This window comes from Streptomyces sp. NPDC020807, from assembly GCF_040641575.1.
Taxonomy (GTDB): domain Bacteria; phylum Actinomycetota; class Actinomycetes; order Streptomycetales; family Streptomycetaceae; genus Streptomyces.
On sequence record NZ_JBFADU010000012.1, the window covers coordinates 1 to 57,671 of the forward strand.

The following is a 57,671-nucleotide window of genomic DNA, read 5'->3' on the forward strand; positions in this document are numbered from 1 at the left end:
AGGAACCTCGACCATCCGAAGATGGACGGGGTATCAACTAATCTGGCGTTGATTTTTGGCACGCTGTTGAGTTCTCAAGGTGCGGACGCTTCCTTCGTTCCTGTTTCCAGGCCCTCCGGGCGCTTCCTTCGTTTCCGACTCTATCAGATCTTTTCGATCCGATTTCCTCGGTGCTTTCCGGTCCCTTTCGTTTTCACTCCGGGGGCCTTTCGGCGTGTTCCGACTTTATCAGATGATTTCCGTCGGATTTCCCGCCTCCCGGAGAACCGTTCAGGCACACGATGGTGCCGGGTGGTTCCCGATCTGGCGGAGCCGTAAACGTACTGGAGCGGGGCGCCCCGATGCAAATCGAGGTGCCCCGCTCCGGTGTGGCGCTGGTCAGACGGCCCAACGGGCCGTCCGTCAGACCTCTACGACGACCGGGAGGATCATCGGGCGGCGGCGGTAGGTGTCGGAGACCCACTTGCCGACGGTGCGGCGGATCAGCTGCTGGAGCTGGTGGGGCTCGACGACGCCGTCCTGGGCCGACTTGTTCAGGGCCTGGTCGACCTTGGGGATCACCGCGTCGAAGGCGGAGTCCTCGATGCCGGAGCCGCGGGCGTGGATGTTCGGCCCGCTCACGATCTTGCCGGTGGAGGAGTCCACGACCACGAAGACCGAGATGATGCCCTCGTCGCCGAGGATGCGGCGGTCCTTGAGGTGGGTCTCGGTGACGTCGCCGACCGAGAGGCCGTCCACGTACACGTAACCCGCCTGGACCTTGCCGGTGATGCGGGCGCGGCCGTCGATCAGGTCGACGACGACGCCGTCCTCGGCGATGACGATGTGGTCCTTGGGGATACCCGTCATAGCGCCGAGCTCGGCGTTGGCGCGGAGGTGGCGCCATTCGCCGTGGACAGGCATGAGGTTCTTCGGGCGGCAGATGTTGTAGAAGTACAGCAGCTCGCCGGCCGAGGCGTGGCCCGAGACGTGGACCTTGGCGTTGCCCTTGTGGACGACGTTGGCGCCCCAGCGGGTCAGGCCGTTGATCACGCGGTAGACCGCGTTCTCGTTGCCCGGGATGAGGGACGAGGCCAGGATGACCGTGTCGCCGGGGACGATCCGGATCTGGTGGTCGCGGTTGGCCATGCGGGACAGGGCCGCCATCGGCTCGCCCTGGGAGCCCGTGCAGACGAGCACGACCTCGTCGTCCGGCAGGTCGTCGAGGGTCTTGACGTCGACGACGAGACCGGCCGGGACGCGCAGGTAGCCCAGGTCACGGGCGATGCCCATGTTGCGGACCATCGAGCGGCCGACGAAGGCGACCCGGCGGCCGTACTCGTGGGCGGCGTCGAGGATCTGCTGGATGCGGTGCACGTGGCTGGCGAAGCTGGCCACGATGATGCGCTTCTGGGCGTTGGCGAAGACGTTCCGCAGGACGTTGGAGATGTCCTTCTCCGGCGGGACGAAGCCCGGGACCTCGGCGTTCGTGGAGTCCGAGAGGAGAAGGTCGATGCCTTCCTCGCTCAGTCGCGCGAACGCGTGGAGGTCCGTGAGACGGCCGTCCATCGGGAGCTGGTCCATCTTGAAGTCGCCGGTGGCGACGGCCATGCCCGCGGGGGTGCGGATGGCGACCGCGAGCGCGTCCGGGATGGAGTGGTTGACGGCGATGAACTCGCAGTCGAAGGGGCCGAGGACCTCGCGGTCGTCCTCCTTCACCTCGAGGGTGTAGGGACGGATCCGGTGCTCCTGGAGCTTGGCCTCGATCAGCGCGAGGGTCAGCTTGGAGCCGATCAGCGGGATGTCCGGCTTGAGGCGGAGCAGGTAGGGGACGGCACCGATGTGGTCCTCGTGGCCGTGCGTGAGCACGATGCCCTCGATGTCGTCGAGACGGTCCCGGATGATCGTGAAGTCCGGGAGGATCAGGTCGATGCCGGGCTGCTCCTCTTCGGGGAAGAGGACGCCGCAGTCGACGATCAGCAGACGGCCGTCGAACTCGAAGACCGTCATGTTGCGGCCGATCTCGCCGAGGCCGCCGAGCGGGGTGACGCGCAGCGCGCCCTTCGGCAGCTTCGGCGGGGCGCCGAGTTCAGGATGCGGATGGCTCAAAAGACTCTCCTCACCACGCGCGCCACGGGCCGGTCGGGCACGTGGCGCGCATGACATTCGTGCACTTGCTGTTGTCAGTGTTCAGTTGTGAAGTCCGTTGTCAGAGTTCTACCCCGCCGGCGGCCAGGTCGACCTTGAGCTGCTCGGTCTCCTCGGGGGAGAGCTCCACGAGCGGGAGGCGCAGCGGGCCGGCCGGGAGGCCCTGGAGGGCGAGGGCGGCCTTGGTGGTCATGACGCCCTGGGTGCGGAACATGCCGGTGTAGGCGGGGAGCAGCTTCTGGTGGATCTCCGTGGCCTTCTGGACCTCGCCGGCCAGGTGGGCTTCGAGGAGGGCGCGGAGGTCGGGCGTGGCGACGTGGCCGACGACGGAGACGAAGCCGCAGGCGCCGACGGAGAGCAGGGGGAGGTTGAGCATGTCGTCGCCGGAGTACCAGGCGAGGCCGGAGCGGGCGATGGCCCAGCTGGCGCGGCCGAGGTCGCCCTTGGCGTCCTTGTTGGCGACGATCCGGGGGTGCTCGGCGAGGCGGACGATCGTCTCGGTGTCGATCGGGACGCCGCTGCGGCCGGGGATGTCGTACAGCATGACGGGGAGACCGGTGGCGTCGGCGATGGCCGAGAAGTGCCGGTACAGGCCCTCCTGCGGGGGCTTGTTGTAGTACGGCGTGACGGCGAGGAGGCCGTGGGCGCCGTCACGCTCGGCGGCGCGGGCGAGTTCGAGGGTGTGGTGGGTGTCGTTGGTGCCGATGCCGGCGATGACGTGGGCGCGGTCGCCGACCGCCTCCAGTACCGCTCGTACGAGGGCCGATTTCTCCGCGTCGCTGGTGGTCGGGGACTCGCCGGTGGTGCCGTTGATGACGAGGCCGTCGTTGCCTGCGTCCACCAGGTGGGTGGCGAGTCGCTGGGCACCGTCGAGGTCGAGTGCGCCGTCCGCCGTGAAGGGCGTGACCATGGCGGTGAGGACCCGCCCGAAGGGGGTCTGCGGAGTGGAGATCGGAGCCATGGGTAACACGCTACTCGCTGCTCAGCGCCGGGTGTCCCCGAGGGGGACGCGAAGAAGAGGAGCCCGGCACTGCCTGCTCGGGGGTTCAGGCAGTGCCGGGTCCGTTTGATCAGCCTAGATGAACTTCTCGAAACGTCGCAATACGGACACTTCGCATGAGCGTTTCGGACATCTGTGCCCTATGGCCGGACAGGCCCTTAGGGGGCCACGCGGCCGTTCTTGTTGAAGGCGGCGTGGGTCAGCGGCATCAGCCGGGCCCAGTGCTCCTCCATCTTCTCGCCCACCATCTCGATCTCCCGCTGCGGGAAGGACGGGACCGCGGCCAGCTCGTGCTGGGTGCGCAGACCGAGGAAGTGCATGAGGGAGCGCGCGTTGCACGTGGCGTACATCGAGGAGAAGAGGCCGACGGGGAGGACCGAGCGGGCGACCTCGCGGGCGACGCCGGCGGCCAGCATCTCCTGGTAGGTGGCGTACGCCGTCCGGTACGACTCCTCCATCGTGCGGCTCACGACCTCGTGCTGCTCCGGGGTGCCCTCGACGAAGACGTACTTGCCGGGGCGCCCCTCCTGGACCAGCTTGCGGGAGGTGTCGGGGACGTAGAAGACCGGCTGGAGCTCCCTGTAGCGGCCCGATTCCTCGTTGTACGACCAGCCCACCCGGTGCCGCATGAACTCGCGGAACACGAAGATCGGGGCGCTGATGAAGAAGGTCATCGAGTTGTGCTCGAACGGGCTGCCGTGGCGGTCCCGCATCAGGTAGTTGATCAGGCCCTTCGAGCGCTCCGGGTCCTTCTGGAGCTCTTCGAGGGACTGCTCCCCCGCCGTGGAGACACGCGCCGCCCAGAGGACGTCGGAGTCGGTCGCCGCGCTCTTGACCAGATCAACGGTGACGTCGCTCCGGAAGTCGATCTTCACGTTCTCGTTGGGGGTGTCGGTCACCAGCGGTCCTTCCAGTCGGCTGTTGCAATCGACCACCCTACCGAGGTCGGAGGGGTCCTCCTGGAGGATGAGATTCAGCCGGTTTGGTGAAATAGGGCACCAAAGCGTCGAATCCGTCGTCTGTACCTGTGACGGAGATCGACGACAGAGGAGAGTGGCCCTGATGTTCCGCCGGCGAGAGGCCGTACCGTTCGCGTTCGTCGCGGAGGCCGACCACTTCCGCAGTAACGTCACGCCGCCACCCAGGGAGCGGCTGAAGGCCTCCCAGATCGTGGGGCGCACGCTGCTCGGGCTCACCGTCGTCGCCGGACTCGTCGGTTCGCTGGTCCTCGGCATGCCGTCCCTCCAGTCGGGGGACTCCGCCACACACCAGCAGCAGTCCGAAGCCTCCGACAACCGCTGAGGTAGCCTCACCGGGCACTGCCCGATCGTGCTTGCGAGTGAGGAACCTGTCGTGCCCCTGCCCTTTCTGACGGCCGACCGTGCTTTTGACACGACCGACCACGTCGCCCTCCCGTTCGACGACCACGATCAGTGGCGCCGTCCTTACCGGCCGGGGTCGTGGCGCGTCGGAACGGCGGCGCTCGCGCTGCTGCTCGCCGCGTTCGTGCTGCTCGCCGCCGTGATCATCGTCGCGGCCGGCGGGTTCGCCGGCGCGACCGTGACGCTCGGCATCGCGGTGGTCGTCATCCTCGCCGCCCTGCGGATGCTCCGCGTCGGCACGTGGGTGAGCCGCGCCGGGGTGCGCCGGGTCGGCTTCCTCCGGACGGTCACCGTGCCGTGGGCCAAGGTGAGCTCCGTGCGGACCGCGCAGCAGCCGGTGCGCTGGCTGGGACTCCCCCGGACGGTCCAGGGCCAGGCCCTGGTGCTCGACCGGCAGGGTGGCGAGCCGCTGCTGCTGCTCACCGACCACAGCGCCGACTTCCTCTCGCGGGTCGAGGCCTTCGACCGCGCCGCCGACACGGTCGAGGCCTGGAACGCCGAGTACGGCGTCGTTCCCGCTACGCGCTGACCGCGCGGCCCTCGTGGAGGGCGATGGCCCGCTGCATGGCCTTGCGGGCCCGGGGGGTGTCGCGGGCGTCGTGGTACGCGACCGCGAGCCGGAACCAGCAGCGCCAGTCCTCCGGGGAGTCCTCCGTCTCGGCCTTGCGCCGGGCGAAGACCTCGTCGGCCGAGTCGCGGTCGATGCGGCCGCCCTCGGTGCGCTTCAGCTCGTCGACGGGGAGTCCGCCCTCGGCCTCCAGCTCGGCGGCGAGGGCGCCCGCCCTGCGGGCGAAGCGGGTGTTCTTCCAGAGGAACCAGCCGCCGACGACGGGCAGCAGGAACGCGATGGCTCCCATGCCCATGGCCGCGGGTTCCCCGGTCAGGAGGAGCAGGACGCCCTCCATCGCCACGACCCCGAAGACGAGCACCAGGACGGTGGCGAGGAAGACGTAGGTGATCTTTCCGCCCATGCCGTCAGCCCAGGTCCAGGAAGTGTTCCAGGCCGAAGGTGAGGCCGGGGGTGGTCGTCACGCGGCGGGCGCCCAGGAGGATGCCCGGCATGAAGCTGGAGTGGTGCAGCGAGTCGTGGCGGATCGTGAGGGTCTCGCCCTCGCCGCCGAGCAGCACCTCCTGGTGGGCCAGCAGGCCCCGGAGACGTACCGCGTGGACCGGGACACCGTCGATGTCGGCGCCGCGGGCCCCCGCCACACCGTGCTTGGTGTTGTCCTCCTGGGCGCCGAGGCCGGCCTCGGCCCGGGCCTTGGCGATCAGCTGGGCGGTCCGGGTCGCCGTACCGGAGGGGGCGTCGACCTTGTGCGGGTGGTGCAGCTCGATGACCTCGACGGAGTCGAAGTACGGGGCCGCGACCTGCGCGAACTTCATGGTGAGGACGGCGCCGATGGAGAAGTTCGGGGCGATGAGGACGCCCGTCTCCGGGGAGGCGGCGAGCCAGGAGTCGAGCCGCGCGAGGCGCTCCTCGGTCCAGCCGGTGGTGCCCACGACCGCGTGCATGCCGTGGCCGACGCAGTACTCGAGGTTCTCCATGACCGAGTCGGGCGTGGTCAGCTCGACGACGACCTGGGCGCCCGCCTCGGCGAGCGTCTCCAGCTTGTCGCCGCGGCCGAGGGCCGCGACCAGTTCCATGTCCTCGGCGGCCTCGACGGCCTTGACCGCCTCGGAGCCGATGCGGCCCCTCGCTCCGAGAACCGCCACGCGCAGCTTGCTCATTCGTCTGCTTCCTTAGGGGATCTGGGTCAGGAGACCGCTTGGTGGAGGCGGTCGGCCTGCTTGTCCTTGAGCGGTCCTATCACCGAGAGCGAGGGCCGCTGGTCCAGTACATCGCGGGCGACGGCCCGGACCTCGTCCGGGGTGACCTCGGCGATCCGGGTGAGCATGTCGTCGACCGACATGTGCGTGCCCCAGCAGAGCTCGCTCTTGCCGATCCGGTTCATGATCGCGCCGGTGTCCTCGAGGCCGAGGACGGTCGAGCCGGAGAGCTGGCCGACGGCCCGCCTGATCTCCTCGTCGGTGAGACCGTCGGAGGCGACCTTGTCGAGCTCGTCCCGGCAGATCCGCAGGACGTCGTGGACCTGGTTGGGCCGGCAGCCCGCGTACACGCCGAAGAGGCCGCAGTCGGCGAAGCCCGAGGTGTACGAGTACACGCTGTAGGCCAGGCCGCGCTTCTCGCGGACCTCCTGGAAGAGGCGGGAGGACATCCCGCCGCCGAGGGCGGTGTTCAGCACGCCGAGGGCCCAGCGGCGCTCGTCGGTGCGGGACAGGCCCGGCATGCCGAGGACCACGTGGGCCTGCTCGGTCCGGCGGGCCAGGTGCTCGACGCGGCCGGCCGTACGGAGGAGGCGCCTGCCGTCGCGGGGGGCGACGGGGGTCGCGTCGGTACGGGTGAGGGCGCCGGCCTTCTCGAAGGCGCGGCGGACCTGGCGTACCACCGTGGCGTGGTCGACGTTGCCCGCGGCGGCCACGACCAGGTGGGTCGGGTCGTAGTGCTTCTTGTAGAAGCGGGCGATCTGGCCGCGGGTGAGGGCGTTGACCGTGTCGACGGTGCCGAGGACCGGGCGGCCCAGCGGGGTGTCGCCGAACATCGTCTGCGCGAACAGGTCGTGCACGACGTCGCCCGGGTCGTCCTCGGTCATCGCGATCTCTTCGAGGATGACCCCGCGCTCGGCCTCGACGTCCTCCTCGAGGACGAGGGCGCCGGTGAGCATGTCGCAGACGACGTCGATCGCCAGCGGCAGGTCGGTGTCGAGGACCCGCGCGTAGTAGCAGGTGTACTCCTTCGCCGTGAAGGCGTTCATCTCGCCGCCGACCGCGTCGATCGAGGAGGAGATGTCGAGGGCGGACCGCTTCTGGGTGCCCTTGAAGAGGAGGTGTTCCAGGTAGTGGGTCGCGCCGTTGAGGCTCGGGGTCTCGTCGCGGGAACCGACGTGCACCCAGATGCCGAAGGTGGCGGAGCGGACCGACGGGAGGGTCTCGGTGACGACCCTCAGGCCCCCGGGGAGGGTCGTGCGGCGGACCGTGCCGATGCCGTCCTTGCCCGGGAGAAGCGTTTGGGTACGGGCGACGGCCCGCCCCTCCGAAGAGGGGCGGGCCGTCGTCACGGAACTACGGGACGTCACTGGTCGGTGTCGTCCTTCGCGTCAGCGCCGTCCTCGTCCGCGATCACGGGGATGAGGGACAGCTTGCCGCGCTGGTCGATCTCGGCGATCTCGACCTGGACCTTGGAGCCGATCGCCAGCACGTCCTCGACGTTCTCCACGCGCTTGCCACCGGCGAGCTTGCGGATCTGCGAGATGTGCAGCAGGCCGTCCTTGCCCGGGAGCAGGGAGACGAAGGCACCGAAGGTGGTGGTCTTGACGACCGTACCCAGGTAGCGCTCGCCGACCTCCGGCATGGTCGGGTTGGCGATGCCGTTGATCGTGGCGCGGGCGGCCTCGGCCTGCGAGCCCTGGGCGGCACCGATGTAGATGGTGCCGTCGTCCTCGATCGTGATGTCGGCGCCGGTGTCCTCCTGGATCTGGTTGATCATCTTGCCCTTGGGGCCGATGACCTCACCGATCTTGTCCACCGGGATCTTGACGGTGATGATGCGCGGCGCGTTCGGGGACATCTCGTCCGGAACGTCGATCGCCTCGTTCATCACGTCGAGGATGTGCAGACGCGCGTCACGGGCCTGCTTCAGCGCGGCGGCCAGGACCGAGGCGGGGATGCCGTCGAGCTTGGTGTCGAGCTGGAGCGCGGTGACGAAGGTCTTCGTACCGGCGACCTTGAAGTCCATGTCGCCGAACGCGTCCTCGGCGCCGAGGATGTCGGTCAGGGCGACGTAGTGCGTCTTGCCGTCGATCTCCTCGGAGATCAGGCCCATGGCGATGCCGGCGACGGGGGCCTTGAGGGGCACACCGGCGTTCAGCAGCGACATGGTGGAGGCGCAGACCGAGCCCATGGACGTCGAGCCGTTGGAGCCGAGGGCCTCGGACACCTGGCGGATCGCGTAGGGGAACTCCTCGCGGGTCGGGAGGACCGGCACGATCGCGCGCTCGGCGAGCGCGCCGTGGCCGATCTCACGGCGCTTGGGCGAGCCCACGCGGCCGGTCTCGCCGACGGAGTACGGCGGGAAGTTGTAGTTGTGCATGTAGCGCTTGCGGGTCACCGGGGAGAGGGTGTCCAGCTGCTGCTCCATGCGGAGCATGTTGAGGGTGGTGACGCCCAGGATCTGGGTCTCGCCACGCTCGAACAGCGCCGAGCCGTGCACGCGCGGGATGGCCTCGACCTCGGCGGCGAGCGTACGGATGTCCGTGATGCCGCGGCCGTCGATGCGGACCTTGTCCTTGATGATCCGCTCGCGGACCAGCTTCTTGGTCAGCGCGCGGTAGGCACCGGCGATCTCCTTCTCGCGGCCCTCGAAGGCCGGGAGGAGCTTGTCGGCGGCGAGCTCCTTGACGCGGTCCAGCTCGGCCTCGCGCTCCTGCTTGCCGGCGATGGTGAGCGCCTGGGCGAGCTCGCTCTTGACCGCGGCCGTGAGGGCCTCCAGGACGTCGTCCTGGTAGTCGAGGTAGACCGGGAACTCGCCGGTGGGCTTGGCGGCCTTGGCGGCGAGGTCCGACTGGGCCTTGCAGAGGACCTTGATGAAGGGCTTCGCGGCCTCGAGGCCGGCGGCGACGATCTCCTCGGTCGGCGCCTGGGCGCCGTCCTTGACGAGCTCGATCGTCTTCTCGGTGGCCTCGGCCTCGACCATCATGATCGCGACGTCGCCGTCCTCCAGGACGCGACCGGCGACGACCATGTCGAAGACGGCGTCCTCGAGCTCGGTGTGCGTCGGGAACGCGACCCACTGGCCCTTGATCAGGGCGACGCGGGTGGCGCCGATGGGGCCGGAGAAGGGCAGGCCCGCCAGGATCGTCGAGGCGGAGGCGGCGTTGATCGCGACCACGTCGTACAGGTGGTCGGGGTTGAGCGCCATGATCGTCTCGACGATCTGGATCTCGTTGCGCAGGCCCTTCTTGAAGGAGGGGCGCAGCGGCCGGTCGATCAGACGGCAGGTGAGGATCGCGTCCTCGGAGGGGCGGCCCTCACGGCGGAAGAAGGAGCCGGGGATCTTGCCGGCCGCGTACTGCCGCTCCTCGACGTCGACCGTCAGGGGGAAGAAGTCCAGCTGGTCCTTGGGCTTCTTCGAGGCGGTGGTCGCGGAGAGGACCATCGTGTCGTCGTCGAGGTAGGCGACGGCGGAGCCGGCGGCCTGCTTGGCGAGGCGACCGGTCTCGAAGCGGATGGTGCGGGTGCCGAAGGTGCCGTTGTCGATGACGGCCTCGGCGTAGTGGGTCTCGTTCTCCACTAGCGGTTTCTCCTACGTGTTCGTCTTTGCGTCCTTCGGCCCGTGTGGCCGGGGACGGTGTCGACGGGAGCGGAGAGGCGCGCCTTGGGTGCGGGCCGGTCTTCGATCGAAGCTCCCGGCATGTTCCGGGGGCCACTACCGAGGACCGGCGGCGAGCCGGCGGGCTTCGCGCTCGTCCGTCGTATGGGGTTGTGCGACCAGACTAAGTGCCTGTGTGCACTTTGTGCACGTACAGCAAAGGGAGCGGCCCCCTGAAAGTGGGAACCGCTCCCTTCACGGCGTGCTTACTTGGCGCCGCCGGCCGCACCGCGGCGGATGCCGAGGCGGTCGACCAGCGTACGGAAGCGCTGGATGTCCTTCTTCGCCAGGTACTGGAGAAGGCGGCGGCGCTGGCCGACCAGGATCAGCAGGCCACGACGGGAGTGGTGGTCGTGCTTGTGCTGCTTGAGGTGCTCGGTCAGGTCCGAGATGCGACGGGACAGCATCGCGACCTGGACCTCGGGGGAGCCGGTGTCGCCCTCCTTGGTGCCGAACTCGGCCATGATCTGCTTCTTGACAGCGGCGTCGAGAGCCACGCGGATCTCCTCTTGGGTGTTCGTGCGCCCGCGAGTGCCCCTGGTCTAGGTCTCAGGGGAATCTTCCGTGACTCGGCGGGCGAAGGTCCGATGGGCGCAGCTTCCAGAGCCTGGAGGGCTTCCGGGAGCGCGTACACAAACGGCCGTCACACAGCGTACCAGGTGGGCGGAGGGGGCTGTCGCCCGGTTTCCCCCGCCGGCTCACTTGCTGGTGAGGGAGCGGACCGCCGTGAAGACGTCGAGGACGGCGAGGCAGAGGGGGACGAGGGAGAGGAGGACGAAGCCCTCGGTGAGGTCGAGGAGGCGGCCCCAGAAGGGGGAGAGGCCCTTCTTCGGGATGATCAGGCCGATGGCGGTGATCACGGCGGCGCCGGCGGCGACGGAGGCGGTGAGCCAGATCGTCCGGATGTCGAGGCCGCCGCGGTCCCCGTACATGAGGAGGTCCTTGACGAGGTCGGCCGGCGGGTTGAGGGAGAGGCCGAGGACCAGGAGGGCGATGGCGGCGATGCCCGCGACCAGGACGCAGGCGACCTGCGAGGTGTAGCGGAAGAGGCGGGCGCGGAGCAGCATCGCGAGGCCGGCGGCGAGAGCGAGGAGCTGGCCCCAGAGGTTTCCGGCGAAGCCGAGGACGGCGGCGGAGCCGACGACGACGGCCGCGCAGCCGCCGACGAGGCCGAGGAGCATCTCGTGGCCGCGGCGGGCCTGGAGGGCGATGCGCTCGCCGTCGACCGTCCTGAGGTCGTCGCCGGTCTGCTGCTGCGGGTCGCCGAGGAACTCGTCGTCGGCGGCGCTGCGCGGGGCCGCGTACCCGATGGGGAGGCGGGCGAAGCGGGCGGAGAGGCCGGGCAGGAAGGCGACGAGGCCGATGGCGACGGGGGCGCAGACGGCGGCGGTCGCGGTCGCGGTGCTCTCGGTGAGGATCGCGACGAAGGTGGCGAGGGTGCCGACGGTGGCGAGGAAGGTGGCCGCGACGAAGGGGGCGTCGCCGCTGGGGGTGAGGGCGACGAGGGCGACCGAGGCGACGAGGACCGTGACGCAGCCGAGGAGGAACTGGAGGCGGCCGGGGCCCTGGCCGGTGTCGGGGGCGACGATGCCGGAGCCGGCTATGAGGAGCAGGGGCAGGGCGCCGAGGCCGAGGGCGACGGCGGTGGCCCGGTCGCCGTAGACGCGGGCGCGGACGCCGGCGAAGGCGGTGAGGAGGAACCCCGCCGCTCCGGCGATGACGCCGGGCAGGCTGTGCATGTCGTGGCGGACCGGGTCGGCGAACCAGAGGACGAAGCCCATGAGGACGAGGAGCAGGACGCCGCCGACGAGGCCGGCGCCGCGGAGCAGCTCGTCGCCCCAGAGGTGGCGGTCGCGGGTGACGGCGGAGGCGACGGCGTCGGAGACGTCGTCGTAGACGGCCGGCGGGAGGGACTGCGCGAAGGGGCGCAGGGAGAGGACCTCGCCGTCGAGGACCTGCTGGGCGACGAGGGTGCGGGCGCCGTCGAGGACGGAGCCGTCGCGGCGGACCAGGTGGTAGCCGGTGGGGGTGCCGGGGGCCTGCGTCTGGCCGGTGAGCCGGAGGATCTCGGGGTAGACGTCGGCGACGGCGATGTCCTCGGGGAGCGCGACGTCGATGCGGCTGTCCGGCGCCACGACGGTGACGCGGCAGAAGCCGGTCGCTGCGGTCGTACTCACGTGTCTGGACCCCCTGATTCGCGGTTGCGCCCGTCGGATGCGCGGTCGTGTCCGGCCTGGTTCGCTTTGCGCCCGGCCCGATTCGCGGTTGCGCACGATGCGCGCGCCACCCTACCGGGGACCTGACAAGTGGGCTGCAAGTAGGATCGCCGTCCCATGGGGGAAGTCCGCGCGCTCGGGCCCGACAGGGGTGCCGTGGCGGGAGCTCCCGCCACGAGCCCGCCTCCTACGAGGGATTGATGCGCCGGTGAGCCAGATCGTCGTCAAACGCCCGCCGAGGGCGCTTCCGCCGGAAGTGCCCGGTGAGGAACTGGTCCTGGAGTCGCCGCCGGAACTCCCGCGGGGGCAGCAGGAGTCGGCGCTGATGCAGCTCCTGCCGATGCTCGGCATGGGCTCGTCGGTGGTCTTCTTCTTCATGACGCCGTCTCCGATCATGCGGATCATGGGCGTGCTGATGCTGGCGTCGACGGTCGCGATGGCGGTCGCCCAGTTCGTCAGATTCCGGCGCGGTACGCAGGGGCAAATGGCCGATGTCCGCCGGGACTACCTCAAATACCTCGCACAGACGCGGCGCACGGTCCGGCGCACGGCGCGGAAGCAGCGGGACGCTCAGCTCTATCTGCACCCCTCCCCCGAGCAGCTGTGGTCGGTCGTGGCCGAGGGTTCGCGGGTGTGGGAGCGGCGGGTCGGCGACCACGACTTCGGACAGGCGCGGATCGGGCTCGGCGCGCAGCAGCTGGCGACCCCGCTGGTGGCGCCGGACACGGCTCCGGTGGACGAGCTGGAGCCGCTGTGCGCGGGCGCGATGCAGCAGTTCCTCGCGGTGCACGGCACCCTGGACGGGCTGCCGATGGCGGTCTCGATGCGGGCGTTCTACCACGTGACGGTGTCGGGCGACGCGGAGTCGGCGCAGGCGGTGGCGCGGGCGCTCGTGGCGCAGCTCGTGACGCTGCACTCCCCCGACGACCTGATGCTCGCGGTCGTGGCGGCCCGCGGTTCGCAGGAGCGGTGGGACTGGACGAAGTGGCTGCCGCACGCCCAGATACCGGGGCAGGTCGACGGGGCCGGTACGAAGCGCCTCTTCGGCGACGACCTCGGCGAGCTGGAGGGGCTGATCCGGTCGAAGCTGGACGGGCGGCCGCGGTTCTCCCGGGACAACCAGCCGGTCCTCGACCAGCCGCACGTCGTGGTGATCCTCGACGGCGGCAGCGTGCCGCCGGACTCGCTGCTCGCGGCGGCCGAGGGTCTCCAGGGCGTGACGATCGTGGAGGTCGTCTCGGGCGAGCTCGACGAGCCGCGCGGCGGGCTCTCCGTGGTGGTGCGGCCGGGGCGGCTGAGTCTGGAGTTCGGCGGCGGTTACGCGTACGAGGGGCAGCCGGACGGGATGTCCCCGGCGGCGGCCGAGGCGCTCGCCCGGCAGCTGGCGCCGCTGCGGATGGGCGGCGGGGACGACGACGAGCCGCTGCTCGCCAATCTGGACTTCACGGACCTGCTGAACCTGGGGGACGCGGAGTCGGTGGACGTGGCGCGGACCTGGCGGCCCCGGACGGTGGCCGAGCGGCTGCGCGTGCCGATCGGCGTCGGCGAGGACGGCCAGCCCGTCATGCTCGACCTGAAGGAGGCCGCGCAGGAGGGCATGGGCCCGCACGGTCTGTGCGTGGGCGCGACGGGTTCCGGCAAGTCGGAGCTGCTGCGGACGCTCGTGCTCGGCCTGGCGGTGACGCACTCCTCGGAGACGCTGAACTTCGTCCTCGCGGACTTCAAGGGCGGCGCGACCTTCGCGGGGATGTCGCAGATGCCGCACGTGGCGGCGGTCATCACCAACCTGGCGGACGACCTCACGCTCGTCGACCGCATGGGCGACGCGATCCGGGGCGAGCTCCAGCGGCGCCAGGAGCTGCTGCGCTCGGCCGGCAACTACGCCAACATCCACGACTACGAGAAGGCGCGGGCGGCCGGCGCCCCGCTCGAACCGCTGGCCTCGCTCGTCCTCGTGATCGACGAGTTCTCCGAACTCCTCACCGCCAAGCCGGACTTCATCGACATGTTCATCCAGATCGGCCGCATCGGCCGCTCCCTGGGTGTCCATCTGCTGCTCGCCTCGCAGCGCCTGGAGGAGGGCAAGCTGCGGGGCCTCGACACGTACCTCTCGTACCGGATCGGTCTGCGGACCTTCTCCGCGGCGGAGTCGCGGACGGCGATCGGCGTCCCGGACGCCTACCACCTGCCGTCGGTGCCCGGTTCGGGCTACCTCAAGTTCGGTACGGACGAGATGACGCGGTTCAAGGCCGCGTACGTGTCGGGGACGCACCGTCCGGGCGGGCCGCGCCTGGAGATCGGGCAGATGCCGGTGGAGCGGCGTCCCGCGCTGTTCACGGCGGCGCCCGTGCCGGTGGTCTACGCGGCGCCGGACCCGGCGTACCTGACGGCCCGGCGCAAGGAGGAGGACGACGCGCTCGCGGACACGGTCCTCGACGTGATCGTGCGGCGCCTGGAGGGGCAGGGCGTGCCGGCGCACCAGGTGTGGCTGCCGCCGCTCGACCAGGCGCCCTCGCTCGACCAGCTGCTTCCGGGGCTCGCGCAGACGGCGGAGCGGGGGCTCACGGCGGCGGAGTACACCCGGCAGGGGGCGCTCACCGTGCCCCTCGGCCTCATCGACAAGCCGTTCGAGCAGCGGCGCGAGGTGCTGTACCGGGACTTCTCGGGCGCGGCCGGCCACATGATGGTGGTGGGCGGTCCGCAGTCCGGGAAGTCGACGCTGATGAGGTCGCTGGTCTCGTCGTTCGCGCTCACCCACACCCCGGCCGAGGTGCAGTTCTACTGCCTGGACTTCGGCGGTGGCGGCATGGTGGCGCTCGCCGACCTGCCGCACGTCGGCGGGGTCGCCTCGCGGCTCGACCCCGAGCGGGTGCGGCGCACGGTCGCCGAGGTGCTCGGCGTGCTGAACCGGCGGGAGGAGTTCTTCCGCGCCCACGCGATCGACTCGATGGCGACGTACCGGCGCAGGCGCGCGGCGGGCGAGCTGCCGGGCGAGGCCTGGGGCGACGTCTTCCTCGTCGTGGACGGCTGGGGCAGCTTCCGCAACGACTACGACACCCTGGAGCCGATCGTCTCCGACATCGCGGCGCGCGGTCTCGGCTACGGCATCCACGTGGTGATCACCGCCGCCCGGTACATGGAGGTGCGGGCGGCGCTCAAGGACCAGATGCTGGGCCGCCTCGAACTGCGGCTCGGCGACGTCATGGACTCCGAGTTCGACCGCAAGGTCGCGGCCAACGTGCCGACCGGGGTGCCGGGGCGCGGCCAGGTGCCGGAGAAGCTGCACTTCATGGGCGCGCTGCCGCGCATCGACGGGTCGAGCTCGGCCGCGGACCTGGCGGACGGCACGGCCGCGTTCGTCCGGGCCGTGAAGACGAGCTGGGCCGGGGCGCCCGCTCCCGCCGTGCGGCTCCTGCCGCGCAGGCTGCCCGCGGAGCAGCTGCCGAAGGGCTTCGAGTACCCGCAGCACGGCATCGCGATCGGCATCGACGAGACGAACCTGGAGCCGGTCTTCGTCGACTTCGAGGCGGACCCGTTCCTTCTCGTCTTCGGCGAGAGCGAGTCCGGCAAGACGGCGCTGCTGCGGCTGATCGCCAAGCAGCTGTGCGAGCGGTACACGCCGGAGCAGGCGCGGATCGTGGTCGGCGACTACCGGCGGACGATGCTGGAGGCGGTGGCGCCCTCGCACCTCCTGGAGTACGCGCCGATGGCCTCGGCCATGCAGATGCACATGGACGCCATCAACACGGTGATGACGCGGCGGGCGCCGAAGCCGGACATCACCCCGCAGGAGCTGCGGGACCGCTCCTGGTGGACGGGGCCGCAACTCTTCGTGCTGGTGGATGACTTCGAGCTGGTGGCGACCAACTCGGGGAACCCGCTGTCGGTTCTCGTCGAGAACCTGCCGTTCGCGCGGGACGTCGGCATCCGGTTCGTCGTGGCGCGCAACCAGGCCGGTGCCTCGCGGGCGATGTACGAGCCGTTCATGCAGCGCGTGCGGGAGCTGGGCGCGCAGGCGGTGGTCCTCTCCGGAGATCCGCAGGAGGGCGACATCGTCGGAGGCGTACGGGCGCGGCCGATGCCTCCGGGGCGGGCGACGTTCGTCTCGCGCAAGCGCGGAACGCCGCTGGTGCAGCTGGGCTGGCTGCCGGAACAGCACTGAGCGGAGCGGTCCCTCCCACTAGTGTGGGAGGGACCGTTGCACGACCGCCGCGAAGGGATAGCGCCGATGTCCGACGCCCACGAGACCACCGCAGAGCTCGACGAGGCCGCGCGCGCCGCCGAGAAGCAGCGGCAGAAGGACGAGCTGTACGCACTCGACATCTCCGGCGTCGAGTGGCGCGGCGCGCCGGGCACCAGCCCCGAGGAGGAGCGGGTGGAGATCGCCAACCTGCCGGAGGGCGGGGTGGCGATGCGGTCGTCGCTCGACAAGGAGACGGTGCTGCGGTACACGAAGGCCGAGTGGGACGCGTTCGTCCTCGGCGCACGGGACGGCGAGTTCGACCTCAAGTAGGCGGTACGCGCGTACGCGTGAGGGGGTGGCCCGTCCGTCGACGGGCCACCCCCTCAGCCGTGTTCGCGACGGGTCACATGCGGAAGCGAGCCGCGTTGCCCCGGTCGGTGTCCTGGTAGCCGACGACCGACTCGTCGAGGAGCTGGGCGATGCGCGCCAGGTCCTGGTTCATGCCGGCCTGGTCGCGGGTGAGGCGGTCCTGGGTCTCGCGGTACGCGATCTTCGCCTCGCCCTCCCAGTTGCCGGCGACCCGGTTGACCTCGGCCATGAGGTCCTCGAGCTTCTGGGTGAGGGTGGTGGAGGTCAGGCGGGTGTCGGACGCCGCCTGCGTCACGGTGTCGTAATTGACCGCAGTGGTCATGGTGTTGACTCCTGGAGTGAGAGTGGCGCGGAGGACTGGTCGAGCCGTGGGCCCGGTGCCGCGGGGCCCCGGTGCCGCCGGGCTCGGATGCCGCTGGGCTCAGATGCCGAGGATGGCGCTCTGGTTGCCGCCGCCGGCGGCGGCACCGCCGCTGGCGTCCATCGTGCGGAAGGAGCGCAGACGGTCCTCCTCCTCGCGCGAGAAGCCGTCGGCGCTCATGCGCATGATCTCCTCGAGCTTCGCCAGCTCGTTCCGCATGCTGCGCAGGCGCATGTTCAGGTCGTTCTGGACCCGGTCGTACTCCTTGCTCGCAGCGCCCTGCCAGCCCGCCTGCACGCGGTCCACCACGCTGTTGAGCGAGGTGATGCGGGCCTGGAGCTCCTCGGAGAAGTCCTGGATGCGGCCGGCCAGCCGCACCTGTTCGGCACTGGTGACGTTCAGGTCTTTCGACATCTTGCCCCTTCTTCCTTCGGTGACGTCGACGGCCGGGCCGTCGTGCCAACCGGTCGTGATGCGGACGGGAATCTTCTGATGCCGCCCCCGTGCGGGGCTCGCACTGCCGTGCGGCCCGCGACCACTTTAGCCATGGGGGGCGGCGGTTCCAACTGCAAAGGAGACACCGGAAATCCGGCCGGTGGGTGCACCACGCATCGCTCAGCGCACCCCTCTCCGGCGGCGGTTGTCGCGGATCACGGTGGCGGTTCCGGCGACCACGGCCACCAGTACGCCGCCGATCCCCAACGCGTAGGTGGCGAGCCGCTCGGAGCGCTCCTGGGGCGTCTCCGAGAGCGCCAGTGCCGCCACCTCGGGCGCCGGCGGCTTCGGCGGTCCCGGGTCGGGCACGGGCGAGGACGGCGGCTCCCCGGGGGCGTCCGCGAGCGCCCGCACCGGGTCGACGACTCCCCAACCCACGTAGGGGTCGCGGCCGTTGATCGAGCGGACCGCGGTCTGCTCGATCCGGGTGACGATCTGCGCGGCGGTCCACTCGGGGTACTTGGCGCGGAGCAGGGCGGCGACACCGGCGACGTACGGCGCGGAGAAGCTCGTACCGTTGTCGACGCACTGGCCGCCGCCGGGGACGGTGGAGACGATGTCGACGCCGGGGGCGGCGACGCCGACGAAGTCGCCGGACTGGGAGAAGGCGGCGCGCTCGTTGTTGCGGTCGGAGGAGGCGACGGCGAGGACGCCGGGGAAACCGGCCGGGTACGTCGTCTTCTGCCTGCCGTCCACGCCGTCGTTGCCCGCCGAGGCGACGACGACGATCTCCTTGGCGAGCGCGCGGGCCACCGCCTTGCCCATGGGCGAGTCGAGCGCCATCGGCTGCGTGGTGTCCTGCGAGATGTTGATGACGTCGGCGCCCTTGGCCACGGCGTGGTCGATGGCCTTCGCCATCGTGTCGGACTTGCCGCTGTTCTTCTCGTCGTTCTGCCGGATCGGGATGATCTTCGCGTCGGGGGCGAGTCCGACGAAGCCGGTGCCCGGATGCGGTCGGGCCGCGATGATGCCGGCGACCTTGGTGCCGTGGCCGACCTCGTCGACGGTGCCGTCGGTCTTGCCGCGCTTCTCGTCGCCGAATCCGGGGTTCTTCTTGTCGGGCGTGAGGAAGTCCTTGCCCGCCTTGGCGTCGACGGCATCGCGCAGCTGCGGGTTGATGTCGTCCACGCCGGTGTCGATGACGGCGACGCGGACGCCCTCGCCCTTGGTGTCCTGCCAGAGCTCGTCGAGCAGGACGCGCTGGAGCGGCCAGGGGGTGCCCTCGATCTGCCTCTTCATGGGGAAGGTGCACTCGCCGCTGCCGTCGAGGGCCCAGCCGTCGGCCCGCGGGGCCGCGCCGGCGGGAGTCGCCGCGGCGGCGGCCGCCGCGGCGGGGCTCGCGAGGAGGCCCGTCAGGGTGGTGGCGGCGATCAGGGCCGCCGCGCGGGACGTCGTCGTCACCCGTGTCACCTCCTAGGAACCCTGCGGCTGGCGCGCGCTGTTGGTGTCGAGCCGGGGGCCCTTCGACAGGAACTCGGACCATTCGATGGGGACGATCGCCGGCACGACCTTCGCGTAGCCGAGACGCTTCTGCGCGTCGGCCGGTTCCGGACGCCCGTCGGCCTGCTCCTCCTGCTCCCCCACGCCGATCTCGGAGCGGTCCGAGTCGCTGTCGCCGTTGGCCTGGACGGCGTACCGCAGGCCGGTGTCGGTGACGAGGAAGAGGGAACCGCCCTGTTCGGGCTTCTGGTTGCCCTGGACCTGGTTGTAGAGCAGGCCGCTTCCGGGGGTGACGTACGTGCTGGTGCCGCCGGCGGTGATCTCGGCGGGGTACTCGGTGCCCGCCCAGGTCGCGAGGGTGGTGCCGCCCTTCTCGTCGACGTCGACGAGGACGCTGCAGACGGTGTCCCTGGCGCCGGCGCCGGTGGTGGCGTTGACCGCCTTGGACCGCGTCTTCGGCCAGCGGACGCCGGCGTTGAACTCGGCCGGGTCGGGCTGGAAGGCAGCGGTCTCGGTGGCGGCGGCCTCGTCGTTCATGTCGAGGCGCGCGGTCTGCGGGGAGTGGATGAGCAGCCAGGCGGTGAACGCCGAGACGGGCTGCACCTTGCCCTTCAGGACGAGGTAGTGCTGCGGCCCCTCGCCGGTCTGGGCGAGGAGGACCATGCCGACGCGGTTCTCGGTGCCGCTGAGGGTGTTCCCGGGGATGTCGGCGGGCGCGCCTATCTCGCCCTCGATGTGCGGGAAGTCCACGGTGTCGCCGGTCTTGAGGGTCGCGAGCCAGTCGTCCGTGACGGGCTGCGGCTGCTTCCCGCCGACGAGGGTGGTGAGCAGACCGCGGGAGTCGGACTTCAGCGGGTACTTGGTGCCCGTGTGGTCCACGAGGAACTGGGCGCTGTCCTTCTGGCCCTTGACGTAGAGGACGTCCCCGTCACCGAGCTTGTTCGCGTCCTCGGTGCGGCGGAGGTCGCGCTGCGCGAAGAGGAAGGCCGCCTTCTGGACGCTGGCTCCCTTGCCGCCGCCGGGCTGTTCGCAGACGGCCCAGCGCTTCTCCTTGCCGGCGTCGTCGGCGGAGGGGAGGCGGTCGGGGGCGTACGGGATGCCGAGGATCGGGCCTCGCTGCTTGCCCTCGTCGAGCTTCTTGTCGTCGACCTGGACGACCCGGAACTGGTCGGGGTTGAGCAGCAGGCGCGCGGAGGCGAGGTTGAGGACGGGGTGCAGGAGCGCCTTCTTGTCCTCGCCCTTGCCGGTCTCCAGGACGACGTACCGGGTCGTGGACTGCTTGCCGACGATGACCCGGGTGCCGGGGGTGTCCCAGCCCTTGGGGGCCTGCGGGCTGAACATGCCCCAGGCGCCGAACCCGGCCATGACGAGGGCGCCGACGACGAGTCCGGGGACGATCGCGCGCAGCGGCTTGGGCGCCCCCTCCTCCGTGCCGGAGGGCGACGGCTGGAGGAATGCCGCCACCGTGCGCTTCTTCGCAAAGGTGTACGCGTTGAGCTCGTCCCGGCGCGATGCCATGGGTCCCCCTTCTCGTCAGGCGCGCTCTTCGCGTCCTCGCGTCTTCCCGGTCCTCGTGCTGCGCGCGCCGGCTCGTGCCGCCTCACGCCGCCTCGCGCGCGGTACGCCGGAACAGCCGCCCGGGCCCCGCCCTTCGGACCGGCCCCCTACTATGCCTGCTGTCCCCCGCCGTCCGAGGGGCGGGTAGGGTGATCCGGCCCCCAAAGCCCCCGCAGGCCAGGGCGATCGGGACGCACATCGGGACGAATTGAGGGGGATTCTCCATCATGGCTTCCGCGACGCGGACACGGCCCGCCGCGGCCGGCGCCTCCGCGCCCCCGCCCACGGGCCCCGGCGCGCAGGCCGGTTCGCCGGCCGCGGCCTCGGTCTCCCCCCGGCTCCAGGCGCGCCCCGGACACTTCGGTTCGTTCCGATTGCAACAGCTCGTACTGATCGAGGTGGCGGCGGCGCTGCTCGTCGTCGCCTGGGTCGTCGACCGGCTGCTGCTCGTCCCCGCGGGTGTGGTCGCCCTCGCCCTCCTCCTCCTCGCGCTCGTACGGAGACACCGGCGCTCGCTGCCCGAGTGGCTCGGCACCTTCTTCGCGCTGCGCGCGCGGACCCGTCGGGCGGCCTCCTTCACCGTGCCCGAGGGCACCGAGCCGGGGCTCGCCCCGGTCGTCGAGTGCGATCCGGCGCTGCGCACGTACGCGTACAGCGACCGCGACCGGCGGCCCGTCGGGATGATCGGTGACGGAACGTTTCTGACGGCCGTGGTGAGGGTCGAGTCGGACGGCACCGCGCTGCGGCCCGACCGCGCGGCACGGCCTTTGCCGGTCGGCCTGGTCCGGGACGTCCTGAGCGTGGACGGCATCCGCCTGGAGTCCGCGCAGATCGTGCAGCACACCCAGCCCGCGCCCGCGCCGCACCTGCCCGCGCAGTCGATGGCCGCGCGCAACTACGGGCCGCTCCAGGCGCAGACGGGCGCGCCCGCCGTGCGGATCACCTGGATCGCGCTCAAGCTCGACCCCGAACTGTGCCCGGAGGCGGTCGCCGCGCGCGGCGGCGGCATGACGGGCGCGCAGAAGTGCGTGGTGCGGACGGCGGACCAGCTGGCGAGCCGGCTCGCGGGCGCCGGGTTCCGGGCGAGCGTGCTGACCGAGCAGGAGCTCGTGTCGGCGCTGGCCACCTCGTCCTGCGCGAGCCCGATGGCGATCACCCAGGCCGGACGCGGGCAGGCACAGCCGCGGCGGACGCAGGAGACCGCGCGGACCTGGCGGGTCGACGACCGCCGCCACACGACGTACTGGGTGGGCCGCTGGCCCCAGTTGGGCGGTGCCGGCGGCGGCGCGGGCGCGTCGATGCCGCAGCTCGTGGCCCTGCTGACCTCGCTGCCCGCGCTCGCGACGACGTTCAGTCTGACGCTGAGCGGCGGTGACCGGCAGGAGGTGACGGTGACCGGGCACGTACGGATCACCGGGCGCAGCGACGAGGAACTGGTCGCCGCGCGGCACGAACTGGAGCGCGCGGCGCGCGGGGTACGGACGGGGCTCGTCCGGCTCGACCGCGAGCAGGCGCCGGGGATGCTGGCGACGCTGCCGCTGGGGGGTGCGCGCTGATGTCCTTCTCCGCGTCCGCCGCGTCGGGCTCCTCCCCCGTGCCCGCTTCCTCCGCCTTCGGGCCTTCCCTCTCCTCCGGTCCCACCGGCCCCTCCGCCCCCTCCCGTCCCTCCCGCTCCTCCCGTTCTTCCGGGCGTACGGGGCGTGAGGCACGGCCCCGGTTCGGTTTCGGGCTCGTCGGGCCGCGCCGTGACCGGCACTCCGTGCCCGTCGACCAGCTCGACGCGCTGGCCCTGCCCGTCGGCGACGACGGGGTCGTGATCGGCGTCGACGCCGAGAACCGGGCGGCCGTCCTCGGCATCAACCGGCCCGTCCCCTACGACGTCACGCTCATCGGCGGCCTGTGGACCGCGCAGGTCCTCGCCCTGCGGGCCGCCGCGACCGGCGCGCGGGTGGCCGTCGAGACCGGCCGCGCGCAGGCGTGGACGGCACTCGCCCAGGCGGCCGGCGGCGGACAGCCGTGCATCTCGCTGCACGACGTCGGCCGGGTGCCGCCGCAGGGCGCCTCGGCCGGCAGCCCCGTGGTCGTCGTGCGCGACTGCGGCATGCGGCCGCCGCGGGGCCGGGTCGTGTCGGCGCCCTGGCAGTCGGTCGTGACCCTGCTCCCCTATCTGAGTCCGGTCGCGCCCCGCCTCCTGGAGAAGTCCTCGCTCGTCGGCGTCCAGCGGGTCTCCCCCGACGAGGCGGCGCAGATCGGCCGCATCATGGACCTCCCGCGTCACGAGTACGAGGCGCTGTCCACGCTCGCGGACGGGGTCACCCTGTGGTGCACCGCGAACGACCGGCAGTTCGTCATGACGCAGGCCACGGACGCGGAGACCGGGCTGCTCGGTGCCGCACGCCGGATGGACTGAATACGTCCTTTTTTGCGCCGTTTTGAACGGTGTGTGTTCTCACGGTGGCGCCGGAGGCGGCCTACGGGCCTGCCCTCCGGCACACCGCGCCGATTAGTCTGGACGGGCCCCGCCCACGACGGCACACGGGTGCTCGACCACACCAGGAGGCAAAGTGAACGGCGATCGGGACGAGATCCGCGGGGGTTGGAATCCGCCCGCCGACGATCAGTCCGACGCGGATCCCGCCGAGATGACGGGTGAGTTCACCATCGACTACACCCCGCCCGCCTGGTACACGCAGAACGCGTCGGGCGGTGCGGCGGGCGGTGGCGCCGCTCCCCCGCCGCCGAGCGGCGGGCCCGTCGCGGTGCCGGGGCTCCCGGCGGGCAGCGGGTTCGAGCCGAACTGGGGCGTGCAGCCGCCTGTGCCGCCGGCACCGGTGCCGGTGCCCGTCGCACCGGCCGCGCCCACCGCACCGATACCTCCCGTGGCGCCCGTGGCCCCCGTGGCGCCGGTGGCACCGGTGGCGCCCGTCGTCTCCGCGGTCGACGAGGAGCCCGCGACCATGCGCTTCTCGCCCGCCATGCTCCAGCAGGAGACCGGGGCGCGTGCGGCGGCCGAGGACGGCAGGGAGGCACCGGCCGCAGACGTGACCGTCGAGGACGGTACGACGGCCGAGACCGGGGCCGAGACCGAGGCTGCGGCAGAGGCGGAAGCGGAAGCGGCGGAGCCGCCTGCGGCTGAGGCCGACGCGTCCGTCGCCGCGGCCGACGCCGACGCCGAGGACCAGGCCGAGGCCGAGGTCGAGGACGAGACCGAGCTCCCGGCCGTGGCCGACGTCGAGACCGACGTCGAGGTCGAGACCGACGTCGAGGTCGAGACCGACGTCGAGGCCGTCGTTCCCGTCCAGGTCGTCGAGGCCGTCGGCGGTGCGGAGCAGGTCGTCGCCCCCGGGGCCGACCCCGCCGTCACCGCGCCCCTCCCGCCCGTCCCGCCGCAGGACGGCGCCGGGCTCCCCCCGCTCCCCCCGGCGTTCCAGCCGGCCGCCCCGGCGCCCGCGCCCGGCCAGCAGTGGCCCGCGCAGGCACAGCCCGGCGCGCAGCCGGTGCCCCCGGCCGCGCCCCTGCCGCCCGCCGCCGCCTGGCCGGGGCAGCCCGCGCCCGCGCCCGTACCGCCGCAGACGACGGGCGCGTACGGGTACCCGCAGCCGCAGCAGCCGCAGGGGGGTTACGGGTTCCCGCACCCCGGCACTCCCCCGCAGCCGCAGCAGCCGCAGGGCGGTTACGGCTATCCGCAGCCCGGAGCCGTACCCCCTCCGCAGGCGTACGGCGCCCAGCCGCCCGTCGACCCGCGGACGGGGGCCTCGTGGCCCTCGCCCGTGACGCACGACCAGCGGGAGCGGTCCGTGCCGGGCGCCCCGCTCGGGTACAACGCCGCCGTCGAGCTCTCCTCGGACCGGCTGCTCCGCAACAACAAGCAGAAGCCCAAGTCGAGCCGCAATCCCGGCGGCGCCGCCCGCTTCAAGCTCGGCGGCAAGAAGGAGGAGGCGGAGCGGCAGCGCAAGCTGGAGCTGATCCGCACGCCCGTCCTCTCCTGCTACCGCATCGCCGTCATCTCGCTCAAGGGCGGCGTCGGCAAGACCACGACGACCACCGCGCTCGGCGCGACGCTGGCGACGGAGCGGCAGGACAAGATCCTCGCGATCGACGCCAACCCGGACGCCGGCACGCTCGGCCGTCGCGTGCGGCGCGAGACCGGGGCGACCATCCGCGACCTCGTGCAGGCGATCCCGTACCTCAACTCGTACATGGACATCCGCCGGTTCACCTCGCAGGCGCCCTCCGGTCTGGAGATCCTCGCCAACGACGTCGACCCGGCCGTCTCGACGACGTTCAACGACGAGGACTACCGGCGCGCGATCGACGTGCTGGGCAAGCAGTACCCGATCATCCTCACGGACTCCGGCACGGGTCTGCTCTACAGCGCCATGCGCGGAGTGCTCGACCTGGCCGACCAGCTGATCATCATCTCGACGCCCTCCGTGGACGGCGCCTCCAGCGCCTCGACGACGCTCGACTGGCTCTCCGCGCACGGCTACGCCGACCTGGTGCAGCGCTCCATCACCGTCATCTCCGGGGTGCGCGAGACCGGCAAGATGATCAAGGTCGAGGACATCGTCCAGCACTTCCAGACCCGCTGCCGCGGTGTGGTGGTCGTGCCCTTCGACGAGCACCTGTCGGCCGGCGCCGAGGTGGACCTCGACATGATGCGGCCGAAGACCCGCGAGGCGTACTTCCACCTGTCGGCCATGGTCGCCGAGGACTTCGTGCGCGCGCAGCAGGCGCAGGGCCTGTGGACCGGCGACGGGCAGGGCGGGATGCCGCCGCACATGGCGCCGCCGATGCCGGGGCAGTACGCCCCCGGCCAGGCCGCGCCGGGGCAGTTCGCCCAGGGGCAGCCCGCGCCGGGACAGCCCGGGCCGGGCGTGCCGGGTCAGCCCCTGCCCGGGCAGCCCGTCGCGGGCCAGCCCCTGCCGGGGCAGTTCCCTCCCGGCCAGTTCCCGCCGGGCCAGTTCCCGCCGGGAGCGCCGGCGCCCGCGCCCTCGCCCGCCCCGGGGCAGCCGATGCCCGGGCAGTACGCCCCCGGTCAGCCGGCGCCCGGTCAGCCGTACGCGCCCCAGGCGCCGCAGCCCGGTCAGCCGTACGGCGGGCCGTCGCAGCCGGGACAGGCGCAGCCGGGACAGGCGCAGCCGGGGCAGCCGCTGCCCGCGCAGCCGTACCCGCCGCAGGGTTACGCCCCCGCTCCCGGCGCCCAGCCGGTCCCGGGCCAGGTCCCGCCCCCCGGCCAGCTCCCCGGTCAGGCCCCGATGCCGGGCCAGGTTCCGTCCCCCGGGCCGTTCCCGATGCCGGGTCAGGTCGCGCCCGGGCAGCCCGCGCCGGGGCCGTACGGGCCGGGGCAGCCGATGCCGGAGCCGTACGCACCGGAGCCGTACGCACCCGGTCCGTACGGCTCGGAGGCGTACGCCCCGGGTCCGTACACCCCGCAGCAGCCCGCACCCGGACAGCCGTATCCCGCGCCGGGCACCCCGCCGACCCCGCCGCAGCCGACGGGGCAGCCGGGGCAGCCGCTGCCCCCGCAGGCCGAACCCCAGGCCGACCCGCAGGGGCCGCCGCAGGCGCCGCCAGCCCCTCAGCAGTAAGGCGTCACAGGCGTAGACCAATGAGGCCCCGTATCGGTGATCCGGTACGGGGCCTCGCGCGCATTCCCGCAGCCCACAAGGGGTATGACACATCGTTGACGCGGTACGGCGCCGCTGATAGACCTTCGCTTCACCAGTTGGCGCCCCCAAGATCCACGACACGAGGTCACGTTCCTATGGTCATGGTCACGAAGGTCCCATCCCGCCCGGCAGCCCCCCGCAGACCCCTCCGGGTCCTGCTCGCGACCGGCGTCGCCGCCACCGCTCTCGCCGCCGTCCCCCACACGGCCGAGGCACAGGCGACGGCCGACCCGAAGAGCGGTCCCGCCACCCTCACCGTCGCCGTCTCGCAGAGCATCGACTCGCTGAGCCCGTTCCTCGCCCAGAAGCTCACCTCGACCAGCATCCACCGGCTGGCCTACGAGTACCTGACCAACTACGACGCGAAGGACGCCCGGACGGTCCCGGGGCTGGCGACCGCGTGGACCTCCTCGCCGGACAAGCTGACGTGGACGTACACGATCCGCAAGGACTCCACGTGGTCCGACGGGAAGCCGGCCACCGCCGAGGACGCGGCCTGGACCTTCACCAAGATGATGACGGACCCGAACGCCGCCACGGCGAACGGCAGCTTCACCGCCAACTTCAGGAAGGTCACCGCCCCCGACCCGCAGACGCTCGTCATCGAACTGAAGAAGCCGCAGGCGACGATGACGGCGCTCGACGTGCCGATCGTGCCCAAGCACGTCTGGGAGAAGGTCGGCGACTTCTCGAAGTTCAACAACGACAAGGAGTTCCCGATCGTCGGGAACGGCCCGTTCGTCATCACGGACTTCAAGGTCGACCAGTACATCAAGCTCAAGCCGAACAAGTCGTTCTGGCGGGGCGCACCCAAGTTCGACGAGCTGGTGTTCAAGTACTACAAGGACGGTGACGCCGCCGTCGCCGCGCTCCAGAAGGGCGAGGTGTCCTTCGTACCGAACCTGACGCCCGCCCAGGCGGACGCGCTGAAGACGCAGAAGAACATCAAGGTCAACGACGCGCCCGGCCGCCGCTTCTTCGCCATCGCCACCAACCCGGGCGCGAAGGCGCGGGACGGCAAGGCCTTCGGCAACGGACACAAGGCGCTGCTCGACCCGGAGGTGCGCAAGGCGCTCTTCCTGGCCGTCGACCGGACGACCATCGTGGACAAGGTGTTCCAGGGGCACGCGGTGGAGGGCGAGGGGTACATCCCGCCGCGCTTCGGCTCGTACTTCTGGAAGCCGGAGGGCGCGCAGAAGCGGGCGTACGACCCCGCGAAGGCGGCGCAGGTCCTCGACGCGGCCGGATACCGGACGGACGCCGACGGGAAGCGGCTCGGCAAGGACGGCAGGCCGCTCTCCTTCCGGATCCTGTGCCACGCCACCGACCCGAACGACAAGGCGATCGGGAAGTACCTCCAGGAGTGGTGGGGGAAGCTCGGCATCGGGCTGAAGGTCGAGTGCCTGGACAGCGTCTCCGACCCGTGGGTGAAGGGCGACTACGACCTGGCCTTCGACGGCTGGTCGGTCAACCCCGACCCCGACTACGTGCTGTCGATCCACACCTGCGGCGCGCTTCCGGCGACGCCGAAGGACAGCGGGGCGACGGACAACTTCATCTGCGACGAGGAGTTCGACGGGCTCTACGCGCAGCAGGCTGTGGAGTACGACGCCGCCAAGCGGGCGGATCTGGTGAAGCGGATGCAGTCCCGGCTGTACGACACGGGGTACATGAACGTCATGGCCTACCCGAACGCCCTGGAGGCGTACCGCACGGACCAGATCGCGTCCATCACCACCATGCCGTCGGCCGCCGGGAACCTGTGGGGGCAGGACGGCTACTGGAGCTGGTGGTCGGCCGTGCCCGTCGCGGCCGAGGCCGACGACACCGACGGGAGCGGCGGCTCCACCGGGGTGATCGTCGGGATCGGCGTGGCCGTGGTGGTCGTCGCCGGCGCCGTCCTCCTGCTCCGCACGCGCCGCCGCGCCACCGCCGACGACCGCGAGTAGCCGGTGGCGACGGCAAGCACCCCCGCCGACGTGGCGCGGGCCGACCAGGCCCGCGCCGCGGACGGCGCCTCCCGCACCGGTTCCTCCCTCGGCTACCTCCGCCACGCGGCGGGGAAGCTGGGCGGCGCGCTCGTCTCGCTCCTCGCCGTGCTCGTCACGAGCTTCTTCCTGTTCCGGATCATCCCCGGTGACCCGGTGAAGGCCATGACGCACGGCGTCCCCACCTCCGCGGAGCAACTGGCCACGCTGAGGCGTCAGTTCGGGCTCGACCAGCCGATCTGGCAGCAGTTCACCGACTACTGCGCGAAGGCGTTGAGCGGTGACCTCGGCACCTCGTTCCAGTTCCGCGCGCCCGTCGGGGACCTGATCGCGGAGAAACTGCCCGCGACGCTGCTCCTGACCGGGGTCGCGGTGGTGCTCTACTCGGCGCTCGGGCTGTGGCTGGGCACCCGCTCGGCCTGGCGGCACGGCGGGCTCGGGGACAGGCTGAACACCGGGATCGCGCTGACGCTGTGGTCGGTGCCGTCGTTCTGGCTCGGACTGCTGCTCATCATCGTGTTCTCGGTCGGCATGGGGCCGGTCCCGGGGCTCTTCCCGACGGGCGGGATGGAGTCGGGGACGGGCGAGACCGGCTTCGCGTACGTCCTCGACGTCGCCCACCACCTGGTGCTGCCGGTGGTGACGCTGGTCGCCGTCGGGTACGCGCAGACGCTGCTGGTGATGCGCTCCTCGCTGCTCGACGAGATGGGCGGCGACTACCTGACGACCGCGCGGGCGAAGGGGCTGCGGGACGACGTCGTGCGGCGCCGGCACGCCGTGCCGAACGCGCTGCTCCCGACCGTCACCATGATCTTCATCAACCTGGGTCACGTGGCGGCCGGTTCGATCCTGGTGGAGACCGTCTTCTCCTGGCCGGGACTCGGCGGGCTCTTCTACCAGGCGCTCAGCGTGCCCGACCTGCCACTGGTCCAGGGCCTGTTCGTGGTCTTCGCGGGCGCGATGATCCTGATGAACCTGATCGCCGACCTGCTCTATCCGCTGCTCGATCCCCGGGTGGGCCGATGACCTCCTCCCCCACGACCTCCTCCTCCACCACCTCTTCTCTGACGTGGGAGCGCCGGCGCGGGACGGTGACGCGCTTCTGGAGGGCGTACCGGACCCACCGCGCCGGCCTGTACGGGCTCCTCGGCCTCGCCGCGATCGCCCTGGTCGCCCTCACCGCGCCGTGGACCGTCGGCGCGGACGTGCAGTCGGTGACCGAGGCGCCGGGTACGGCCCTGGAACCGCCGAGCGCGGAATTCCCCCTGGGCACCGACCAGTTCGGGCGGTCACTGCTCGGCCTGCTGATCTGGGGCGCGCGGATCTCGCTGCTCGTCGGGCTGCTCGCGGCGACGCTCTCGGTCGCCATCGGGACGCTCGTCGGGATCATCGCCGGGCACTACGGCGGCTGGTTCTCGACCGTCGTCATGCGGATCACGGACTGGTTCCTGGTGATGCCGACGCTCGTCCTCGCCATCGTCCTCGCCACCGTCATGTCCCGGTCGATGTGGACGGTGGTCCTCGCGATCGGCGTGACGTCCTGGCCGACGACCGCGCGGCTCGTGCGGGCGCAGACCATCGCCGTCGAGTCCCGGCCGTACATCGAGCGGGCGACCGCGCTCGGCGGCGGGCACCGGCACGTCATGACCCGGCACGTCCTGCCGAACGTGATGCCGCTCGTCCTCGCGCAGACCACGCTCGGCATCTCGACGGCCATCCTCACCGAGGCGACCCTCGCCTTCCTCGGGCTCGGCGACCCGACGGTCGTCTCCTGGGGCGGGATGCTCCAGGACGCCCGGGAGGCGGGCGCGGTCTCCTCGGGGCACTGGTGGTACCTGGCCCCGCCCGGCATCGCCATCGCGCTGGTCGCGCTCGCGTTCACGCTCTGCGGGCGCGCCGTGGAGTCCGTACTCAACCCGAAGCTGGGGGTGGGGCGTTGAGCCTGCTGGAAGTCAGGGACCTGCGCGTCACGTACGGATCGGGGGCGAGTGCCGTGCCCGCCGTGCGCGGGGTCGACCTGAGCCTGGAGGCGGGCAGCAAGCTGGGCGTGGCCGGCGAGTCGGGGTGCGGGAAGTCGACGCTCGCGCTCGCGCTGCTCCGGCTGCTTCCGGCCTCGGCGCGGATCGAGGGCGAGATCCTGCTCGACGGCGACGACGTCCTCGCCATGTCGTGGGGGCGGCTGCGGGCCGTGCGGTGGGCGGGCGCGTCGATCGTCTTCCAGGGCGCGATGCACTCGCTCAACGCGGTGCACCGGATCGGCGACCAGATCGCCGAGCCGCTGCTCGTGCACGGCCGGTCGACCCCGGCGGCGGCGCGGCGGCGCGTGGGCGAGCTGCTGGAACACGTCGGGCTTCCGGCGGCGCGGGCCGCCGCCTACCCGCACGAGCTGTCCGGCGGGCAGCGGCAGCGGGTGATGATCGCGATGGCGCTCGCCTGCGATCCGCGGCTGATCGTCGCGGACGAGCCGACGACCGCGCTCGACGTGATGATCCAGGCGCAGATCCTGCGGCTGATCGAGGGGCTCGTCGCCGAGCAGTCGATCAGCCTCCTGATGATCAGCCACGACCTGGCGGTCCTCGCCGACACCTGTGACCGGCTCGCCGTGATGTACGCGGGGCGGGTCGTCGAGGAGGGGCCCGCGCGGGAGGTGTACGAGGCGGCGGCGCACCCGTACGGCCGTGCGCTGTCCTCGGCGTTCCCCCGGATCGGCGACCTCGCCTCCCGGCGGGCGCCGCGCGGCCTCCCGGGCGACCCGCCCGACCCGGCGGACCTGCCGGACGGCTGTACGTTCCACCCGCGCTGCCCCGTGGCGGTGGAGGCGTGCGCCTCGCTCGACCAGGAATTGCGGGAGGCGGGCGCGGGGCGCCGGGCCGCCTGCGTACACGTGGGGAGCACGTCATGAGCCGTCCGCCGCTTCTGACGGCGCAGGGGCTGCACGTCACGTTCCCGGGGCGGCGGGGCGCGCCGCCCGCGCGCGCGGTGGACGGGGTCGACCTGGACATCGGGCCCGGCGAGATCGTGGCGCTCGTCGGCGAGTCCGGCTGCGGCAAGACGACCCTCGCGCGCTCGCTCCTCGGCCTCGTGCGGCCGACGTCGGGCACGGTCGCCTTCGACGGGAGCCCGCTCGCGTACTCCTCCGGCGCCCTCAAGTCGTACCGGAAGCGCGCGCAGTTGGTCCTCCAGGACCCCAGCGGGTCGCTGAACCCCCGGCACACGGTGTACGAGGCGGTGGCGGAGGGCCTGCGGATCCACGGGTACGCGGGCGACGAACGCGCGGCGGTCGCCGAGGCCCTCGGCCGGGCCGGGCTCAGGCCGCCGGAGCGGTTCTTCCTGCGCTACCCGCACGAGCTGTCCGGCGGGCAGCGGCAGCGCGTGGTCATCGCGGGTGCGCTCGTCCTGGAGCCCGAACTGATCGTCGCGGACGAGCCGGTGGCCTCCCTGGACGCGTCGGTGCGGGGGGAGATCCTGGCCCTGCTGCTGCGCCTGCGCGACGAACTCGGCCTGTCCGCGCTGGTGGTGACGCACGACCTGGGGCTCGCGTGGAACATCGCGGACCGGGTGGCGGTGATGTACCTGGGCAGGATCGTGGAGACGGGGCCGGTGGAGTCCGTCCTCACGGTGCCCCGGCACCCGTACACCCAGGCCCTGCTGTCCGTCCTCCCGGAGTCGCCGGAGCCACCGGTCGTGCTGACCGGCGAACCCCCGGACCCGTCGCGCGTCCCCGCCGGCTGCCGCTTCCACGCGCGCTGCCAGAAGCTCGCCTCGGGCGAGGCGGGCGAGGTCGCGGACAGCTGCCGCACGAAACCCCTGCCGGTCCTCGCCGGGGGCGAGGGCGGGCAGGGGGTGGCGTGCCACTGGGCCGCGCGGGAGGCCGGGGTGGGCTGAGCGGGTGGAGCGGCGGTCGGGGCCGCTGCCACGGCCCCGCCCGCGCGCCCTGGGTCCTGTCCGGAGAGCAGCGTCGTCCGCCCGAAGGGCAGGGCGACTTTCCGGACGGGACCTACGGCTGCGCGGGCTTGCCCGCCGGGGCCTCGGGGCTCGTCGGGTCGGCCGGCGCAACGGGCGCGGCGGGGTTGGCCGGAGCGGCGGGCTTGGCGGGCGCGGCCGGCTTCGCGGGAGCCGCCGGCTTCGCGGGAGCCGCCGGGGCCTCCGCCGCAGCCGGGGCCTTCGGCGGGAGGACCTCGCACGAGCTGATCGAGGTGCGCGTGGAGACGGACTTCACCGTGCAGGTGTCCTTGCCGACGCCCGCGTCCACCGTCCCCCAGTGCTCGCCGACGACGAGGACCGCCCCGCCGGGGCCGCTGATCGTGTCGTCGCCCGGACCCGACTGGATGAGCCCGCCGGACTCGGGGCCGAGGGCCTCCGCCTCGATGACGTCGGCCTCGCTGCCGCCGAGGACGCGGCCGGAGAAGTCGATCGTGCCGACCTTGATGGTGTCGGCTCCGTCGTTGCCGGTGACGATGCCGCCGCCGCGGTTGAACTTGCCGGGCGCGCCGGTCACCGAGCCGGTGGTGATCTTGTCGTCGCCGTCGTCGCCGTGGACGACGGCGCCGTGCCCGGCCCCGTCGCCGGAGACGGTGGCCACCTTGATGACGTCGTTGCCGCGGTTGCCGCGGACCATGCTGGAGGCGTTCAGCGGGACCAGGTGCTTGGCGCGGATGACGTCGTCGCCCTCGCCGCCCATGACCGCCGAGTCGACGACCAGACCGCGCACCTCGATCATGTCGTTCCCGGCGCCGCCCCAGACCGTGACGTTCTCCAGGTCGCTGTCGCAGAAGATGTTGTCGTCACCGCTGGTGCCGCTCACGACGTCGCCGGGCGGGGCGGAGACCCCGTTCACCCAGCACTGGTGCATCGGCACGCGGCCCGCGTGCGGGCCGGACGCCTGGGCGGGCGCGCCGGCCAGCGCGGCCGCGGCCGTCCCGGCGAGCAGCGCGGTCGTCGCGGCCGTGGCGCGCAGGGAGGGGCGCCGGCGCGTGGGGAGGGACGCCTGCGTGCGGGAGGGTGGCGTGGGGGACATACGGCTGCTCCTCTGGTGCTGGGGTGGGGGGTGAGCGTGGTGTGTCGGACGAGGCCGGGGCGGGGTCAGGCCGAGGTGCGGACCGGGCGGGGCGAGTAGCCGACGATCCGGCGGGCGCCGAGGGCCTTCCGGACGGGCGACTCGGCCCCGTCCGTCCACCGGCCGAGGCACATCTCGGCGGTGATGCCGGGTCCGAAGCCCGCGAGGATGCCGCGCGCGCCCTCCGGCTGTCCGCCCTCCTCGAAGAGCCTGCGGACCGCGTCGAGGACGACGGCGCTGGCGATGTTCCCGTACTCCGTCAGGGTCGCGCGGCTGAACCGGAAGGCCTCCGGGGGCACTTCGAGGAAGTGGCTGAGGTCGTCGAGGATGCGGGGACCGCCCGCGTGGATGATGTAGAAGTCGAGCTTCCCGGCGTCCCAGCCGTGCTCCCCGGCGAGCTCGCGCAGCGCCGGTGCCAGCGGTTCCATCGTCCCCGGGACGCGCTTGTCGAGGAGGAAGTGGAAGCCGGTGGAGCGGACGCTGTAGGCGATCCAGTCCTCGGTGTCGGGCACGAGGTACGAGTTGTTGCGCTCCAGGGCGATGCCCCGGCCGCCGTGCCCGCGGACCACGGCGGCGGCGACGGCGTCGCCGAACAGGCCGTTGGAGAGCAGCGATCCGACGCCGAGGTCGGTCGGCTGGTAGCAGAGCGAGCAGAACTCGCAGGCCACGATGAGGACGTTGGCCTCGGGGTAGGCCGTGCAGAAGTCGTGCGCCCGGTTGATCGCGGCTCCGCCGGCCGCGCAGCCGAGCTGGGCGATGGGCACCTGGCGGGTGTGGCTGGGGAAGCCCAGGTTGTTGATCATCCAGGCGGTCAGCGAGGGCATCATGAAGCCCGTGCAGGACACGTAGACGATCATGTCGATGTCGGCGGCGCGCAGGTCGGCGTTCTCCAGCGCCTCCTTGACGACCGCCGGCACCCGGGCCTTGGCCTCGGCCTCGTACCGGACGTTCCGCTCCTCGAAGCCGGGGTGCTTGAGGGTCTCCTCGATGGGCTGGACGATATGGCGTCTGGTGACGCCGGTGTTGCCGATCAGTCTGAGCGCGAGGCCCAGTTGGGGATGGCCCTCGTGGTGGGAACGGGCGAGGTCGAGCGTCTCCTCCATCGTGATCACGTGCTCGGGCACGGACACAGCGGGCTTGCACAGGGTCACCACGACACTCGCTCCTTCGTCTCGTTCGCGTGAACTGCCGCCCACACTCACCCGGTGATCGCCGACCCGCAACCGCGAGAGCGACGGAACACCTACGCAGGGTGACCGGACGGGGGGTGGGACAGTGCTCCGTTCAGGCGGCTGTCGGCGCCCGGCGTGTCGGCGTCGGTCGCCGCCGGGAACACGCACGTCATGACCCCCGAAACCTCCCCCGCGACAACGGCCGGGGCATCGCCCGCGGCACCCCCCGCCGCGTCCCCCGCGGCACCCCCCGCCCCGTCCCCCGCGGTGTCCGCCGCCCGCGACTGGGCCGTGGACGACCTCCCGGCCCTCGACTTCGACCCGCTGCTCACCGAGCTCCTCGCGAAGGAGCCCGTCGCCCGCATCCGGCTCCCCTTCGTCGCCGAGAACGAGGCCTGGCTCGTGACGCGGTACGAGGACGTCCGCGCCGTCACCTCCGACCCGCGCTTCAGCCGTACGGCCCTGCTCGACCATCAGGTGACCAAGATGACCGGCCACATGGTGGCCTCGAAGGCGGCACTGAACTACGCCGATCCGCCGTACCACACGCAGCTGCGCAAGGCGGTGACGAAGGCGTTCACCGGGCAGAGCACCAAGCGGCTCCGCCCGCTCGCACAGGCGAGCACCGACCGGCTGCTCGACGCGATGGAGGAGGCGGGCCGCCCGGCCGACCTCATGCGGCACCTGCACGGCCCGCTGCCGATGGAGGTGGTGTGCGACCTGCTCGGCATCCCCGACGAGGACCGGGCGGAGCTGGCCTCCTGGCCCGACCTCATCCTGTCCTCCGGCCCCGGCCCCGAGAACAGCCGCGCGGCCAAGGCCCAGATCCACGGCTACATCAGCGGTCTCCTCGACCGGCGGCTCGCCGAGCCGGCCGACGACCTGGCGGGCGTGCTCGCCGAGTCCCTCGGCGAGGGCAGGATCAGCGTCGACGAGGCCGTGTCACTGGCCATGGCGATCCTGATCAGCGGCGCCCACGCGGTCCGGAACAACAGCGCCAACATGGTGTACGTGCTCCTCACCCGCCCGGACCTCATGGCCCGGCTGCGCGCCGAGCCGGAGCTGCTCCCGCAGGCCGTGGACGAGCTGCTGCGCTGGATCCCGCACCGCAACGGCGTAGGGCTGCCGCGGATCGCGACCGAGGACGTCGAGATCGGCGGCGTACGGATCCGGGCGGGCGAGGCGGTCTACGCGTCCTACCTCGCCGCCAACCGGGACCCGGAGGTCTTCGACGACCCGCACACGCTCGACTTCGACCGGGAGGGCACCGGGCACGTGTCCTTCGGGCACGGTCCGCACCACTGCATGGGCGCGATGCTCACCCGCATGGAGTCCGAGGTGATGCTGTCGACGCTGCTGCGCCGCTACCCGGACCTGCGGCTCGCGGGCCGCCCCGAGGACGTGGTGTGGCAGTCGAAGGGGCTGATCCGCGGCCCGAAGGAGCTGCTCGTCACCTGGTGAACCGGGGAGCTCAGGACTCCGGGTGCTCCCGGTCGTACGTCTCCGTCAGCTCGCGGCTGCGGGCGACGTCGTCGGCCATCGCCACGAGCAGGTCGTCGAGGGTGTCGAACTTCAGCATGCCGCGCACGTACGCCAGGAAGTCCACGGCGACGTGGAGCCCGTACAGGTCGAGGCCCTCACGGTCGATCGCGTACGCCTCGACGGTCCGCTCCGTGCCGTCGAACTGCGGGTTCGTGCCGACGGAGATGGCGGCCGGCATCCGCTCGCCCGCGGCCGTGAGCCAGCCCGCGTAGACGCCGTCGGCGGGGATCGCCGTGTGCGGCAGGGTCTCGACGTTGGCCGTCGGGAAGCCGAGCTCGCGGCCGCGCTGGGCGCCGCGCACGACGACGCCCTCGACGCGGTGCGGGCGGCCGAGGATCTCGGCGGCGCCCGCCATGTCGCCCTCCGCGACGAGGCGGCGGGTGAGCGTGGACGAGAACGGCTGGCCGCCGCCCGCCTCACCGCTGACGAACAGGTCGATGACCTCGACGCCGTAGTCGTAGGTCTCACCGAGCTCGGCGAGGAACTCCACGTTCCCGGCGGCCCGGTGGCCGAAGCGGAAGTTGGGGCCCTCGATGACGGCCTTGGCGTGCAGCTTGTCGACGAGGACCTTCACGATGAAGTCCGCCGCGGACAGCTGCGAGAACTCGGCCGTGAACGGCAGCACGAGCACCGCGTCCACGCCCAGCTCCGCGATCAGTTCGGCGCGGCGGTGGTGCGGGGCGAGCAGCGGCGGGTGGCTGCCGGGGCGCACGACCTCGGAGGGGTGCGGGTCGAAGGTGACCACGACGGAGGGGACGCCGAGCTCACGGGCGCGCTCGACGGCGCGGCCGATGATCAACTGGTGTCCGCGGTGCACCCCGTCGTAGGAGCCGATGGTGACGACGCTGCGCCCCCAGTCCTGGGGGATGTCCTCCAAGCCACGCCAGCGCTGCACTGTGACCGCTCCTCGTCCGCCTGTTCGCCCTGCTCGCCGATTACGCAGGTCTAAGACTGCCATGCCCACGCCCGTCGGCACGCATCGGCATGGAAGTGCCGGGGAACCGCAGGGCCCTGAGCGTCTCGGGCCCGAGCAGCGGGGCCCACTCCCCCGGCGCGTCACGCACCCAGCCGCGCAGCCGCCCGGCGAAGCCCGGGAGCTCGTGCGCCAGCCCGCCGAGCGCCCGGTCGAACGCGCCGCCGCCCTCGTGGCTCCGGCCGTACAGCATCCCGACCCGCCGCACGATCTCCCGCGTGCGCGGCTCGCTCCGCAGCCCGGCCCCCTCGGCGGCGGCGGTCAGCAGGGCGTCCAGGACGCCGAACTCGCCGGTCTCCGCCTCGTACCGTTCGTGTTCGAGGAGGACGTCGAGGAGCTCGGCCCGCAGATGGCGGGAGGCGCCGGTGCCGGGGGCCGCGAGGACGGGGGCGAGGGCGCGGCGGACGGCGGCGGGGCGGCCCCGGATCAGCCCCGACACCAGCGGGAACAGGACGGCCCTGGCCGTCGGCCCGTCCTCGAAGCGCCGGTCCACGTACCGGGCGACGTGTCCGGCGCCGTCGGGCAGCCGGGCGACGTAGTCGCGGACGAGGGCGGCGATCCGGCGGGTCAGGGCGGGCGTGTCGATCTCGGCGAGGGCGCGCAGGGCCTCGCCCGCCTCGTCGCCGGTCCCGTGCAGCCGGGACCGGAAGGCCGTGAGGACGGGCCCCGGGTGGGTCGCGAGCGCCTCGGCGAGGGCGGCGGCGGGCACCCGGGGCTCGGCGATGGCCCGAGGCAGGTGACGGGCGCGGGTCTCCGGGTCGCGGACGAGGAGCCCGAGGGCGGTCCCGTGCAGTCGGCGGTCGGCCGGCCGGGCCAGCAGGGCGGCGGCGGCGTACCGGAGCAGCTCCCGGTCCCCCGGCCCGTGCACCCGCCCGGCGACCCGCTCCCCGTACACGGCCGCGGCCACCCGCCGCTCGGGCCGCCCGTCGTCGTGCGCCCACCGGTCCACGGCCCGGCACACCGCCGACGGATCGTCCTCGACGAGCGCGCCGAGCAGCCCCTCGGCGAGCGGATGCGCGGTGGCGACGAGCGCCTCGCACAGGTCGTCGACGGCGAGCGAGCGGTGCGTGTGCAGCAGGGCCTGGGCGGCGGTCGCCACGGTCGCGTGCGGGGCGGCCGGCAGCGCCCGCTCGTCCCCGAACCACCGGCAGAGCAGCGGCTGCACCCCCCGTGGGTCGGCGGCGAGCAGCCGCGCGGCGAGGTCGAGGGCGCGGGGCGGGACGCTCGTCGCGTACGGGGAGGGCGGCGACGCGGGCGGATCGGCGGGGACCTGGCGGCGCAGGAGGTCCATGCGCTCGTCCTCGCCGACGGGGAGGGCCCGCCAGAACGCGACGCCGAAGGCGGCGAAGACCGGGTGGCGGGGGCTGCGGCCGCCGATCCGGTCGGCCAGGAGGCGGAGGACGGGCAGGTAGGGCCGCGGGTCGCCCACCTCCCGTACGGCCTCCCGGAGCAACCGCCCGGCCCACCAGACGGCGTCGGCGTCCACCGGATCCGGCGCGTCCGCGAACCGGTCCAGGGACGTGACGAGCGCCGCGAGACGCGGGGCCAGGGCGGAAGGCCCCTCGTCGCGGTGGAGCCGGAGCAGCGCCTGGAGCACGGGACCGATGCGATGCCGGGGCACGGGCAGCTGCCGGGCGACGGCCTCGGCCGAGCCGCCGGCGCGCGGACGCGGTACGTGAACGGGGACGGGGACGGGGACGTCGGAGGGGAGCCCGGAGGCGACGGCCGGGGCGAGGGGGTCGGCGGCGGCGGTGGCGGTGGCGGTGGCGAGCCCGCCGGAGCCGTCGCCGGAGCCGGCCACGTACGGGAAGCCCGCCTCGTACGGGGACCCGGCCCCGGGCCGGACCTCGGGCGCACGCGCCGGAACGGAGACCGCCTGCGCGGCCGCGTCCCCGGGCGCACGACGGCCCTCCGGCACGGTTCCGTCCGCGGCGGCGGCCCCGGGGGGCGTCGCCCGGCTGTGGACCAGGGCGTCGAGCGCCGTGTCCAGGTCCAGGTGGGACGCCTGGAGCCAGTCGGCGAGCTCCTCGTGGGCGAAGCGGTAGCCGGTCCCGGCCGGGACGAGGAGGCCCTCCGTGAGGACGGCCGATGCCCAGCCCTCGCGCCAGGGGAAGAGTTCCTCGAAGGAGGCGCGGTCGAGGACGCCGTGCCCGGGGCCCAGGCAGCGGCGGGCCGCCTCGTGGACCTGGCCCGCGACCCGGGCCGCGAGGACACGGACGGCCGTGCCCCGGACGAGCGGGCGGGAGCCGGCGGCGACCCGGACGGCGACCCGCAGGCACATCAGGTCGAGGTGCGCGTGGAAGATCTCCTCCCGGCCGGGACGCCCCGGCACGGCGCCCGGGAGCGCGGCCCGGACCTCGGCGAGGAGCCGCAGCGCCAGCGGGTGCCGTGCGTCCGCCTCGGCGAGGTCGCCCTCCCCGAGCCCGTACCCCTCCCGTACGGCCCTGGCCTCGGCCTCCGAGTACGCCCCGAGCACGAGGGCAGGAGGCGACACCCAGCCCCCGGGGACCTCCCCCCGACAGGCCCCGCCGCCGGAAACCTCCACGCGGTACGTACCGTGCCCAGGCCACGGCCCCGTCGCCCCCGCCCCGGGCGCGCCGGGCACGTCCGAGGCCGCACTGCCCCCGGCGCCCCCAGCCAGGAACACACCGGCCCCAGGACCCGCCGGCGACGACGCACCACCCCCAGGGGCCCCGGCCCGGTACGCACCACCCCCGGCGCCCCCGGCCAGGAACGCGCCGCCTCCACGGCCCGCCGCCGAAGCCGCACCACCCCCGGGTCCCCCAGCCCGGAACGCGCCGCCCCCGGGGCCCTCCGCCGGGGGCGCGCCGCCCTCGTGGGCCCTGGGCCGGGGCGTCCCCCCGAGGGTGCCGGTCGTGGGGCCCTCCGCCGGGCGGTGCAGGGCGGCCGGGGTGTACAGCGTGCCCGCCAGGTCCCAGTGTTCCGGGCGGCAGGCCGTGACGAGTCGGGCGCCGTGGTCCCGCAGCCAGCGCTCGGTCGCCTCGGTCCAGTCGGGCAGCCGGTGGGCGAGGAGGGGCGGCATCTCCTCGGGGCCGTCGAGGACGACGAGGAGGGGGCGGTCCGCCTCCCGGGCGAGCGCGGCCGCGCGTTCCGGCGTCGCCGCGCCGGTGTCGCCGAGCGCCCCGGAGGCGGTGACGATGCGGCCGGCCTGGCGGAGGGCGCGCCCCACGGCGTCGGCCAGCGAGCCGTCCTCGGCCCGCAGGTCGGCGCCGCGCAGCCGCACGGTGGGGGCGGGGGCGGCGCCCCGGGCCCGGCGGGCGCAGAGCGCGGCGAGGGCGGTCGTGCGTCCGGTGCCGGGGGCGCCGACCAGCCCCATGACGAGGGCGTCCCCCTCGGCGAAACGGGTGAACTCGCGGACGCACACCGGGCGTTCCACGGGGTCGGGCCAGGGGTCGGGGTCACGGACGGGTCCGGTGGAGGTCGCGGTGAGCTCCAGGATCCCCGCGAGGTTGAGGTCGGGCCCGTACGCGGGGACGGTCGCCGCGTTCCGCCGCAGGAGGGTGGCGAGCGGCCCGTCCCCCCGTACCGTGACCGCGTACCCGGCCCCCGCGCGCTCGCCGCGCAGCGCCGTGCCGAGGACCGCGAGGACCGTGCCCGTGCTCGTGTCGAGGACCGGGCCGCCCGCGGCGCCGCCGTCGAGCCGGAGCGCCTCCGCACCCTCGGTGCCGATCGCCAGTTCGAGGGCGTGTCCGAGGCGGTGGCGCCCGCCGGCCGTGGTGTACGTGACGGAGGCGGGGCCCAGGACCCGGGCCTCGCGCCAGCCCTGGGCCGCGATCCGGACGTACGTGCCGGGCTCGGTCTCGGGGCGGGTCGCGAGGGCCACGGGGCGCAGGCCGAGGCCTTCGGTCCGGACGAGCGCGAGGCCGCTCTCGGGCAGCGGGGTGACGGCTTCGGGACCGGCGAGGCAGGTCAGGTCGCCGGGCGCGCGCAGGAGCACGCGCGTGAGGCCGTCGACGGCCTCGTGGCTGGTGACGACCGTGCCGTGGTGGTCGGCGAGGAATCCGGTGCCGCGCCGCCGGCCCGCCGGATCACAGATGCTTACCAGCGTCGCCAGGTCCCCGCGTCCCATGGGACGACGGTAGGTCGGTGGTGATCACCGGCACGACGGACTCGGCAAACGCGCCCCCCGTCGCTCCCTCTGTCACTCCGAGCGCCTCCCTGATCGGGTGAATATCCCGGATTCGACGGGCAGAACCCGTCGGGGGGAAACGCCGAGGGGGCGGCACGCGCACGTGCCGCCCCCTCGGAACCGTCCTGATCAGCCGAAGACCGCGAGGCTCTTCGCCTTGCCCCGCTGGTCCTCGACGAGCGCGAGCAGCTTCCCGCCCGGCCCGAAGACCGCGACCGGACCCGCCGGGTAGGTCGGCATGTCCAGGCGGACGCCGTTGAGGAGCAGCGTGCCGCGCTTCTCGTCGACGTCCCAGCGCGGGAACGCCGCGGCGGCGGCGTCGGCGACCGGCATGACGGTCAGCTCCTCCTGGAGCTGGTCCAGGGTCTTCGCCGCGTCCAGCTTGTACGGGCCGACGCGGGTGCGGCGGAGCGCGGTCAGGTGACCGCCCACGCCGAGCCCGGCACCGAGGTCCCGGGCGAGCGCCCGGATGTACGTACCGGAGGAGCAGACGACCGAGACGACCAGGTCGACGACGGGCGTGCCGTCCTCGGCCGTGGCCTCGCGGACGTCGTACACCTGGAACGAGGAGACGGTCACCGGGCGGGCCGGGATCTCGAACTCCTCGCCGCCGCGCACGCGCGCGTACGACCGCTTGCCGTCGATCTTGATCGCGGAGACCTTCGACGGCACCTGCATGATGGCGCCGGTGAGCTCGGCCACGCCGGCGTCGATCTGCTCGCGGGTGACCTTCGAAGCGTCGACCGACGCCGTGATCTCGCCCTCGGCGTCGTCGGTGATCGTGGTCTGGCCCAGGCGGATGGTGCCCAGGTACTCCTTCTCGGTCAGCGCGAGGTGACCGAGGAGCTTGGTGGCGCGCTCGACGCCGAGGACGAGGACGCCCGTGGCCATGGGGTCGAGCGTGCCCGCGTGGCCGACGCGGCGGGTCTTCGCGATCCCCCGCATCTTGGCCACGACGTCGTGCGAAGTGAAGCCCGACGGCTTGTCGACAATGACAAGACCGTCGGGCGTCTTGGTGGGTGCGGTGCTCATTCGGCGGCTTCGTCCTCGCCCGGCTTCTTGTAGGGGTCGGCGTCGCCCGCGAAGGTGGCGCCCGAGGAGGCCTGCCGCACCTGGGCGTCCGAGGCCCGCGCCTTGTCGAGGAGGTCCTCGATCGTCCGCGCGTTCTCCGGGAGGGCGTCGGCGATGAACGTCAGGGTCGGGGTGAACTTGGTGCCCGCCGCGCGGCCCACGGCCGAACGGAGGATGCCCTTGGCGCTCTCCAGGCCGGCCGCCGCGCTCGCCCGGTCCTCGTCGTCGCCGTAGACCGTGTAGAAGACCGTGGCCTCCCGCAGGTCGCCGGTGACACGGGTGTCCGTGATGGTCACGTGCGTGCCCAGGCGGGGGTCCTTGATGCCGCGCTGCAGCTTCTCGGCGACCACCTCCCGGATGAGGTCTGCCAGCTTCTTCGCCCGCGCGTTGTCGGCCACTGGTCCTTCTCCTTCTTTGCCTTGCTCAATCAGTCTTCATCAGTGTGGAGCCTTCGGCGCACCGAAAGCAGCTCCACCTCCGGCCGCGCGGCCACCAGGCGCTCGCAGCGGTCGAGTACGTCCGACACGAACCCCGCGTCCCCGGACACCAGCGCGACCCCGATACGGGCCCTGCGATGGAGGTCCTGGTCGCCCACCTCGGCCGCGCTCACGGAGAACTTGCGCTGGAGCTCGGCGACGACGGGCCGGACGACGGAGCGTTTTTCCTTCAGCGAGTGAACGTCGCCGAGGAGCAGATCGAAGGACAGAGTCCCCACGTACATGCGGTGCCGGATGTCCCGCCGGTTCGGGTTCGGTGGCCTGCCACGCCGTCGCTTGGCAGGGTCACCAGAAACCGTACACGCAACGGCCGGGGCCGATCGACGGAATAACTCCCGCCGACCGGCCCCGGACGCAGCTCACGCGTTACGCGCGCGGCTTCTCGCGCATCTCGTACGTCGCGATGACGTCGTCGATCTTGATGTCGTTGTAGTTTCCGAGGTTGATACCACCCTCGAAGCCTTCACGAATCTCGGTGACGTCGTCCTTGAAGCGGCGCAGACCGTGGATGGTGAGGTCCTCCGCGATGACCTTGCCGTCGCGGATGAGGCGCGCCTTGGTGTTGCGCTTGACCTCGCCGGAGCGGATGAGAACACCCGCGATGTTGCCCAGCTTGGACGAACGGAAGACCTCGCGGATCTCCGCCGTGCCGAGCTCGACCTCTTCGTACTCCGGCTTGAGGAGGCCCTTGAGCGCCGCCTCGATCTCCTCGATGGCCTGGTAGATCACCGAGTAGTAGCGGACGTCGACGCCCTCGCGCTCCGCCATCTGCGCGGCACGGCCGGCCGCACGGACGTTGTAGCCGATGACGATGGCGTCGGAGCCCATCGCCAGGTCGATGTCGGACTCGGTGACCGCACCCACACCACGGTGCAGGACGCGGATGTCGACCTCTTCGCCGACGTCGAGCTGGAGCAGCGAGGCTTCGAGGGCCTCGACCGCACCGGACGCGTCGCCCTTGATGATGAGGTTGAGTTCCTGCACCAGACCGGCCTTGAGCACCTTGTCGAGGTCCTCGAGGGACACCCGGCGGACGCGCTTGGCGAAGGCGGCGTTGCGCTCACGCGCAGCGCGCTTCTCGGCGATCTGACGGGCCGTACGGTCCTCGTCGACAACGATGAGGTTGTCGCCGGCACCCGGCACGTTGGTGAGACCGAGCACCAGGACGGGAGTCGACGGGGTCGCCTCCTCGACGTTGTTGCCCTTGTCGTCGAGCATCGCCCGGACGCGGCCGTACGCATCGCCGACCACCACGGTGTCGCCGATGCGCAGCGTTCCGCGCTGAACGAGGACGGTGGAGACGGCACCGCGACCACGGTCGAGGTGCGACTCGATCGCAATACCCTGCGCGTCCTGGTTCGGGTTGGCCCGCAGGTCGAGCGAGGCGTCGGCGGTGAGGACGACGGCCTCCAGCAGGGAGTCGATGTGCAGACCCTGCTTGGCGGAGATGTCGACGAACATCGTGTCGCCGCCGTACTCCTCGGCCACGAGACCGAACTCGGTCAGCTGGCCGCGGACCTTGGTCGGGTCCGCGCCCTCGACGTCGATCTTGTTGACCGCGACGACGATCGGGACGCCGGCGGCCTTGGCGTGGTTGAGCGCCTCGATCGTCTGCGGCATGACGCCGTCGTTGGCCGCGACCACGAGGATCGCGATGTCGGTCGACTTCGCACCACGGGCACGCATGGCGGTGAACGCCTCGTGACCCGGGGTGTCGATGAAGGTGATCTTGCGGTCCTCGCCGTTGACCTCGGTGCCCACCTGGTAGGCACCGATGCCCTGCGTGATGCCACCGGCCTCGCCCGCGACGACGTTCGTCTTGCGGATCGCGTCGAGCAGTCGGGTCTTGCCGTGGTCGACGTGACCCATGACGGTGACGACCGGCGGACGGGAGACCAGAGCCTCTTCGCCGCCCTCGTCCTCGCCGAACTCGATGTCGAAGGACTCGAGGAGCTCGCGGTCCTCTTCCTCCGGCGAGACGATCTGGACGGTGTAGTTCATCTCCTCGCCGAGCATCGTCAGCGTGTCGTCGGAGACGGACTGCGTGGCCGTGACCATCTCACCGAGGTTCATCATCACCGCGACGAGCGACGCCGGGTTGGCGCCGATCTTCTCGGCGAAGTCGGTGAGGGAGGCACCGCGCGACAGGCGAATGGTGTCGCCGTTGCCGCGAGGCAGCATCACGCCGCCCACGGACGGGGCCTGCATGGCCTCGTACTCCTGGCGCCTCTGACGCTTCGACTTGCGGCCACGACGCGCGGGACCACCGGGACGGCCGAAGGCGCCCTGCGTGCCACCACGGGCACCCGGACCACCGGGACGACCGCCGAAGCCGCCGGGACGACCGCCGAAGCCGCCGCCACCACCGGGACCACCCGGGCGACCGCCGCCGCCACCGGGACCACCGGGACGGCCGGCGAAGCCGCCGCCACCGCCACCGGGACCGGCCGGACGACCGGCGAAGCCGGGACGACCGCCGCCACCGGCACCGCCGGGACGACCGCCGGGGCCACCGGGGCCACGACCGCCGGGACCGGGGCGCGGGCCGGCAGCGGGACGCTGCGGCATCATGCCCGGGTTCGGACGGTTACCGCCGGGCGCGCCGCCCGGACGGGGAGCCTGCGGACGCGGCATGCCACCGGGGGTGGGACGCGCGCCGCCCTGGCCCTGACCCTGCGGACGCGGGGCGCCGCCGGGGCCACCCTGCGGACGCGGGGCGCCGGGAACGGCGCCGGGGCCCTGCGGGCGCGGGGCGCCGCCGCCGGGACGGGGCGCCTGCGGGCGCGCCATGCCGGTGGAGCCGCCCGAGGTGAACGGGTTGTTGCCCGGACGCGGACCGGCCGGACGGGCACCGCCCGGACGGGGAGCGCCCTGGCCCTGCGGACGCGGCGCGCCCTGACCCTGCGGGCGCGGGGCACCCTGACCCGGGCGGGCGGGGCGCTCGCCGGCGGGACGGGGACCCGGGGCGGCGCCGCCGGGGCGCGGACCGGCGGCGGGAGCCGACGGAGGCGCGGTGAACTCGGGCGCGGCCGGAGCCGGGGTGACCGGCTTGGGCGCGGGCTTCGGGCCCGGGCGGGGGCCCGAGGCGGCCGGAGCCGGAGAGGGGGTGCTGCTCGCGGGCGCGGCCGGCGTGACCGGGGCGGGCGCCGCAGGCGCGGCGGGGGCCGGCTTGGGGGCCGGGGCGCCGGGCTTGGGGGCAGCGGGACGAGCCGCGGCGGCCGGAGACGGCGCCGCGGGGGAGGGCGCCGCCTTGCGGGGCGCGCCGGGCTTGGCAGCGGTCTTGCCGGCGTTGCCACCGGGACCCTGCAAAGCGTCAGTCAACTTGCGCACGACCGGCGCCTCGATCGTCGAGGACGCCGAACGGACGAATTCACCGAGTTCTTGGAGCTTGGCCATGACGACCTTGCTCTCCACACCGAACTCCTTGGCGAGTTCGTATACCCGGACCTTAGCCACTTCGCTCCTTTGTGAGGTCCGGTTACCGCCGGACCGTCGCTACTTCATGGGCGTACTCATCGCGTACTCATCGAGTGCTCATCGCAATCTCGACCTACTTCCAACTCGCGAGGTACCTGACCGCACGGTGATCCGTGCCGTACTTCTTCTTCACTGCGGCGCCGATCGCTCGACGTGCAGACGGAGCTCCGTCGTGTCGAGCGGGCCCTGGACCCTGAAGGCCCGGGGGAACGCCCGGCGGCGGACCGCCTGGTCGAGACAGACCACGGCGGGGTGCAGGTACGCACCCCGGCCGGGCAGCGTACCGCGATGATCCGGAACGCACTCGTCCTTATTCACCACGATCCGCAGCAGATCGCTCTTGGCCGCTCGCTCCCGACATCCCACACAGGTTCGTTCAGGGCATACGCGGGCTTGCGTCCGGCCAGACACGATTAAGTCTACCTCCCCGTACCGACCTCACCCGTTTGGGGCAAAAATCGAACAGCTGTTGGCCAAAAACGGTCTCAGTCCTGCGGACCGGCCGGCTCGGTGTCGGGTCGGATGTCGATCCGCCAGCCGGTCAGACGCGCGGCGAGGCGGGCGTTCTGCCCCTCCTTGCCGATCGCCAGCGACAGCTGGTAGTCCGGCACCGTCACCCGGGCGGAACGGGCGGCCAGGTCGACGATCTCGACCTTGGAGACCCGCGCCGGGGAGAGCGCGTTCGCCACCATCTCGGCCGGGTCGTCCGACCAGTCGACGATGTCGATCTTCTCGCCGAGCAGCTCCGCCATCACGTTGCGGACGCGGCTGCCCATCGGGCCGATGCAGGCGCCCTTGGCGTTCAGACCCGAACGGGTGGAACGCACGGCGATCTTGGTGCGGTGACCCGCTTCGCGCGCGATGGCCGAGATCTCGACGGAACCGTCGGCGATCTCGGGCACCTCCAGGGCGAAGAGCTTCTTCACCAGGCTGGGGTGCGTGCGCGAGAGGGTGACGGACGGGCCGCGGACACCGCGGGCCACCCGGACGACGTACGTCCGCAGGCGCAGGCCGTGCGAGTAGTCCTCGCCCGGCACCTGCTCCTGCACGGGGAGGATGGCCTCCAGCTTGTCGTCCAGACGGACCAGGACGTTCTTCGGGTCCTTGCCCTGCTGCACCACACCGGCGACGACGTCACCCTCGCGGCGGGCGTACTCGCCGAACGTCACGTCGTTCTCGGCGTCGCGCAGGCGCTGCTGGATCACCTGGCGGGCGGTGCTCGCCGCGATCCGGCCGAAGTCCGACGGGGTGTCGTCGAAGTCCTTGGGCTCCTGGCCCTCCTCCAGCTCGGCGGGGTCCTCCTGGGCCCACACCGTCACGTGGCCGGTGGCCCGGTTCAGCTCCACGCGCGCGCGGCGGCGGGCGTCGGGGGTGCGGTGGTACGCGATGAGGAGGGCCGACTCGATCGCCTCGACCAGCATCTCGAAGGAGATGTCCTTCTCCTGTGCCAAGCCCTTCAGGAGCTTCACGTCGATGTCCACGGCTACGCCTCCTCTTCCTTCTTGTCCTTGCGGTTGAACTCGATCTCGACACGCGCCTTGACGATCTCGGCGAACTCGACCCGGCGGGCGGTGGGCTTGCGCCCCTTCACACCCGGGACCTCCATGTCCATGCCGTCCTCGTCCACGGCGAGGATGCGCGCGACCAGGTCGCCGCCCTCGGCGAGCGTCAGCTTGGCCAGTCGGCCGGTGGCACGCACGTAGTGGCGGTGCTCGGTCAGGGGGCGGTCGGCGCCGGGAGAGCTGACTTCGAGGACGTACTCGCCCTCGCCCATCACATCGGTCTCGTCGAGCTTCTCGGAGATCTCGCGGCTCAGCTCGGCGCAGGCGTCGAGCTCGACGCCCTCCTCCGAATCGACGACGACGCGCAGCAGTCCGCGGCGGCCGGCCCGGGACACCTCGATCTCTTCCAGATCCAGGTCCTTCGCGGTGACGAGCGGCTCAATGAGTCCGCGCAGCCTGTCGCTCTGGGTGGTGCTCATCCGGGTGACTCCTCGGCCGCGTGTGCTGTTGTGGGTTCGTCGCGTGTCAGATCAAAGGGTATCCGGTCCCGGAGGGTGTTGCCGTCCACGGGCCCGGGGGCCGCGGGTACGCTCGCCTGCGGTGATCTCGACGATCTTCGACGACGTACGACGGACGGAGTGAGAGAGCGTGACGACGACGGGCAGGCGCGCACTCCTCAGGGCGGGCGCGCTGGCGGGAGCGGTGGCGGGAACGACGGCCCTGGCGGGCTGCACCGCGTCCGGCGGGGGCGGCGGGGGCACGCGGAAGCCGAGCGCCGCCGAACTGGAGGCCGAACGGGTGGCGCGCGCCGAGGCGGCGCTGCGGCTCCGTTCGGTGACGGCCTCGCGGGACCTGCTGGAACGTTACGACGCGGCCCTCGCCGCGCATCCCGCGCTCGCGCGCCGGCTGACGCCGCTGCGGCGGTCCGTGGCGGCGCACGCGACAGCGCTCGGGGAGGGCGGGACGACGGCGCCCTCGGCCACTGCCTCCGGCTCCCCCGCGGCGGCGACCGCTCCCTCCGGCTCCCCCGCCACCCCGGCCGCGCCCTCCGCACGCGCGCGCGTGCCGGCCGATCCCCGGGCCGCCCTCACGGAGCTCGCCGCCGCCGAGCGGGCGACCTCGGACCAGTACACGAAGGCGCTGGTCACGGCCCCGTCCGAGTACGCGCGGCTGCTCGCCTCCGTGGCGGCGGCGGGCGCCGCGCACGCGTACCTGCTGACCGAAGGAGCACCGGCATGAGCGCCCTCGACGCGGCCCAGGCGGCGCTGGCCGCCGAACACGCGGCGGTGTACGGGTACGGGGTCGTCGGCGGCCGGATCGGCGCCGCCCGCCGCGCCGAGGCAACCGCCGCGTACGAGGCCCACCGGGCGCGCCGGGACGCGCTGCGCAGGACCGTGCGCGACCTCGGCGGCACGCCGGTGGCGGCGGAGGCGGCCTACGCGCTGCCGTTCGCGGTGGCCGACACGGCGGGCGCGGTGCGGCTCGCGGCCGTCCTGGAGGACCGGGTGGCGGGGGTCTACTCCGATCTCGTACGGGCCGGCCGGGGCCCGCTGCGGAGCGAGGCGGCCGCCGCGCTGCGGGAGGCGGCCGTGCGAGCCGTCCGCTGGCGCGGCAGCCACGTAACCTTTCCTGGGCTCGCCGAGCGGGTGTGAGTCCCCGGCCCCGACCAGGTCGACCGAACGGCAGAAGGACAACGCACGCATGGCTTTCGAACCGCCGCAGCGACTCGTACGGGCACTCGGCGAGACGTACGGGGAGAGCGCGGCGACCGAGTGGCTCGGGCCGCTTCCGGAGCACGCGCGGGCCGTGGCGGACCACGCCTCGCTGGCCGCCGAACGGGTGATGGCGCCCGGCGGGCGGAGCAGTCTCGTGCTGCTCGTCCGGCGCGCGGACGACTCCCCCGCCGCGCTCAAGATCGCGCCGCCGTTCACCCGCCCGGACCTGGAGCGGGACGCGCTCGCGCACTGGAACGGCTGGGGCGCGGTGCGGCTGCTCGACGAGACGGCGGAGGGCGGGCTCGTCCTGGAGCGGCTGCACCCCGAGGTCTCGCTGCGGTCGCTGCCGGAGGCCAAGGCGCTCCTGGAGGCCGCCGGGGCCGTACGGAAGCTGTGGGTCGAGCCGGCGGCCGGGCACGGCTTCGAGTCGGTGGCCGAGCGGACGGGCCGGCAGGCGGAGGCGATGGAGCCGTACCGGACGGACCCGGCGACCGCCGAGGTGACGGACTCGGCGCTCGCCGCCCGCGAGGAGCTGCTCGCCGCGCCGGCCGAGTCGCTGCTGCTGCACGGCTGCTTCCGGCAGGGCAAGGTGCTCGCCGGAGACCGGTCGCCGTGGCTCGCGGTCGGCCCCGATCCGCTGGTCGGCGAGCGGGCCTACGACCTGGCGCGGCTGGTACGGGACCGGGTCGAGGACCTGGTGGGCGCGTCGGCGGGCGCCGCGACGGCGCGTCGGCGGGTCAACAAGCTGGCGGACTCGCTCGACGTGGACCGGGAGCGGCTGCGGGGCTGGACCCTGTTCCGCGCGGTCGAGTCGGGGACGCGGGCGCTCACGGCGGGGCGGCGGCAGGACGCGGAGCTGCTTCTGGAGTTCGCGAGCTGGCTGTAGGGGAATACCCTTTTCGTACGGTTCATCCCTTGTTTCCGCTTGCCTGAGGGGGCCGTGATGATCGAAGAGCTGCTCATGGCGGTGGCCGGCGCGGCCGCGGCGACCGCGGTGTACGCGGGTGCGGCGGCGCGGGTGGTGAAGCAGTACGAGCGCGGGGTCGTCTTCCGCTTCGGCAGGCTGCGCAGCGAGGTGCGCGGGCCCGGGTTCACGATGATCGTTCCGGTGGTGGACCGGCTGCACAAGGTGAACATGCAGATCGTCACCCTGCCCGTCCCCGCGCAGGAGGGAATCACCCGGGACAACGTGACCGTCCGCGTGGACGCGGTCGTGTACTTCAAGGTGGTCGACCCGGCGGACGCGCTGGTGCGGGTGGAGGACTACAAGTTCGCCGTCTCGCAGATGGCGCAGACCTCGCTGCGGTCGATCATCGGCAAGAGCGACCTCGACGACCTGCTCTCCAACCGGGAGAAGCTCAACCAGGGGCTGGAGCTGATGCTCGACAGCCCCGCGATGGGCTGGGGCGTCGCGATCGACCGGGTCGAGATCAAGGACGTGTCCCTGCCGGAGACGATGAAGCGCTCCATGGCCCGGCAGGCGGAGGCGGACCGGGAGCGGCGGGCCCGGGTGATCAACGCGGACGCGGAGCTCCAGGCGTCGAGGAAGCTGGCGGAGGCGGCGGGCGTGATGTCCGCGGAGCCGGCGGCTCTCCAACTGCGCCTGCTGCAGACGGTGATGGCGGTGTCGGCGGAGAAGAACTCGACGCTGGTCCTGCCGATCCCGGTGGAGCTGCTGCGGTTCCTGGAGCGGGCGACGCCGGGGAGCGGCCCGGAGCGTCCGTGGCCGCACGGCGGGCCCGAGCCCGTACCGCCGCTGGCCGGCCCGTTCACGCACGGGCACGGGCACGTGGGCGCCGACGAGGAGATCGAGGACCTGACGGGGGCGTCGGCGGAGCCGGTGCCGCGGGACGAGGCGGCCTGACGCCCGCAGGGGTACGACAGAAGCGCCCCGCGGTCTCCTCCCGGAGGCCGCGGGGCGCTTCTCCCAGGTCGTCAGGCGCTCAGGCGGGCCAGGGCCTCGTCGACGGTGAGCTCCTCGCGCTCGCCCGTGCGGCGGTCCTTCAGCTCCACGACGCCCTCGGCGGCGCGGCGGCCGGCGACGAGGATCTTCGGGACGCCGATGAGCTCCGCGTCGGTGAACTTGACGCCCGGGGAGACGCCCGCGCGGTCGTCGACCAGGACGCGGAGGCCGGCGGCGGCCAGCTTGTCGGAGACCTCGAGGGCCAGCTCGGTCTGGAGGGCCTTGCCGGCGGCGACGACGTGGACGTCGGCCGGGGCGACCTCAGAGGCCCAGCACAGGCCCTTCTCGTCGGCGGTCTGCTCGGCGAGCGCGGCCACGGCGCGGGTGACCCCGATGCCGTACGAGCCCATGGTCACGCGGACCGGCTTGCCGTTCTGGCCGAGGACGTCGAGCTTGAGGGCGTCGGCGTACTTGCGGCCCAGCTGGAAGATGTGGCCGATCTCGATCGCGCGGTCCAGCTTGAGGCCGGTGCCGCACTTGGGGCACGGGTCGCCCTCCTCGACCACGACGACGTCGACGTACTCGGAGACCTCGAAGTCACGGCCCGCGACGACGTTCTTCGCGTGCATGCCCTCCTTGTTGGCGCCCGTGATCCACGCGGTGCCGGGGGCCACGCGCGGGTCGGCGAGGTAGGTGACCTTCTCCAGGCCCTGCGGACCGACGTAGCCGCGGACGAGGTCGGCGCGCTGCGCGAAGTCCTCCTCGGTCACCAGCTCGACCGTGGCCGTGGCGCCGAAGTGCTCCTCGACCTTGCCCATGTCGACCTCGCGGTCGCCGGGGACGCCGATGGCGACGATCTCGCCGTCGACCTTCACCAGGAGGTTCTTGAGGGTGGCGGAGGCCGGCACGCCCAGCGAGGCGGCGAGCGTCTCGATGGTGGGGGTGTCGGGGGTCGGGATCTCCTCGGCGGCGGGGACACCGGCGGCGTCGACGGCCTTCACGGCCTGGTAGACGGCCTCGGTGTTCGCGGCGAAGTCGCAGTTCGGGCAGTCGGCGAAGGTGTCCTCGCCGGCACCGGCCGGGGCGAGGAACTCCTCGGACTTCGAGCCGCCCATGGCGCCGGCGGTGGCGGCGACGATCCGGTAGTCGAGGCCGAGGCGCTCGAAGATCCGCTGGTACGCCTGGCGGTGCAGCCCGTACGACTCGGCGAGGCCCTCGTCCTCCGTGTCGAAGGAGTAGGAGTCCTTCATGAGGAACTCGCGGCCGCGCAGGACGCCGGCGCGCGGACGGGCCTCGTCGCGGTACTTGTTCTGGATCTGGTAGAGGATCACCGGCAGGTCCTTGTAGGACGAGCACTGGTCCTTGACCAGGAGGGTGAAGATCTCCTCGTGGGTGGGGCCGAGGAGGTAGTCGGCACCCTTGCGGTCCTGGAGGCGGAAGAGCTCGGCGCCGTACTCCTCCCAGCGGCCGGTCGCCTCGTAGGGCTCGCGGGGCAGCAGGGCGGGGAGCAGGACCTCCTGCGCGCCGATGGCGTCCATCTCCTCGCGGACGACGCGCTCGACGTTGGCGAGGACCTTCAGGCCGAGGGGCAGCCAGCTCCAGATGCCGGCGGCGGTGCGGCGGACGTAGCCCGCGCGGACGAGGAGCTTGTGGCTGAGGACCTCGGCGTCCGCCGGGTCGTCGCGCAGCGTCTTCGCCATCAACTTCGACATGCGCTGGACCGGTGCGTTGGCCATGGTTCTCGTACTCCTGCCGTATGGGTGGTAGCGCCGAGGTTAGCCGGGCCATCCCTGGCAGGAGAAATCAGTTCCGGCGCTTGAGCGGCAGGGGCGCGCCCATCACCGCGTACGGGCGGGCCGCGCTCGGGAAGTGGACCTGGCGGGCGAGGTCCTCGTACCCGAGGGCGCGGTAGAGGCCTCGGGCCGGGGACTCGGTGTCGATCGCGGAGAGGATCGAGCGCGGTTCGGCGGCGCCGTCGGTGATCGTGGTGATCAGCCCGCGGCCCACGCCCCGGCCCTGGAAGTCGGGGTGGACGTGGAGCTCGGTGATGACGAAGGAGTCGGTGAGCCAGTCGGCGGTTCCGGTGGCGCGCAGGTACGGCTCGACGACGGTCGACCACCAGTGGGTGCGGTCGTTGGGCATCCCGTACACGAAGCCGACGAGCCGGCCGTCGGGCGTGGTGGCCCCGTAGGCGCGGGCGCCGGGGCTCATGAGGTGGCGCAGCACGATGTGGCGGCGTACGGCGACCTCGTCGCGGTCGAGACCGAAGGCGACCGCCTGCACGGCGAGGGCCTCGTCCACCCGGGCGGCGAGATTGACCGGTCCGATCACGGTCCCCGCGGACTCTGCGTCATCCATGCGGCGCACCCTACAAGCGGCGGGGGTGTCAGGACAGCACGCTCCGCCTCAGAACAGCACGCTCATGAAGGCGCCGGTCTCGCGGAAGCCGACGCGGCGGTACGCGGCGCGGGCGGGGGTGTTGTAGTCGTTGACGTACAGGCTGACGACGGGGGCGACGTCGGCGAGGGCGTACTGGAGGACGGCGGCCATGCCGGTCTCGGAGAGGCCCTTGCCGCGGTGCTCGGGGGCGACCCAGACGCCCTGGATCTGGCAGGCCTGGCGGGTCGCGGCGCCGATCTCGGCCTTGAAGACGACCTTGCCGTCCTCGAAGCGGGCGAAGGAGCGGCCGGCGCCGACGAGCTCGGCGACGCGGGCCTGGTAGAGGAGTCCGCCGTCGTTGGCCAGCGGCGAGATCCCGACCTCCTCGGTGAACATGGCCACGCAGGCGGGCATGATCGCGTCCATCTCGTTCTTGCGGACGCGGCGGACCAGCGGGTCGGGTGCGACCGCGGTGGAGGGCTCCTCGGCGATCATGAGGGGCTGGCGGGCGCGGACGTCGCGCGCGGGGCCCCAGCTGGGTTCGAGGAGCCGCCAGAGCAGGGCGGTGGGTTCGGCGGGGCCGACGATCGAGGAGCAGCGGCGGCCGATCCTGCGGGCGCGGTCGGCGAAGGCGCGGACGGCCTCGGGGGTGGCGCAGATGGGGACGAGGTTGGCGCCGGAGTAGCAGAGCGAGCGGAGCCGTCCCTGGTCGTACCAGCCCCACATCTCGCCGCCGAGGCGCCAGGGGTCGAGCCCGGCGATCTGGACGCGGGCGGTCACGAAGGCGTTCTCGACGGGGGCGCTCTCCAGGACGGCGAGTGCGGCGCCGAGATCGGCGGGTTCGAGGACCCGGGTGGTCGTCTGTGTCAACACGAGGGGGCCTCACCGTGCGGCTCTGCTGGTCTCCGCACTGTACCCCCACCCTCATTTGAGGGCTCGGTTCGGCTCCGGGGCGCCAGAGCAGGGCGCACAGGGCCTGCGGGTGAGTGCCCATGGAGGAAGCCCCTCCGCCCGGTGGGGCGGAGGGGCTTCACGACGCGGTGGGCGGGGCTCAGACGCCGATGGCGACCGACGGCTCGCCGCTGGCGACGCCGTCCTTCTCCATCTGCTCGGCGATCTTGAGCGCCTCTTCGATGAGGGTCTCGACGATCTTCGACTCGGGGACGGTCTTGATGACCTCGCCCTTGACGAAGATCTGGCCCTTGCCGTTGCCGGAGGCGACGCCGAGGTCGGCCTCGCGGGCCTCGCCGGGGCCGTTGACGACACAGCCCATGACGGCGACGCGCAGCGGGACGGTCATGCCGTCGAGGCCGGCGGTGACCTCCTCGGCGAGCTTGTAGACGTCGACCTGGGCGCGGCCGCAGGACGGGCAGGAGACGATCTCCAGGCGGCGCTGGCGGAGGTTGAGCGACTCCAGGATCTGGATGCCGACCTTGATCTCCTCGGCCGGGGGCGCGGAGAGCGAGACGCGGATCGTGTCGCCGATGCCCTGGGCGAGGAGGGCGCCGAAGGCGACGGCCGACTTGATGGTGCCCTGGAAGGCCGGGCCCGCCTCGGTGACGCCGAGGTGGAGCGGGTAGTCGCACTGGGCGGCGAGCTGGCGGTAGGCCTCGACCATGACGACCGGGTCGTTGTGCTTGACCGAGATCTTGATGTCGCGGAAGCCGTGCTCCTCGAAGAGGCCGGCCTCCCAGAGGGCGGACTCGACGAGCGCCTCGGGGGTGGCCTTGCCGTACTTCTTGAGGAGCCGCGCGTCGAGCGAACCGGCGTTGACGCCGATGCGGATCGGGGTGCCGGCGTCGGAGGCCGCCTTGGCGATCTCCTTGACCTTGTCGTCGAACTGCTTGATGTTGCCGGGGTTGACGCGGACGGCCGCGCAGCCGGCGTCGATCGCGGCGAAGACGTACTTCGGCTGGAAGTGGATGTCGGCGATGACCGGGATCTGCGACTTCTTCGCGATGACCGCGAGGGCGTCGGCGTCGTCCTGGGTCGGGCAGGCGACGCGCACGATCTGGCAGCCGGAGGCGGTCAGCTCGGCGATCTGCTGGAGCGTGGCGCCGATGTCGGAGGTGCGGGTCGTCGTCATCGACTGGACGGAGACCGGTGCGTCACCGCCGACGGCCACGCTGCCGACCTGGATCTGGCGGCTCTTGCGCCGCTCGGCGAGCCGGGTCGGAACGGTCGGGATACCGAGAGAAATCGCGGTCATCTGAAGTGCAACCTCAAGGTTGTGCGTCGGCGGGCTCAGGTCTCCGAGGTTACCGCCCCGGGGGTGGGGGGCCGGACACGCAGGCATCCGTCCCCCCTGGGAGCTACGTGATCTTCACCGGATTGACGATGTCGGCGGCGAGCACGAGCAGGGTGAAGCAGACGAAGACACCGGCCACCACGTAGGCGGCGGGCATCAGCTTGGCCACGTCGAACGGGCCGGGGTCGGGGCGCTTGAAGAGCCGGGCCGTGTTGCGGCGCACGGACTCCCAGAGGGCGCCCGCGATGTGGCCGCCGTCGAGCGGCAGCAGCGGGAGCATGTTGAACAGGAACAGCGAGACGTTGAAGAACACCAGCAGGTTCATGAACATCACGAGGATCGTCGTCGGCGGCGCCTCGATCGTCATGAGCTCGCCGGTGATCCGGGCGGCGCCGACGACGCCGACCGGGGAGTCCTGGGCGCGCTCGCCGTCCCCGAAGGTGGCGTCCCACAGTCCGGGGATCTTGCCGGGGAGGGCGATCACGGAGTGGACGCCGTTCTCCAGGAGGTCGGTCATCCGCTCGGTCGTCTCGCCGAAGCTGAGCGGCGCGACCTCGGTCTTCGAGGCGAAGCCGAGGTAGCCCGCGTCGACGTACGTCACGGGCTGGACGACCTGGCCGTCCTCGTCCTTCTTCGGGACCTTGTTGGTGACGAGCACGGGGTGCAGGTCGACGCTCCGGCCGTCGCGCTCGACGGTGATCGTCGCCGCGCCGATGGTGTCGCGGATGCGGTCCGAGAGCGTGTCCCAGTCGGCCACCGGAGTGCCGTTGAAGGCGACGATCCTGTCGCCCTCCTTCAGCCCCGCCTTGAACGCCGGGGAGACGGGGTCGCCCGCCTGGCACTTCTCGCGCTTGCTGCTCTGCTCGATCACGCACTTCTGGACGCCGGCGACCTTGGTCGTCTGGCCTTCGACGCCGAGGGTCATCATCGAGCCGAAGAACAGCGCGGCCGCCAGGACCAGGTTCATGAACGGTCCGGCGAACATCACGATGACGCGCTTCCACGGCTTGCGCGTGTAGAAGAGCCGGGTCTCGTCGCCGGGCTGCAGCTCCTCGTACGACGCCTCGCGGGCGTCCTCGATCATCGAGCGCCACGGCGAGGTCGAGCGGGCCTCGATCCTGCCGTCGTCCCCGGGGGGGAACATGCCGATCATCCGGATGTAGCCGCCGGCCGGGATGGCCTTGATGCCGTACTCGGTCTCGCCGCGCTTCTTCGACCAGATCGTCGGGCCGAAGCCGACCATGTACTGCGGGACGCGGATGCCGAAGAGCTTGGCCGTGGAGAGGTGACCGAGCTCGTGCCAGGCGATCGAGACGAGGAGGCCCAGGGCGAACAGCACGATGCCCAGGACGTACAGGAGTACTTCGGTCATGCGCGGGCCTCCGCTGTTGCCTTCGCTGCGAGCTCACGGGCCCGGGCGCGCGCCCAGGTCTCCGCTTCGAGGACGTCCGACACCGTGAGCGGGGTTCCCGTGGTGGGCTGTCCGTGCTCGGTGACGACGGCTGTGACCGTATCCATGATTCCGTTGAACGGCAGCCGTCCGGCGAGGAACGCCTCGACGCACTCCTCGTTCGCCGCGTTGAAGACGGCGGGGGCCGTGCCGCCCAGTTCGCCCACGTGGCGGGCGAGTCCGACCGACGGGAAGGCCTCCGTGTCGAGCGGGAAGAACTCCCAGGTGGAGGCCTTGGTCCAGTCGAAGGCGGGGGCCGCGTCCGGGACGCGCTCGGGCCAGCCGATGCCGATGGCGATCGGGCCGCGCATGTCCGGCGGG

Annotated in this window: 47 protein-coding genes (1 of these 47 running past the window's edge); 17 read left to right on the top strand and 30 right to left on the bottom strand. The window is 72.5% G+C overall.

Annotated elements, in window-relative coordinates:
- Positions 1 to 402: 402 nt before the first annotated feature.
- The 3 genes from AB0G79_RS18975 to thyX all read right to left on the bottom strand — a co-directional run bounded on the left by AB0G79_RS18975 (position 403) and on the right by thyX (position 4,026).
- On the bottom strand, positions 403 to 2,088 hold the full coding sequence (locus tag AB0G79_RS18975; protein WP_360807796.1) for a ribonuclease J: 1,686 nt from the start codon (positions 2,086 to 2,088) through the stop codon (positions 403 to 405).
- Between the two features lie 100 nt (positions 2,089 to 2,188).
- A complete protein-coding gene (gene dapA / locus AB0G79_RS18980; protein ID WP_360807798.1) occupies positions 2,189 to 3,088 on the bottom strand; it encodes a 4-hydroxy-tetrahydrodipicolinate synthase in 900 nt (299 codons plus the stop codon).
- A 197-nt stretch (positions 3,089 to 3,285) separates the two neighbouring features.
- Complete coding sequence (gene thyX / locus AB0G79_RS18985) at positions 3,286 to 4,026, bottom strand: FAD-dependent thymidylate synthase (protein ID WP_360807799.1); 741 nt, start codon at positions 4,024 to 4,026, stop codon at positions 3,286 to 3,288.
- Between the two features lie 163 nt (positions 4,027 to 4,189).
- Between thyX and AB0G79_RS18990 the strand changes: the two genes are divergently transcribed.
- Both AB0G79_RS18990 and AB0G79_RS18995 read left to right on the top strand, forming a co-directional pair.
- Positions 4,190 to 4,429: a hypothetical protein gene (locus AB0G79_RS18990; RefSeq protein WP_360807801.1), complete on the top strand. Its 240-nt coding sequence runs from the start codon at positions 4,190 to 4,192 to the stop codon at positions 4,427 to 4,429.
- A gap of 51 nt (positions 4,430 to 4,480) precedes the next feature.
- Positions 4,481 to 5,038: a hypothetical protein gene (locus AB0G79_RS18995; RefSeq protein WP_360807803.1), complete on the top strand. Its 558-nt coding sequence runs from the start codon at positions 4,481 to 4,483 to the stop codon at positions 5,036 to 5,038.
- Here AB0G79_RS18995 and AB0G79_RS19000 read toward each other — a convergent pair.
- The 6 genes from AB0G79_RS19000 to eccD all read right to left on the bottom strand — a co-directional run bounded on the left by AB0G79_RS19000 (position 5,028) and on the right by eccD (position 12,111).
- A complete protein-coding gene (locus tag AB0G79_RS19000; RefSeq protein WP_360807805.1) occupies positions 5,028 to 5,480 on the bottom strand; it encodes a tetratricopeptide repeat protein in 453 nt (150 codons plus the stop codon). The two genes, AB0G79_RS18995 and AB0G79_RS19000, sit on opposite strands and share 11 nt — an antisense overlap.
- A gap of 4 nt (positions 5,481 to 5,484) precedes the next feature.
- The gene (gene dapB / locus AB0G79_RS19005) at positions 5,485 to 6,237 is read right to left on the bottom strand and encodes a 4-hydroxy-tetrahydrodipicolinate reductase (RefSeq protein WP_360807807.1); all 753 of its coding nucleotides are present in this window, start codon (positions 6,235 to 6,237) and stop codon (positions 5,485 to 5,487) included.
- A gap of 26 nt (positions 6,238 to 6,263) precedes the next feature.
- Positions 6,264 to 7,643 (bottom strand): pitrilysin family protein, encoded by a 1,380-nt coding sequence (locus AB0G79_RS19010; RefSeq protein ID WP_360807809.1) that lies wholly within the window; start codon positions 7,641 to 7,643, stop codon positions 6,264 to 6,266.
- Complete coding sequence (locus AB0G79_RS19015; RefSeq protein ID WP_360807811.1) at positions 7,640 to 9,856, bottom strand: polyribonucleotide nucleotidyltransferase; 2,217 nt, start codon at positions 9,854 to 9,856, stop codon at positions 7,640 to 7,642. Before AB0G79_RS19015 ends, AB0G79_RS19010 begins: the two co-directional genes overlap by 4 nt.
- A 284-nt stretch (positions 9,857 to 10,140) precedes the next feature.
- Positions 10,141 to 10,431: a 30S ribosomal protein S15 gene (gene rpsO / locus AB0G79_RS19020; protein WP_015036567.1), complete on the bottom strand. Its 291-nt coding sequence runs from the start codon at positions 10,429 to 10,431 to the stop codon at positions 10,141 to 10,143.
- A gap of 201 nt (positions 10,432 to 10,632) precedes the next feature.
- Positions 10,633 to 12,111: a type VII secretion integral membrane protein EccD gene (gene eccD, locus AB0G79_RS19025; protein ID WP_360807814.1), complete on the bottom strand. Its 1,479-nt coding sequence runs from the start codon at positions 12,109 to 12,111 to the stop codon at positions 10,633 to 10,635.
- A 247-nt stretch (positions 12,112 to 12,358) separates the two neighbouring features.
- Here eccD and eccCa point away from each other — a divergent pair, with 247 nt between their 5' ends.
- Together eccCa and AB0G79_RS19035 are read left to right on the top strand one after the other, a co-directional pair.
- Entirely contained in the window at positions 12,359 to 16,312 is a 3,954-nt protein-coding gene (gene eccCa, locus AB0G79_RS19030; protein ID WP_360807816.1) for a type VII secretion protein EccCa, read from the top strand.
- 66 nt (positions 16,313 to 16,378) lie between these two features.
- On the top strand, positions 16,379 to 16,663 hold the full coding sequence (locus AB0G79_RS19035) for a DUF397 domain-containing protein (RefSeq protein WP_360807818.1): 285 nt from the start codon (positions 16,379 to 16,381) through the stop codon (positions 16,661 to 16,663).
- 73 nt (positions 16,664 to 16,736) lie between these two features.
- Here the strand turns inward: AB0G79_RS19035 and AB0G79_RS19040 are convergent, their stop codons facing one another.
- The 4 genes from AB0G79_RS19040 to eccB all read right to left on the bottom strand — a co-directional run bounded on the left by AB0G79_RS19040 (position 16,737) and on the right by eccB (position 20,516).
- Positions 16,737 to 17,024 (bottom strand): WXG100 family type VII secretion target, encoded by a 288-nt coding sequence (locus tag AB0G79_RS19040; protein WP_360807820.1) that lies wholly within the window; start codon positions 17,022 to 17,024, stop codon positions 16,737 to 16,739.
- Between the two features lie 99 nt (positions 17,025 to 17,123).
- Positions 17,124 to 17,477, bottom strand: coding sequence for a WXG100 family type VII secretion target (locus AB0G79_RS19045; protein WP_360807822.1), 354 nt, complete (start codon positions 17,475 to 17,477; stop codon positions 17,124 to 17,126).
- A gap of 201 nt (positions 17,478 to 17,678) precedes the next feature.
- Entirely contained in the window at positions 17,679 to 18,959 is a 1,281-nt protein-coding gene (mycP, locus tag AB0G79_RS19050) for a type VII secretion-associated serine protease mycosin (protein ID WP_360807824.1), read from the bottom strand.
- Between the two features lie 12 nt (positions 18,960 to 18,971).
- Positions 18,972 to 20,516, bottom strand: coding sequence for a type VII secretion protein EccB (gene eccB / locus AB0G79_RS19055; RefSeq protein ID WP_360807826.1), 1,545 nt, complete (start codon positions 20,514 to 20,516; stop codon positions 18,972 to 18,974).
- Between the two features lie 266 nt (positions 20,517 to 20,782).
- Here eccB and eccE point away from each other — a divergent pair, with 266 nt between their 5' ends.
- From eccE to AB0G79_RS19095, 8 genes are all read left to right on the top strand, one after another.
- Entirely contained in the window at positions 20,783 to 22,111 is a 1,329-nt protein-coding gene (gene eccE / locus AB0G79_RS19060) for a type VII secretion protein EccE (protein ID WP_360807828.1), read from the top strand.
- Positions 22,111 to 22,965: a hypothetical protein gene (locus AB0G79_RS19065; protein WP_360807830.1), complete on the top strand. Its 855-nt coding sequence runs from the start codon at positions 22,111 to 22,113 to the stop codon at positions 22,963 to 22,965. Before eccE ends, AB0G79_RS19065 begins: the two co-directional genes overlap by 1 nt.
- A gap of 154 nt (positions 22,966 to 23,119) precedes the next feature.
- A complete protein-coding gene (locus AB0G79_RS19070; protein ID WP_360807832.1) occupies positions 23,120 to 26,146 on the top strand; it encodes an SCO5717 family growth-regulating ATPase in 3,027 nt (1,008 codons plus the stop codon).
- Positions 26,147 to 26,328: 182 nt separating this feature from the next.
- Entirely contained in the window at positions 26,329 to 28,176 is a 1,848-nt protein-coding gene (locus AB0G79_RS19075) for an ABC transporter substrate-binding protein (protein ID WP_360807834.1), read from the top strand.
- Positions 28,177 to 28,179: 3 nt separating this feature from the next.
- Positions 28,180 to 29,241, top strand: coding sequence for an ABC transporter permease (locus tag AB0G79_RS19080; protein ID WP_360807836.1), 1,062 nt, complete (start codon positions 28,180 to 28,182; stop codon positions 29,239 to 29,241).
- Entirely contained in the window at positions 29,238 to 30,155 is a 918-nt protein-coding gene (locus AB0G79_RS19085; protein ID WP_360807838.1) for an ABC transporter permease, read from the top strand. Before AB0G79_RS19080 ends, AB0G79_RS19085 begins: the two co-directional genes overlap by 4 nt.
- Positions 30,152 to 31,117, top strand: coding sequence for an ABC transporter ATP-binding protein (locus tag AB0G79_RS19090; RefSeq protein ID WP_360807840.1), 966 nt, complete (start codon positions 30,152 to 30,154; stop codon positions 31,115 to 31,117). The genes AB0G79_RS19085 and AB0G79_RS19090 overlap by 4 nt, the downstream gene beginning before the upstream one ends.
- Positions 31,114 to 32,100 (top strand): ABC transporter ATP-binding protein, encoded by a 987-nt coding sequence (locus AB0G79_RS19095; RefSeq protein WP_360807842.1) that lies wholly within the window; start codon positions 31,114 to 31,116, stop codon positions 32,098 to 32,100. Before AB0G79_RS19090 ends, AB0G79_RS19095 begins: the two co-directional genes overlap by 4 nt.
- 112 nt (positions 32,101 to 32,212) lie before the next feature.
- Here the strand turns inward: AB0G79_RS19095 and AB0G79_RS19100 are convergent, their stop codons facing one another.
- Both AB0G79_RS19100 and AB0G79_RS19105 read right to left on the bottom strand, forming a co-directional pair.
- Positions 32,213 to 33,232, bottom strand: a complete 1,020-nt coding sequence (locus tag AB0G79_RS19100; RefSeq protein ID WP_360807843.1) for a hypothetical protein — start codon at positions 33,230 to 33,232, stop codon at positions 32,213 to 32,215.
- A gap of 65 nt (positions 33,233 to 33,297) precedes the next feature.
- Positions 33,298 to 34,611, bottom strand: coding sequence for a type III polyketide synthase (locus AB0G79_RS19105; RefSeq protein WP_360807845.1), 1,314 nt, complete (start codon positions 34,609 to 34,611; stop codon positions 33,298 to 33,300).
- A 99-nt stretch (positions 34,612 to 34,710) separates the two neighbouring features.
- On the opposite strand from AB0G79_RS19105, the gene AB0G79_RS19110 reads away from it, so the two are divergent.
- On the top strand, positions 34,711 to 35,904 hold the full coding sequence (locus AB0G79_RS19110; RefSeq protein ID WP_360807847.1) for a cytochrome P450: 1,194 nt from the start codon (positions 34,711 to 34,713) through the stop codon (positions 35,902 to 35,904).
- A gap of 10 nt (positions 35,905 to 35,914) precedes the next feature.
- Here AB0G79_RS19110 and AB0G79_RS19115 read toward each other — a convergent pair whose 3' ends face one another.
- The 9 genes from AB0G79_RS19115 to rimP form a co-directional block, all read right to left on the bottom strand.
- A complete protein-coding gene (locus AB0G79_RS19115) occupies positions 35,915 to 36,880 on the bottom strand; it encodes a bifunctional riboflavin kinase/FAD synthetase (RefSeq protein ID WP_360807849.1) in 966 nt (321 codons plus the stop codon).
- A 40-nt stretch (positions 36,881 to 36,920) separates the two neighbouring features.
- Entirely contained in the window at positions 36,921 to 41,048 is a 4,128-nt protein-coding gene (locus tag AB0G79_RS19120) for a trypsin-like peptidase domain-containing protein (protein WP_360807851.1), read from the bottom strand.
- Positions 41,049 to 41,237: 189 nt separating this feature from the next.
- Positions 41,238 to 42,140, bottom strand: a complete 903-nt coding sequence (gene truB / locus AB0G79_RS19125) for a tRNA pseudouridine(55) synthase TruB (RefSeq protein ID WP_360807853.1) — start codon at positions 42,138 to 42,140, stop codon at positions 41,238 to 41,240.
- The gene (gene rbfA, locus AB0G79_RS19130) at positions 42,137 to 42,577 is read right to left on the bottom strand and encodes a 30S ribosome-binding factor RbfA (RefSeq protein WP_360807855.1); all 441 of its coding nucleotides are present in this window, start codon (positions 42,575 to 42,577) and stop codon (positions 42,137 to 42,139) included. Before rbfA ends, truB begins: the two co-directional genes overlap by 4 nt.
- A 29-nt stretch (positions 42,578 to 42,606) precedes the next feature.
- Positions 42,607 to 42,900, bottom strand: a complete 294-nt coding sequence (locus tag AB0G79_RS19135) for a DUF503 domain-containing protein (protein ID WP_128976674.1) — start codon at positions 42,898 to 42,900, stop codon at positions 42,607 to 42,609.
- A gap of 142 nt (positions 42,901 to 43,042) precedes the next feature.
- Complete coding sequence (infB, locus tag AB0G79_RS19140; RefSeq protein WP_360807858.1) at positions 43,043 to 46,132, bottom strand: translation initiation factor IF-2; 3,090 nt, start codon at positions 46,130 to 46,132, stop codon at positions 43,043 to 43,045.
- 150 nt (positions 46,133 to 46,282) lie between these two features.
- Positions 46,283 to 46,564 carry a YlxR family protein gene (locus AB0G79_RS19145; protein ID WP_360807860.1) on the bottom strand — a complete coding sequence of 94 codons (282 nt, stop codon included), beginning with the start codon at positions 46,562 to 46,564 and terminating at the stop codon, positions 46,283 to 46,285.
- 74 nt (positions 46,565 to 46,638) lie between these two features.
- Positions 46,639 to 47,634: a transcription termination factor NusA gene (gene nusA / locus AB0G79_RS19150; RefSeq protein WP_360807862.1), complete on the bottom strand. Its 996-nt coding sequence runs from the start codon at positions 47,632 to 47,634 to the stop codon at positions 46,639 to 46,641.
- 2 nt (positions 47,635 to 47,636) lie between these two features.
- Positions 47,637 to 48,134, bottom strand: a complete 498-nt coding sequence (rimP, locus tag AB0G79_RS19155) for a ribosome maturation factor RimP (RefSeq protein ID WP_360807864.1) — start codon at positions 48,132 to 48,134, stop codon at positions 47,637 to 47,639.
- Positions 48,135 to 48,303: 169 nt separating this feature from the next.
- On the opposite strand from rimP, the gene AB0G79_RS19160 reads away from it, so the two are divergent.
- The 4 genes from AB0G79_RS19160 to AB0G79_RS19175 are packed head-to-tail and all read left to right on the top strand — an operon-like array spanning position 48,304 to position 51,234.
- The gene (locus AB0G79_RS19160) at positions 48,304 to 48,894 is read left to right on the top strand and encodes a hypothetical protein (protein WP_360807866.1); all 591 of its coding nucleotides are present in this window, start codon (positions 48,304 to 48,306) and stop codon (positions 48,892 to 48,894) included.
- Positions 48,891 to 49,307: a ferritin-like domain-containing protein gene (locus AB0G79_RS19165; protein WP_360807868.1), complete on the top strand. Its 417-nt coding sequence runs from the start codon at positions 48,891 to 48,893 to the stop codon at positions 49,305 to 49,307. Before AB0G79_RS19160 ends, AB0G79_RS19165 begins: the two co-directional genes overlap by 4 nt.
- Before the next feature lie 49 nt (positions 49,308 to 49,356).
- A complete protein-coding gene (locus AB0G79_RS19170) occupies positions 49,357 to 50,256 on the top strand; it encodes an aminoglycoside phosphotransferase family protein (protein ID WP_360807870.1) in 900 nt (299 codons plus the stop codon).
- Between the two features lie 57 nt (positions 50,257 to 50,313).
- Positions 50,314 to 51,234, top strand: a complete 921-nt coding sequence (locus tag AB0G79_RS19175; protein ID WP_360807872.1) for an SPFH domain-containing protein — start codon at positions 50,314 to 50,316, stop codon at positions 51,232 to 51,234.
- 71 nt (positions 51,235 to 51,305) lie between these two features.
- Here the strand turns inward: AB0G79_RS19175 and AB0G79_RS19180 are convergent, their stop codons facing one another.
- The 6 genes from AB0G79_RS19180 to dxr form a co-directional block, all read right to left on the bottom strand.
- The gene (locus AB0G79_RS19180) at positions 51,306 to 53,009 is read right to left on the bottom strand and encodes a proline--tRNA ligase (RefSeq protein ID WP_360807874.1); all 1,704 of its coding nucleotides are present in this window, start codon (positions 53,007 to 53,009) and stop codon (positions 51,306 to 51,308) included.
- Between the two features lie 67 nt (positions 53,010 to 53,076).
- Positions 53,077 to 53,631: a GNAT family N-acetyltransferase gene (locus tag AB0G79_RS19185; RefSeq protein WP_360807876.1), complete on the bottom strand. Its 555-nt coding sequence runs from the start codon at positions 53,629 to 53,631 to the stop codon at positions 53,077 to 53,079.
- A gap of 48 nt (positions 53,632 to 53,679) precedes the next feature.
- Positions 53,680 to 54,525 carry a GNAT family N-acetyltransferase gene (locus AB0G79_RS19190; protein ID WP_360807878.1) on the bottom strand — a complete coding sequence of 282 codons (846 nt, stop codon included), beginning with the start codon at positions 54,523 to 54,525 and terminating at the stop codon, positions 53,680 to 53,682.
- Positions 54,526 to 54,703: 178 nt separating this feature from the next.
- On the bottom strand, positions 54,704 to 55,861 hold the full coding sequence (gene ispG, locus AB0G79_RS19195; protein WP_360807880.1) for a flavodoxin-dependent (E)-4-hydroxy-3-methylbut-2-enyl-diphosphate synthase: 1,158 nt from the start codon (positions 55,859 to 55,861) through the stop codon (positions 54,704 to 54,706).
- A 103-nt stretch (positions 55,862 to 55,964) separates the two neighbouring features.
- Positions 55,965 to 57,272 carry a site-2 protease family protein gene (locus AB0G79_RS19200; RefSeq protein WP_360807882.1) on the bottom strand — a complete coding sequence of 436 codons (1,308 nt, stop codon included), beginning with the start codon at positions 57,270 to 57,272 and terminating at the stop codon, positions 55,965 to 55,967.
- Positions 57,269 to 57,671 carry the 3' portion of a 1-deoxy-D-xylulose-5-phosphate reductoisomerase gene (gene dxr / locus AB0G79_RS19205; RefSeq protein WP_360807883.1) on the bottom strand. Its footprint extends 848 nt past the window's final position, so the window shows 403 of its 1,251 coding nt (coding positions 849–1,251); its start codon lies beyond the right edge, outside the window — the gene reads right to left on this strand; it ends in the stop codon at positions 57,269 to 57,271. Before dxr ends, AB0G79_RS19200 begins: the two co-directional genes overlap by 4 nt.

What these genes read in the sequence shown, in the direction of transcription:
- dapA (WP_360807798.1), bottom strand. Translation starts at nt 3,088, where the DNA reads ATGGCTCCGATCTCCACTCCGCAGACCCCCTTCGGGCGGGTCCTCACC.
- AB0G79_RS18990 (WP_360807801.1), top strand. Translation starts at nt 4,190, where the DNA reads ATGTTCCGCCGGCGAGAGGCCGTACCGTTCGCGTTCGTCGCGGAGGCC.
- AB0G79_RS19000 (WP_360807805.1), bottom strand. Translation starts at nt 5,480, where the DNA reads ATGGGCGGAAAGATCACCTACGTCTTCCTCGCCACCGTCCTGGTGCTC.
- dapB (WP_360807807.1), bottom strand. Translation starts at nt 6,237, where the DNA reads ATGAGCAAGCTGCGCGTGGCGGTTCTCGGAGCGAGGGGCCGCATCGGC.
- AB0G79_RS19035 (WP_360807818.1), top strand. Translation starts at nt 16,379, where the DNA reads ATGTCCGACGCCCACGAGACCACCGCAGAGCTCGACGAGGCCGCGCGC.
- AB0G79_RS19040 (WP_360807820.1), bottom strand. Translation starts at nt 17,024, where the DNA reads ATGACCACTGCGGTCAATTACGACACCGTGACGCAGGCGGCGTCCGAC.
- AB0G79_RS19045 (WP_360807822.1), bottom strand. Translation starts at nt 17,477, where the DNA reads ATGTCGAAAGACCTGAACGTCACCAGTGCCGAACAGGTGCGGCTGGCC.
- eccB (WP_360807826.1), bottom strand. Translation starts at nt 20,516, where the DNA reads ATGGCATCGCGCCGGGACGAGCTCAACGCGTACACCTTTGCGAAGAAG.
- eccE (WP_360807828.1), top strand. Translation starts at nt 20,783, where the DNA reads ATGGCTTCCGCGACGCGGACACGGCCCGCCGCGGCCGGCGCCTCCGCG.
- AB0G79_RS19065 (WP_360807830.1), top strand. Translation starts at nt 22,111, where the DNA reads ATGTCCTTCTCCGCGTCCGCCGCGTCGGGCTCCTCCCCCGTGCCCGCT.
- AB0G79_RS19075 (WP_360807834.1), top strand. Translation starts at nt 26,329, where the DNA reads ATGGTCACGAAGGTCCCATCCCGCCCGGCAGCCCCCCGCAGACCCCTC.
- AB0G79_RS19085 (WP_360807838.1), top strand. Translation starts at nt 29,238, where the DNA reads ATGACCTCCTCCCCCACGACCTCCTCCTCCACCACCTCTTCTCTGACG.
- AB0G79_RS19095 (WP_360807842.1), top strand. Translation starts at nt 31,114, where the DNA reads ATGAGCCGTCCGCCGCTTCTGACGGCGCAGGGGCTGCACGTCACGTTC.
- AB0G79_RS19100 (WP_360807843.1), bottom strand. Translation starts at nt 33,232, where the DNA reads ATGTCCCCCACGCCACCCTCCCGCACGCAGGCGTCCCTCCCCACGCGC.
- AB0G79_RS19120 (WP_360807851.1), bottom strand. Translation starts at nt 41,048, where the DNA reads ATGGGACGCGGGGACCTGGCGACGCTGGTAAGCATCTGTGATCCGGCG.
- truB (WP_360807853.1), bottom strand. Translation starts at nt 42,140, where the DNA reads ATGAGCACCGCACCCACCAAGACGCCCGACGGTCTTGTCATTGTCGAC.
- AB0G79_RS19135 (WP_128976674.1), bottom strand. Translation starts at nt 42,900, where the DNA reads ATGTACGTGGGGACTCTGTCCTTCGATCTGCTCCTCGGCGACGTTCAC.
- rimP (WP_360807864.1), bottom strand. Translation starts at nt 48,134, where the DNA reads ATGAGCACCACCCAGAGCGACAGGCTGCGCGGACTCATTGAGCCGCTC.
- AB0G79_RS19165 (WP_360807868.1), top strand. Translation starts at nt 48,891, where the DNA reads ATGAGCGCCCTCGACGCGGCCCAGGCGGCGCTGGCCGCCGAACACGCG.
- AB0G79_RS19170 (WP_360807870.1), top strand. Translation starts at nt 49,357, where the DNA reads ATGGCTTTCGAACCGCCGCAGCGACTCGTACGGGCACTCGGCGAGACG.
- AB0G79_RS19175 (WP_360807872.1), top strand. Translation starts at nt 50,314, where the DNA reads ATGATCGAAGAGCTGCTCATGGCGGTGGCCGGCGCGGCCGCGGCGACC.
- AB0G79_RS19180 (WP_360807874.1), bottom strand. Translation starts at nt 53,009, where the DNA reads ATGGCCAACGCACCGGTCCAGCGCATGTCGAAGTTGATGGCGAAGACG.
- AB0G79_RS19185 (WP_360807876.1), bottom strand. Translation starts at nt 53,631, where the DNA reads ATGGATGACGCAGAGTCCGCGGGGACCGTGATCGGACCGGTCAATCTC.
- ispG (WP_360807880.1), bottom strand. Translation starts at nt 55,861, where the DNA reads ATGACCGCGATTTCTCTCGGTATCCCGACCGTTCCGACCCGGCTCGCC.
- AB0G79_RS19200 (WP_360807882.1), bottom strand. Translation starts at nt 57,272, where the DNA reads ATGACCGAAGTACTCCTGTACGTCCTGGGCATCGTGCTGTTCGCCCTG.